This is a genomic window from Neorhizobium sp. LMR1-1-1.1 (genome assembly GCF_040675795.1).
Lineage (GTDB): Bacteria > Pseudomonadota > Alphaproteobacteria > Rhizobiales > Rhizobiaceae > Neorhizobium > Neorhizobium cellulosilyticum.
Genome location: NZ_JBEGHE010000080.1, coordinates 57,672 through 114,970 on the forward strand (window position 1 = coordinate 57,672; position 57,299 = coordinate 114,970).

Here is a 57,299-nt window from a genome sequence, read left to right on the forward strand (position 1 = left end):
CAACCGGTTCGCAAGTGCGCGCGGGCGCACATGGTCCGTGATGACCACCGTCTCTTCAGCCTCGGCGACTTCTACCACCTGATCTGAGCCGACCAGTCCCAAGGCGGCCTGTCGGCCACCATTCATTTCGATATAGACTTCGGCCAGTAGTTCGGAGTCCAGCAATGCGCCGTGTTTTGTACGGTGGGTGTTGTCGATCCCGTAACGACGGCAAAGGGCGTCAAGTGAGTTCGGACCCATTGGGTGTTTGCGACGCGCCATGGCCAGCGTATCGACAACCTGATCGGAAGGTACAGGCGGCAGACCTATCCGCTCGAATTCCGCGTTGATGAAACCCATATCGAAGTTGGCGTTATGGGCGATCCATCGTGCCCCTTCGAAAAAGTCCACGATCTGCTGTGCGACTTCAGCGAAGCTCGGCTTGTCTTTCAAGAACTCGTCCGTGATGCCATGGACAGCCAAAGCATCGGGATGAACCTTACGATCACCCGGATTGATGAAGATGTGGATCGTCTTTCCGCTCGGGAAATTGTTGATCAGCTCGACACCACCGATTTCGATGATGCGATCCTGCTTGGATTCAAGCCCGGTCGTTTCCGTATCGAAAATGATGTCACGCATGTTTTTCACTCCGTATGCCCGACCGTAGAAGATTGATGATCTGCTCTACTCGCTTTTTTGCCTGGTCGAGGCCGCAGCCCGTATCGACCAGAAAATCCGCACGATCGCGTTTCTGCGAATCAGGCATCTGACGGTTCAGGATGAGCTTGAACTTTTCTTCCGTCATGCCTGGTCTGGCAAGAACGCGCTGCCGCTGTATCTGTGGATCACAGGTCGCGACCACAACCACATCGACGCGTTTCTCAGCGCCGGTTTCGAAAAGCAGGGGAATGTCGAGGAGGACGAGATCAGCGCCTGCCAATCTCTGCCTTTCGAGAAACTGCTTTTCCCTGTCTCTCACCAGCGGGTGCACAACTGCTTCAAGCCGGCTAAAACCACCGGGATCGAGTAAAAGTTGCCGGGCCAGTTCCACCCTGTCGATGGCGCCTTCCCGAATTGAGCCGGGAAAAGCTTCGCCTACCGGTTTAACTGCGTCGGTTCTATAAAGGTCATGCACGACAGCATCGGAATCGTTGACCGGGATACCCGCATCCCTGAACATGCCGGCGGTGGTCGTCTTTCCCATGCCGATCGATCCGGTCAATCCGATGACAATCATGCCGCCGCCTGAATATCCTGAATGATGAGTTGTCGCAGAACCCTGTCGACCACCGGGCGATGACCAAACCATTGTTCGAAGCCGGGCACCGCCTGATGCAGCAGCATCCCCAATCCATCGGTCGTCGGATAACCCTGCTCGCGTGCCTGCCGAAGAATAGGCGTTTCAAGCGGTACGTAAACGATATCCGTCACCATTGCACCTGACTTTAGACCCGAAAAGTCGAAGGAAACGGATTCTGCTCCATCCATGCCGAGTGATGTCGTGTTCACAAACAAGCCGGCACCGGCCATGACCTCTTCCAGGGCGGGTAATCCATGCGCATGAATTTTCGGACCGAAGCGATCGGCAAGCTCCTTCGCACGTGACATGGTACGATTGACGATGTGGATTTCGTTGATGCCACGATCACGGACAGCCTGAACGACGGCACGGCTTGCGCCGCCCGCACCGAGAATAACGGCGCGATCGACCTTGTCCCAGCCCGGATGATGCCCGTCGAGATTGGCTGCAAAACCGTATCCATCTGTATTCGTCGCATGAAGCTGACCGTCCTGCAGCCAGAGCGTATTGGCTGCACCGAGTTCCTTCGCCAGCTCATCCGGCCGGTCGCTGAGAGCAAAAGCCGTTTCCTTGTGCGGGATCGTGACATTGCCGCCGGAGAAGCCCAGGCTACCGTTTTTCACCCCGTCTATAAAAGCCGCGAAATCCTTTTCGGAAACAGCGACCGCATCATAGCTGCCCGGCAAGCCGTATTGTTTGAGCCAGTGCCTATGAATGATCGGAGAGCGGGAGTGCTTGATCGGCCAGCCGGTCACAAATGCAGCAGGCGGTGAATTTTCGCGTCTATCAGCCATCAATCGCTCCCAGGCGACGGAGTTCTTCCAGAAGCGGAAGCATGGGGAGGCCGAGAATGGTGAAATAGTCACCCTGAATGGCGGAAAAGAGATGGATGCCCTCTCCTTCCAGCTGGTAGCCGCCGACACTCGAAAATGCCTTGTCGCCAATTCTATCGAGATACCGGTCGACATACCCCTCAGTCAGTTCGCGGACTGTCAGCTCGGCATAGGCAACATGCTCCCAGACCAGAATTCCGTTTTTTACAATGGCCACAGCACTGTTAAGCCTGTGGGTCCGATCTGAGAGAGAGATCAGGTTATCGCGGGCCTCGGCGCGGCTCTTTGCCTTGTGATAGACGCGATCTCCAAGCGACATCGTTTGGTCGGAGCCGATTACGAGCGCATCAGGAAAATAACGCGATACATCCTGCGCCTTCGCCCTGGCCAAGATCCCGGCAACAACTTCGGGGCCAGTGTGTTTTTCAGAGGCCTCTATCTGTCGTTCATCGATATCGGCGGTGCGCGATTCGAATGTCAGGCCGGCATTTTCGAGCAGCATTCGGCGAAAGGGACTTGAGGAGGCAAGGACAAGTGTCACTTCAGGTATCATCTCCGACAAACAGTTCGGGCGAAAAACAGTTCGGGATTACCTGAGCCTCGGTCGCAGGGCAAGAATCGCCGCGGCAGTCTCCTCGATCGAACGGCGGGAAACATCGATAATCGGCCAATTGTTTCGCCCGCAAAGGGCCCGGGCATATTTAAGCTCTTCATTGATGCTGGCGCGATCGGTGTAGGTGTTCCGATCAAGCCCCTGAGAATTGCCGAGTTCCCGGTTTTCCCGGATCTGGGAGATCCGGTCTGTGGTGGCGATCAGGCCAACGATCAATGGACGAGTGGCACTATAAAGAGCGTCCGGCAACTCGACTCCCGGCACAATCGGGATGTTTGCCGTCTTGATCCCGCGATTTGCCAGATAGATGCTGGTCGGCGTCTTGGAGGTTCGGCTGATGCCGATCAGGACAACGTCAGCTTCATCATAGGTCTCGGGCATCTGGCCGTCGTCGTGGTCCATGGTGAAGTTCAGCGCCTCGATCCTGGCAAAATATTCCTCGTTCAAAGCATGCTGCGCTCCAACACGACGACGCGACGGCGCACCCAGATAGGTCTGGAAAACAGCTAGAACCGGCTCCAGCACATTCACGGAAGGAACGCCCATTTCGCGGCAGCGAAGGTCGATCAGCGATGCCAGATCCTGGTCTACGATCGTATAGAGGACGATACCGGGTTCCGCATCGACAGCGTCAAGCACTGCCACCAGCTGTTTGCGGTTCCTAATCAGCGGATAGACGTGCTCAAGCGCATAGCTGTTCTGGAATTGGGCTGCGACAGCCCGTCCGGCAGAGATCAGAGTCTCGCCGGTGGAGTCAGAAACCAAATGCAAGTGGAAGAAGTTTTTCCGGTTCTCCACGTTATTCTCTACCGTATGTTGATAACTTGGGACAGGCGACCATGTTCAGAGGCGGGAGGGACAGGCCTCGGGAAAACCGCCACTTTTTCCACAATCTGCGATCAGTTGGATTGATGGAACGCGAGGATGTGATTTGCGTGGATAATTGTCATATCTGCCAAACTTATCCACATGTTGTCTACAGATAAAAACTACCCAATACGCCGGTCATATTATTGAATCTTTTATTGAATTTATGATTTTTCCCAGAATTCAAAAATTCCGAGAAATGCTTTTTATATCGCTCGGCGGATATTGGCAAAATTTCGGTTAATCTGGGGTTTGACTTTAATCCTTGATACACACCGACTCTAAGAAATAGAAACCAATAGAAATTGGATTCTTTTTATAAGGGATAGATGCTGGTGCCGGTGAAAAGGAAGATCGTCGACGTGTTGGAGGGGAAAACGGTGACGCCCCCTCCGCTCTGGCTTATGAGACAGGCTGGACGTTATCTTCCCGAGTATCGTGCAACGCGACATAAGGTCGGTGGGTTCCTCGATCTCTGTTACACGCCTGATCTGGCTGTCGAGGTCACGCTCCAGCCGATCAGGCGTTATTCGTTCGATGCGGCCATTCTCTTTTCCGACATCCTGGTCATCCCCGATGCTCTGGACAGGAACGTGCGGTTTACGCCCGGCGAAGGGCCACAGATGGATCCGATCGATGAGGCCAGCATCTATTCGCTTAAAGCGGATGGCACTCTTGCGCATCTGTCTCCCGTCCTGGAGACAGTAAAGCGGCTGAGGCAGGAATTGCCTTCGGAAACTGCCCTTCTCGGCTTCTGCGGTGCTCCCTGGACCGTCGCGACCTACATGATTGCCGGCCACGGCACGCCCGATCAGGCCCCTGCCCGTCTCTTCGGTTATCGCAACCGGCAGGCGCTTGAACATCTGCTGGCGTTTCTTGCGGAAATTTCCGCCGAATATCTGATTGCCCAGATCGATGCCGGTGCGGATGCGGTGCAGATCTTCGATTCATGGGCCGGTGTTCTCGGCGAAGCGGAATTCGAAGCCTTTGCGGTGAAGCCGGTTGCACGGATGATCGAGATCGTGCGCAGCAAGCGGCCGAATGCACGCATCATCGCCTTTGCCAAGGGCGCCGGAATGAACCTGCGCCAATACCGGCAAAAGACCGGGGCAGATGCGATCGGGCTGGACTGGAGCGTGCCGCTGTCGTTTGCGGCGGAACTGCAGAAAGATGGGCCTGTCCAGGGTAATCTCGATCCGATGCGGGTCGTGGCCGGAGGCCAATCGCTTGAGGACGGTATCGACGCGATCCTGCAGGTTCTGGGAAATGGGCCGCTGATCTTCAATCTCGGCCACGGCATCACGCCGGAAGCTGATCCGGACAATGTCGCGAAACTGGTCAATCGCGTCAGAGGGTTGGGTTGATGGCGCCGCACCGCGAGGAAGCCGGAAACGAAGGTGCGGGCGGCAAGGCCAAGACGCGTGCCTTCATCGCACTTGGGATATTTCTCCTCATCCTGGGTCTGACCTACGTTTTACGGCCGGATGATTTCATCCTGTATGTGAAAGCATTTCATGTCATCGCCGTGATGTCATGGATGGCAGGGCTTCTCTATCTGCCGCGGCTGTTCATCTATCACACGGATGCACCGATCGGTTCCGAGCGATCGGAAACTTTCAAGATGATGGAAAGGCGGTTGCTGAAGGTCATCATGAATCCGGCGATGATGGTAAGCTGGATGCTGGGGCTTTATCTTGCCTGGGACGTTTACGGATTTCAGGGTGGCTGGCTTCACGGGAAGATTGCCATGGTCGTGGCGCTTACCTGGGTTCATGTGCTGTTTGGTCGCGCGGTTCGCGATTTTGCCGCAGACAAGCCCAGACGTGCCGCAAGGCATTGGCGGATATGGAATGAAGTGCCGACCGTGCTGATGATTGCGATCGTAATCCTCGTTATCGTAAAGCCGTTCTGAGAAAGGGCTTGCCTTTTTCTGAATAAGCCTCTTGCGGCACGCGGAGGGAATCGCTATTTTCGCGACACCTCCATATCGTGGCATGCGTGTAACCGACGTTGTCCCCGGACTTCATCCGCGGAAGCGAATTCCACCGACACGCCCAATTCCCTTATATTTTCTCAAGTGGTCCCCTCTTCATGGCTGAAATGAAGCTTCAAGAACTTAAGAGCAAATCTCCGACTGATTTGCTGACCTTCGCAGAGTCGCTGGAGGTCGAAAATGCCAGCACGATGCGCAAGCAGGAGTTGATGTTTGCAATTCTCAAGGTTCTTGCCAGCCAGGATGTTGAAATCATCGGTGAAGGCGTGGTCGAGGTTCTTCAGGACGGTTTTGGCTTTCTGCGTTCCGCAAATGCGAACTATCTGCCTGGTCCGGACGATATCTACATTTCGCCATCGCAGATCCGCCGGTTTTCCCTGAAGACGGGCGATACCGTTGAAGGACCGATCCGCGGCCCGAAGGAAGGCGAACGCTATTTCGCGCTGCTGAAAGTCAACACGATCAATTTCGACGATCCTGAAAAGATCCGTCACAAGGTTCACTTCGACAACCTGACACCGCTTTATCCGAATGAGCGGTTCAAGATGGAACTCGATATCCCGACGTCGAAGGATAATTCAGCGCGCGTCATCGATCTCGTCGCACCGCTCGGCAAGGGCCAGCGTGGCCTGATCGTTGCGCCGCCGCGTACCGGTAAGACGGTTCTTCTGCAGAACATTGCCCATTCGATTACCGCCAATCATCCGGAATGCTATCTGATCGTTCTTCTCATCGACGAACGTCCGGAAGAAGTGACGGACATGCAGCGCTCGGTGAAGGGCGAAGTCGTTTCCTCGACCTTCGACGAACCGGCAGTTCGCCACGTGCAGGTCGCTGAAATGGTCATCGAAAAGGCCAAGCGCCTGGTCGAACATGGTCGTGACGTCGTCATTCTGCTCGATTCGATCACCCGTCTCGGCCGCGCCTACAACACGGTCGTGCCGTCTTCCGGCAAGGTTCTGACCGGTGGTGTGGATGCAAACGCGCTGCAGCGGCCGAAGCGCTTCTTTGGTGCAGCCCGTAATATCGAGGAAGGCGGTTCGCTGACGATCATCGCAACTGCGCTGATCGATACAGGTAGCCGCATGGATGAAGTCATCTTCGAAGAATTCAAGGGTACGGGTAACTCGGAAATCGTGCTTGACCGCAAGGTCGCCGACAAGCGTATCTTCCCGGCCATGGATATTCTCAAATCCGGTACGCGTAAGGAAGACCTTCTGGTTCCGCGCCAGGATCTGCAGAAGATCTTCGTTCTTCGCCGTATCCTCGCTCCGATGGGAACGACCGATGCGATCGAGTTCCTGATCGATAAGCTGAAGCAGACGAAGAACAATGCGGACTTCTTCGACTCGATGAACACGTAATCCTTAGCCGGATTCTTCGATGACTTTGCAGGCGCCCGATATCGGGCGCCTTTGTCTTTTGTGGATATGGAACGAAGACATGACACAGGCAACAATCTTCGCGCTTTCCAGCGGTCAGCCGCCGGCCGGCGTTGCGGTCATACGCATAAGTGGTCCGGCGACCAAAGCAGTAATCACCGAGATTGTCGGCTCGGTTCCTCTGCCACGACAGGCAAGCCTCCGAACGATTCGCAACCGAAACGGTGAGATACTCGACCAAGGCTTGGTCCTGTATTTTGAAGCGCCGCACTCCTTTACCGGCGAGGATTGTGCCGAATTGCAGGTTCATGGAAGCCGTGCGGTAGTAAATGCTATTGCGGCGATGCTGAAGGAACTGGGTTTGCGGTCTGCCGAAGCCGGTGAATTTGCCCGCCGCGCTTTTGAACACGGGCGGCTGGACCTGGTGGAAGTCGAAGGCCTGTCCGATCTGGTATCCGCTGAAACGGAGATGCAGCGCAAACTGGCGCTTCAGACTGGAATGGGCGCCCTATCAGCCCAATATGGTGGGTGGGCGGGACGTCTGACCCATGCGAGAGCGATGATCGAGGCGGAACTCGACTTCGCGGACGAGGACGATGTACCGGGCTCTGTTGCGGATATGATAGGCGGTGATCTCGCTGCGCTCGTGGCTGAGATGTCCGTTGCGTCGGTCTCGGCGAAATCCGCCGAGATTATTCGCAATGGGTTCAAGGTAGCGATTATCGGGGCTCCGAATGCCGGCAAGTCCAGCCTGCTGAACGCGATGGCAAAACGCGAAGTCGCAATCGTGACCGATATAGCGGGGACCACGCGCGATGTGCTGACGGTAGAGCTGGACATGGAAGGTTATCTGGTTCGACTTTACGACACGGCGGGTATTAGAGAAGCAGAAGACGTCGTCGAGCGCGAAGGTATCGAACGTGCCAAGTCGGCCGCTCGCTCGGCAGATATGATCCTGTATCTCAGGGAAGCGGGATCTACTACAGATATCGTGTACAAAGATTACGGTGTTCCGCATCTCGAAGTGGAAACGAAAGCGGATCTCTCTAAGAGGGATAAAGTCGAGGCAATACGTATTTCGTCTGTAACCGGTGAAGGCCTGGACGAGATCCATCGCGCTATCGTGGATAAGGCACGAGACAGCTGGAATGGCGGGCTGCCGGCGAGCAATGACAGGCATCGCGAACATATTGCCTTGGCTTCCAAATTCATCGAAAATGCATTAGATGAGCCTCGACTTGAGTTGAAGGCCGATGCGTTGCGGGCGGCCGGAGATGAGCTCGGCAGGATTACCGGTCGCGTCGATGTCGAAGATCTTCTCGATGTGATCTTCTCGAAATTCTGCATTGGCAAATGATTCACGTGAAACATAGAGGCTTCCATGGCTGAACTGACCTTTGATGTGGTCGTCGTTGGTGGCGGGCATGCCGGATGCGAAGCTGCAAGTGCAGCTGCCCGCGTTGGAGCCTCCGTTGCACTGGTAACACACAAGCGCGAAACGATCGGTGTCATGTCCTGCAACCCGGCGATTGGCGGATTGGGCAAAGGTCATCTCGTCCGTGAAATCGATGCGCTTGATGGATTGATGGGACTCGTTGCGGACGCTGCAGGCATCCAGTTTCGTCTTCTCAACCGCAAGAAGGGCCCGGCTGTACGAGGACCGCGCACACAGGCTGACCGCCGGCTTTATCGCGAGGCGATGCAGCGCGAAATCGAAAATCATGCCAATCTGACCGTCGTCGAAGGAGACGCATTCGATATCGAGATAGGACAGGATGGTGCTGTAAAAGCTCTCCTGCTTGCGGACGGGCGTCGTATTTCCTGCGCTTCAATTGTCCTTGCCACAGGTACCTTCCTGCGGGGGCTGATCCATATCGGTCAGAAGAAGATCCCGGCCGGTCGTACCGGAGAGGCGCCGTCGGTTGGTCTTTCGGAGACATTGAAGCGACAGGGATTTGCACTTGGTCGCTTGAAAACCGGAACCCCTGCCCGGCTTGATGGACGCACGATCGACTGGGCGTCGATTGATCGTCAGGAAGCTGACGATGTTCCGACGCCATTCTCTTTCATGACCGACCGGATCACCAATCCCCAGATCGCATGTGGCGTCACCAGAACGACACCTGAGACCCATAGGATCATTGCTGATAATATTCATTTGTCGGCTATGTATTCCGGGCAGATCGAAGGTGTCGGCCCGCGTTACTGCCCTTCGATTGAGGATAAGATCGTCCGATTTGGGGAACGCGATGGCCACCAGATCTTCCTCGAGCCGGAAGGTCTCGACGATTTTACGGTTTATCCAAACGGCATTTCGACCTCATTGCCTGAGGATATCCAGGAAGCTTTCGTACGCACCATTCCTGGGCTGGAACAGGTGACGATCCTGCACCCGGCCTATGCGATCGAATACGACCATATAGACCCGAGAGAGTTGCAGCCATGGCTTGAGACGAAGTCGGTGAAGGGCCTGTTTCTGGTCGGGCAGATCAATGGCACGACGGGTTATGAAGAAGCCGGTGCCCAGGGTCTTGTCGGTGGACTGAATGCGGCGAGACGTTCTCAAGGGAGTGAACCGCATATTTTCAGCCGGACTGATTCCTATATTGGTGTGATGATCGACGATCTCATCAATCGTGGCGTGACCGAACCATACCGCATGTTTACCTCAAGAGCCGAGTTCCGACTTTCGCTTCGCGCGGATAATGCCGATATGCGTCTGACAGGCCTCGGAATTAAACTTGGCCTAGTTGGCAGGCATCGGGCGGAGAGGTTCTCGGCTTATGTGGAGGCACTCAATTCCGGGCGGGATCAGCTTCGGTCGCTCAGCCTCACGCCGAATGAGGCCGCGCAACATGGATTGCATCTTAACAAGGATGGTCAGCGCCGAAGCGCTTATGAGATATTGTCCCATCCCGATATGGAAATTGCCCGCCTAGCGCGTATATGGGGAGAGCTGACGGGACTGTCGCCCAAGGTTGCCGAGGCTCTCGAGATTGAAGCGGGTTATGCCGTCTATATGGAACGACAGGCGAATGATATACGCTCTGCCCAACGAGACGAGGCACTGGCAATCCCTGATCATTTCGATTTTGACACTGTATCAGGTCTGTCCAACGAGCTGAAATTGAAGCTAAGCCGTGCTCAGCCTCGTACCATAGCGCAGGCGGCAAAGATCGAAGGAATGACGCCAGCGGCTGTTACGTTGCTTCTGGCATTGGTGAGGAAAGCAGAAAGAAATATGAGGCAGGCATCTTGATTTCCGATGTTTCACGTGAAACGCAAGATCGGCTTCAGCAATTTGCCGATTTGTTTCAAAAATGGGCCAAGACAATCAATCTGATCGCTCCTTCGACGCAAGAGGATATGTGGCAGCGTCATATAGCCGATAGTGCGCAAATATTCAGGCTGGCTGACAGAGTGGGAACATGGGTCGATCTCGGTTCAGGTGGCGGATTTCCAGGTATTATCACCGCGATTCTGTTGTCCGAGCATCAGGATGGCTGGGTACATCTTATTGAAAGCAACCAGAAAAAGGCGGCGTTCTTGCGCGTCGCTCTCGCTTCAACCGGGGCCAGGGGCACTATTCATTCGGTACGTATCGAAGACGCTCCCACGCTTATTCCTCAATGTGATTTCGTTTCCGCTCGTGCGCTGGCTGATCTCGACAAGCTTTTGGAATATGCTTCGCCGTGGCTTCTCGACGGGCCATCAACAGCTTTCTTCCATAAAGGTCGAGATTACGAATCCGAATTGAAGAAAGCACATGGTAGATGGCGCTTTGATTTGGTAAAACACCAAAGTTCAATCCAAGCGGATTCGGTTATCCTAGAGATCGGCAATCTGCAGCGGACATAACCGTAAAGCGGGTGCCAGATGTTTGATAAGCGTCGTATCATCACAATTGCAAATCAAAAAGGCGGCGTCGGTAAAACGACGACGGCCATAAATCTTGCGACTGCACTGGCCGCTATCGGCCAGAACGTTTTGATTGTTGATTTGGATCCCCAGGGGAATGCAAGTACTGGCCTCGGCATCGATCGCCGTGACCGCAAGGTGTCGTCCTACGATATTCTTGTTGGCGAAGCCTCGGTCGGTGAAGCTGCGGTTGAGACTGCCGTTCCTAACCTGTCGATTGTACCATCGACGATGGACTTGCTTGGCTTTGAGATGGAAATTTCCCAGGCGCAGGACCGGGCGTTCCGGCTGAAAAAAGCTCTGGTTTCAAGTGGTGCAGAGAAATTCAATTACATTCTGCTTGATTGCCCGCCTTCGTTCAATCTATTGACGATGAACGCGATGGCTGCGGCGGATTCAGTCCTTGTTCCTCTTCAGTGCGAATTTTTCGCGCTTGAGGGCTTGAGTCAGTTGCTTGAGACCGTTGATCAGGTTCGTCGTACCGTCAATCCGGTGCTCGACATTCAGGGTATAGTTTTGACCATGTTTGATGCGCGTAACAATCTCGCGCAGCAGGTTGTCAACGATGTTCGCACCTATCTCGGAGAGAAGGTTTATCAGACGCTGATCCCGCGCAATGTTCGCGTGTCGGAGGCACCGTCATATGGTAAGCCGGCTATTCTTTATGATCTGAAATGCGCAGGCAGTCAGGCATATCTGCAGCTCGCCTCGGAAGTTATCCAGCGCGAGAGAATGCGCAAAGTCGCAGCATAGACGTAGTAGATAGGGTAAAGCGTATGAACGACGATGTATCGAAGCGCCGCTTGGGGCGCGGTCTGGCAGCGCTGATCGGCGAGATGGATCAGCCGATGCCGACGGGCAATGCACCGGTCAATGTCAGTCCTGACCGGATGGTCCCGATCGAGAACATCACGCGCAACCCGCGCAACCCGCGCCGTCATTTCGACGAAAGCGAATTGCAGGATCTGGCAAGTTCCATCCGTCAGCACGGGATCGTTCAGCCAATCGTCACGCGGACCCTGCCAGACGGCCAGTTCGAAATCATCGCGGGTGAACGACGCTGGCGCGCTTCCCAGCTTGCCGGTCTGGTGGAAGTGCCGGTTATCGTGCGCAATGTCGATGACAGGACGGCGCTTGAAATCGCAATCGTTGAAAACGTTCAGCGGTCGGACCTCAATCCGCTGGAAGAAGCGCTGGGTTATGAGCAGCTTATCGCCGAGCACGGATATACGCAGAACGATCTTGGTGACATTATCGGGAAAAGTCGAAGCCATGTGGCGAACAGCCTGCGTCTTCTGAAACTGCCCTCCCCCGTTCGGGATATGCTGTCATCCGGCACGCTTTCCGCCGGTCATGCGCGTGCGCTGATCCCGACATCGGACCCGACAGCGCTTGCAAAGGCGGTTGTCGCAAAGGGCATGTCGGTTCGTGATGCAGAGCGTCTGGCGCAGAACGATATCCGTTCGCAGTCGGAACCGCAGGCTGCACCGAAGCCGGAAAAGGATTCGGATACAGTTGCCCTGGAGCGGACGTTGACGGATTCCCTTGGGCTGGAGGTGAAGATCAACCACAGGGGTGGCCCGGGTCAGATCAGGATCTCCTACAAGACTCTTGAGCAGCTTGAAGAAATCTGCCGCCTGCTGGAGCGTCGCTGAGGCACGCAGAGATAGTTTGGTCGTCTTCCGTATAAGCTGCGCAAAGCTTTGTTTTTGCGCAGCTTTTTACTGTTTTGATGCTTGAAGTGCGGCGCCTAGAAGAGCATGAAATACAATGCTCGGCTCAAGACTTTGTCTTTGACGGGACATCAGTACGGCGGACTGGATGCGTGAGGCTTCGCGGCTGGCGGCTTCGGGCCTCCATACCCTGAGAGCTTTCTCAAAGACGGGTTTGCGCTTGAAATGGATATGGCGGCCGAGGGTTGCCATAACCTGGCCGGCCGGCGTTCGCTTCTCCTCCATCTCGATCTTCATCGCATCAAGCAATTGAAACTGCTTCAGGCACGATTGCAGGATAAGGAATAGCGGTGTCTTGGAGGTGAGGATCTTCTGGAATGCGCGATGAAAGGCCGGAAGGTCGCCGGTCAATATCGCATCGACAGCGTCGTCTGCGGACACACTGCTGGCATCCCCGATGATCTCATCGACATGGTGTTCCTCGATCCTGCCCATTCCTCGGCAGTAAAGCGCAAGCTTGCGGATCTCGTTGCGCGAGGCCACGCGATCACCACCCAGCTGGTCAATCAGCTGTCGCCGAGCTTCGTTGGTGATCGTCAGTGAATCACTTGCCAGTTCGGTATCGATAAGCGCGTTGAGTGCGCGGACATCGTCGGCGTAACAGGGTATCACGGCAACAGCCCGGGACGGCTCAACGATCTTTCTGAGACCGCTTCCCTTTTTCAGGTCGCCTGCCTCGATGAGGAGCGTATTGGCAGGTGCACCCTGCCCAAGAATGGTCTGGACGGCATCCAGGACAGGCTTTTCATTGTTTACGCCACGCAGCCATATGAGCTTCTCGCCGCCGAAAAGTCCCAACGCATTGACTTCGTCCAGAAGTCGCCCAGGATCGCCTTGAAGATCGGAAACGTCGAGCTTCAGTAGTGCGAACGGATCATCGAGTGAAACTCCACTGCGCTTGGCAATGAGGTTTGCCCGTTCCGATACAAGTCCGCGATCTGGTCCGTAGATGACGTAGAAGCGATATAGCTCGGCGCCCTTTTCAACAAAGCGATCGAACTCGTGCGATTTTATTTCTGCCATGCGGGTTGCTGCAGCGGTGGCTCTTTGGCAAGCACGATCGCGACATCCGCGCGGATGAACTCTGCCAGTTCGCGCGCTGCGCGGTTTTCACCATCCCTGATGGCGCGCAGTTTGGCGAAGCTCTGGCGAGACACGTCGATCAGCGCAACACTGGAATGTTCACTGCGCTTGAGAACCTGGCCGTCGACGCTACGGGTCAGCGTGTAGGAGCCGGTTACCTGGACACGGCCGGCAACGGGAACGCTGGCCTCCGCCAGTCCGTCATCGTCGAGAACGTTCGATGCCGTGCTGGAAACATGCAGGGTGACATTATAAGCCGGATTCAGAGGCTCGCCGGCACCGCCGGCAGCCAGGAACACCAACTCGTTGCGAACGACCTGCTCAACGCGGTTCTTCGGCTCGGAAAAGCCCACGGATGCGAGCTTGGGGGCCGTGCCACCGGCCTGCGAATAAAGCGGCCGAACCTGGCAGCCTGCCAGGCCAGCGCAGAGCGCCAGCCCCAGAAGGAGGGCGCTACGACGTGGCAAAGATGAGCGGTCAGGCAACAATGTTCACGATCCTCTGTGGGACAACGATGATCTTCTTCGGCGCGCGGCCTTCGAGCGCAGCTTTCACCACGTCCAGCGCCAAAACTGCAGCTTCGACAGTACTTTGATCCGCGTCGCGCGCGATTGTCAATTCGCCACGCTTCTTGCCGTTGATCTGGACGGGTAGTGTTACATCGTTCTCGACGACCAGAGCCTGATCGAAGTTCGGCCAGGCGGTTTTCGACACCATTTCTCCATTGCCGAGTACCGTCCAGCATTCCTCGGCCAGATGCGGTGTCATCGGCGCCACGATCTGGACCAGGATTTCCGCAGCGTTGCGAACGGCTGCGCGGTAAGCCGCGTCACCCTTGCCGGTAGCGACATCTGTCAGCGGCGCCGCAAGGGCGTTTACGAGTTCATAGATGCGCGCCACAGCCTTGTTGAAGGAGAGCTTGTCCAGATCACCCTGAACCGCCTGCAGCGTCTTGTGGGCGAGCTGCGAGATCGCCAAGCCGTCACCTTCCTTGGCAGGAGCCGGGGAAACAGTCTTCAGGTTGTCGGCGGCTTCCGAGATCAGACGCCAAAGGCGCTGAGTGAAGCGGTGTGCGCCTTCGACACCGGCTTCCGACCAGATGACGTCGCGATCCGGCGGGCTGTCGGACAAAACGAAGAAGCGGGCCGTATCTGCGCCGTAGGAGGCGATGATATCGTCCGGATCAACGACGTTCTTCTTCGACTTCGACATCTTCTCGATCGAGCCGATGGTGACTTCCTCGCCGTTCTTCAGCAGCGTGGCGGTACGCTTGCCGTCGCTCTCTTCGATCTTGATATCGGCCGGGGAAACCCATTCGCCCTTCTGGCCCTCTGCGCCCAGGCGGTAGGTTTCATGCACGACCATGCCCTGGGTGAAGAGGCCCTTGAAGGGCTCCTTGACTGCCACATGGCCGGTTTCACGCATGGCTCGGGTGAAGAAGCGGGAATAGAGCAGGTGCAGGATCGCGTGTTCGATGCCGCCGATATACTGATCGACCGGCAGCCAGTGGTTGGCAACCTTCGGATCGGTCGGCTCGTTCAGCCACGGAGCGGTGAAGCGGGTGAAATACCAGCTGGAATCAACGAACGTGTCCATCGTGTCCGTCTCGCGGCGGGCATCATGGCCGCATTGCGGGCAGGAGACATGGCGCCAGGTGGCGTGACGGTCGAGCGGGTTGCCCGGCAGGTCGAAGGTGACGTCGTCGGGCAATTGCACCGGCAGGTCCTTCTTCGGCACCGGAACGACACCGCAGACCTCGCAATGGATGACCGGGATCGGGCAGCCCCAGTAACGCTGGCGGGAAATACCCCAGTCGCGCAGGCGGAAATTGACCTTGCGCTCGCCCTGAGGCGCGTCTGCCAGAACCTGCTGCGACAGCTTGTCGGCGACGATCTGGAAGGCTTCTTCCGTCGTCTTGCCGTCGAGGAAGCGCGAATTGATCATCACGCCGTCATCGACATAGGCGGTTTCGCCGACTTCGAACGTTGCGGCATCGCCATTGGCTGGCATGACGACCGGAACGACAGGCAGATCGTATTTGCGGGCGAAATCCAGGTCGCGCTGGTCACCCGACGGGCAGCCGAAGATGGCGCCCGTGCCGTATTCCATCAGCACGAAGTTCGCGACATAGACCGGCAGTTCCCAGGAAGGATCGAGCGGATGTTTCACGCGGATGCCGGTGTCGATACCCTTCTTCTCGGCCGTTTCGAGTGCTGCGAGTGAGGTGCCCTGGCGGCGGCATTCTTCGGCGAAGGATTCGATAGCCGGATTCTTGGCCGCTGCTGCTTTGGCCAGCGGATGATCTGCGGCGATTGCCAGGAAGGATGCGCCGAACAGCGTGTCCGGACGGGTCGTGTAGACGGTGACTTCTGTCTCGCCTGCAGGGGCGGTGGAAGACACGATTTCCCAGCGCACGGCCATGCCTTCGGAACGGCCGATCCAGTTCTTCTGCATCAGGCGGACCTTTTCGGGCCACTGATCGAGATGATCCAGCTCATCCAGCAGGTCCTGGCTGAAATCGGTGATCTTGAAGAACCACTGAACCAGCTCGCGCTGTTCGACCAGCGCACCGGAGCGCCAGCCGCGGCCGTCGATCACCTGTTCGTTGGCCAGAACTGTCTGATCAACCGGATCCCAGTTGACCTTGGACTGCTTGCGATAGACCAGGCCCTTTTCCATCATATCGAGGAAGAGGTGCTGCTGCTGCTGGTAATATTCCACATCGCAGGTGGCGAATTCACGGGACCAGTCCAGCGACAGGCCCATGGCCTTCAGCTGCTTTTTCATCGAACTGATGTTCTGGTAGGTCCAGGATTTCGGATGAGTTTTGTTGTCACGCGCGGCGTTTTCCGCCGGCATGCCGAAAGCGTCCCAGCCCATCGGGTGCAGGACGTTGAAGCCGCGCGCGCGCTTGTAGCGGGCAACGACGTCGCCCATCGCATAATTGCGCACATGGCCCATGTGGATACGGCCGGACGGATAGGGGAACATCTCTAGGACGTAATACTTTTCCCGCGGGTCGGCGTTGTCGGTTTCGAAAACCTTCGCCTCGTTCCATTTCTGCTGCCAACGGGGTTCAGCATCGCGCGGGTTGTAACGTTCAGTCGCCATCTGGATGATATTCCGGGAAATCAGGATAAAAGAGTTGGGCAGACCTTCACCATGAATGGCCGCAAGCGTCAAGTTTTTGAGGCTTGTGGGGTGTCAAACTTTGATGCGGAATGCCCTTGGCAGAGCCTCATATGGGCTTTAATCGCTGATCTCACAAGAAATACGGAAAAGGATGTGGGCGATGGATATCGAAGAACGGTTGCAGGACGTGAAGGGCAAGATCGCCAAGGCGGAGAAATATGCCAAACGTCCGGCGGGTTCTGTCACACTGGTTGCCGTGTCCAAAACCTTCGATGCGGAAGCGATCCGTCCCGTGATTGTCGCTGGCCAGCGCGTATTCGGTGAAAACCGGGTGCAGGAAAGTCAGGGTAAATGGCCGGAGTTGAAGGCAGAGACCGTCGGTATCGAGCTGCATCTGATCGGGCCGCTGCAATCCAACAAGGCTGCCGACGCGATTGCGCTGTTCGACGTGATCGAGACGGTCGATCGCGAGAAAATCGCCCGGGCGCTGGCGGAAGAGATGACGAAGCAGGGCAAAACGCCAAAACTCTATGTGCAGGTCAATACCGGGCTCGAACCGCAGAAGGCGGGTATTGCGCCGAAGGAAACGAAAGCCTTTGTCGAATTCTGCCGCAAGGATCTCGGGCTTTCCATCGAAGGCCTGATGTGCATTCCGCCGGCGGAAGAAAATCCAGGCCCTCATTTCGCGCTGCTTGAAAAACTCGCCAGGGAATGCGGCGTCGAAAAACTCTCGATGGGCATGTCCGGTGATTTCGAGACGGCCGTCGAGTTCGGCGCAACCAGCGTCCGTGTGGGGTCGGCCATTTTCGGTGCGCGATAGGCCTACCCCCTTCGTCGGGGTTTCCGGCACCTCCCGACCAGCCTAGATTGCTTCTATCAGGCTCGGCTCATGTAACGGGAGGTGCATATGCAAAGCCGCTATTTCGACGTTTATGGCGCGTGGCAAAAGAATCCGGAAGGATTCTGGGAGGAAGCCGCCAAAGCAATCGACTGGTTCAGTCCACCGGACAGGATTTTTGACCCAGACGAGGGTGTCTATGGCCGCTGGTTTGTCGGGGCCGAGACAAATACCTGCTTCAATTGCCTCGATCGGCATGTCGCAGCCGGACGTGGTGAGCAGGCCGCCTTCATCTACGACAGCGCCATGACCGGCGAGCGCAAAAGCTTTACCTATGCTGAAGTTCTTTCCGAGGTGAAGGCGATTGCTGCAGTGCTTGTCGATCTCGGCATCGGCAAGGGTGACCGGGTGGTCATCTATATGCCGATGGTGCCGGAAGCGGTGTTCTCCATGCTCGCCTGCGCCCGTCTCGGCGCGGTGCATTCCGTCGTTTTCGGCGGGTTTGCGGCACAGGAACTGGCGGCACGGCTGAACGATTCGCAAGCGAAACTGATCATTTCCGCCAGTTGCGGCCTGGAGCCTGGTCGGGTGGTTGCCTACAAGCCGCTGGTCGACAAGGCGATCGAACTGGCGGCGGTGAAGCCTGACCATTGCCTCATACTACAGCGTCCTCAACTCGTTGTTCCGCTCGACGCCGGACGGAGGGAATTCGATTTCGCCGAAATGGTCGAGGCTGCGCGGGGACGTGACGTTGATTGTGTGCCGGTAAAAGCTACGGATCCGCTTTACATCCTCTACACATCCGGCACGACGGGGCAGCCAAAGGGTGTGGTGCGCGACAATGGCGGGCATATGGTGGCGCTGTTATGGACGATGCCGAATATTTTCGGGGTCTCACCCGGTGAGGTGTTCTGTGCAGCATCGGATATCGGCTGGGTCGTCGGTCATTCCTACATCGTCTACGCACCGCTTCTGTACGGCAATACGAGTGTCATTTTCGAAGGAAAGCCGGTTGGCACACCGGATGCCGGAACATTCTGGCGCGTCGTTGCTGAGCATGATGTCAAAGTCTTCTTCACCGCACCGACGGCATTTCGAGCGATCCGTCGCGACGATCCCGAGGGCGAACTGGTCGAAAACCATGATCTGCTGGGATTGCGGGCTCTGTTTCTTGCCGGCGAGCGCCTGGACCCGGAAACGCTCAAATGGGCTGAGCAGAAGCTGAAGGTACCGGTGATCGATCACTGGTGGCAGACTGAGACCGGCTGGCCTGTTGTCGCAAACCCTATGGGGCTGGGCCTGATGCCGTTCAAGCCCGGCTCGCCGACGCGGGTGCTGCCCGGATATGCAATCGATGTGGTCGATGACGCCGGCATGCCCGTGCCGCACGGCACGCTCGGCAATATCGTCATGAAACTCCCCCTCCCTCCGGGCTGTCTACCGACTTTCTGGAATGCAGATGACCGTTTCAGGGAGAACTGCCTGCAGGAATTTCCGGGTTACTACAAGACGGCTGATGCGGGCATGGTGGATGATGATGGATATATCTTCGTGATGGCGCGGACGGACGATATCATCAATTGTGCCGGGCATAGGCTTTCGACCGGCTCGATGGAGGAGGTCTGCGCCAAACATCCAGATGTCGCCGAATGTGCCGTGATCGGCGTCAAAGACAAGGTCAAGGGACAGATCCCCTGCGGTTTCCTGGTGCTGAAGAACCATGTTTTACGGGAAGCTTCCGAAATCGCTGCGGAGGTGGCCGGCATGGTTCGCAACGAGATCGGGCCGGTGGCCGCCTTCAAGACGGTGATGGTGGTGCCGAAACTGCCCAAGACCCGATCAGGCAAAATACTTCGCGGCACGATGCAGAAGATTGCCGACGACATGCCATGGACGATGCCGGCGACGATCGAGGATCCGGGAACGCTCGATGTGGTGCGGGAAACGCTTTGGAAAAACGGCTTTGCTCATGAAGAGAAGAGCACGGCGGTCTCGGCTGGATAAGCCAAAAAGAAAAGCCCCGGAGACGATCCGGGGCTTTTGAATTCTTTGTGGTAAGGGCTACGCTTAGAAGCGGTCGTCCTCGTCTTCTTCCTCGGTACGGGTCGACTTGAGCGAGGAAAGCTTGGCGAAGACGGCGTCTGCGTCGATTTCCTTCTCTTCCTCGCGCTCGTTGCGGTAATCGCCGAAGCCCAGGTTTTCGGTCTCAGAAGCCGGCTGCAGGGAGGCGCCGAGTTCGGCAGCGGTCGGCAGCGGACGGTTCTTTGAAGCCTTCTCGACTTCCAAGTCCAGATCGATCTGCGAGCAGAGGCCAAGCGTTACCGGGTCCATCGGAGCGAGGTTTGCGGCGTTCCAGTGGGTGCGCTCGCGGATCTGTTCGATGGTCGACTTGGTGGTGCCGACGAGACGCGAGATCTGGGCGTCCTTGAGTTCCGGATGGTTGCGAACCAGCCAGAGAATGGCGTTTGGACGGTCCTGACGCTTGGAGACTGGCGTGTAGCGCGGACCGCGGCGCTTGGATTCCGGAACGCGAACTTTTGGCTCGGAAAGCTTCAGCTTGTGATTGATGTCCTTTTCGCCACGCTCGATTTCGTCGCGGGAAAGCTGGCCGGTGGCGATCGGGTCGAGGCCCTTGATACCCTGAGCGGCTTCACCATCGGCGATCGCCTTGACCTCGAGCGGATGCAGTTTACAGAACTGCGCGATCTGGTCGAAGGAGAGGGCCGTATTGTCGACAAGCCATACTGCGGTGGCCTTCGGCATAAGCAATTGTTGAGCCATGGGTATAGTTCCTCTGTCCGTCCGCGCCGGTGTCGCGGGCCGTGGGTATCAACCACAATTTCCGGGAATTCATCGCCGTATAATCGAATTAGGACAGAATTGCAATTCTCTGAAACAGGATCCTTGTCGATCGCATTTCAGACCCTCACAGCCATTTGTCTAATTGCCGCTTCCGCCCCAATTGCTATGAATGCCAAAATGTCGCACCGATGACGTATGTCAGGTCGACGGTGCAAGTGAGGGAGGAATCACATGTCCGAAAAAGTCTATCCGGTTCTCAAGTCCACCAAGGCTAAAGCGCTCATCGACAAGGACAAATATGAAAAATGGTACGAGGAGAGCATCGAGGATCCGGACAAGTTCTGGGGCAAGCATGGCCGCCGGATCGACTGGTTCAAGCCCTACACGAAAGTGAAGAACACGTCCTTCAAGGGACGGGTTTCGATCAAGTGGTTCGAGGACGGGCTGACCAACGTTTCCTATAATTGCATCGACCGCCACCTGAAAACCCATGGTGAGCGCACGGCGATCATCTGGGAAGGCGACAACCCCTATATCGACAAGAAGATCACCTATAACCAGCTCTATGATCAGGTCTGCCGAATGGCGAACGTGCTGAAGAAGCATGGAGTCAAGAAGGGCGATCGCGTTACCATCTATATGCCGATGATCCCGGAAGCGGCCTATGCGATGCTGGCCTGCGCGCGTATCGGCGCGGTGCATTCGGTCGTCTTCGGCGGGTTTTCACCGGAGGCACTGGCGGGTCGCATCGTCGACTGCCAGTCGACATTCGTGATCACTTGCGACGAGGGCGTGCGAGGCGGAAAGCCGGTGCCGCTGAAGGAGAATACCGACAAGGCGATCCATATCGCGGCGCGCCAGTATGTGACGGTGAACAAGGTTCTGGTCGTGCGCCGTACCGGCGGCAAGACCAACTGGGCGCCGGGCCGCGATATCTGGTACCATCAGGAAATCGCCACCGTGAAGGGGCATTGCGAGCCGGTGAAGATGAGGGCGGAAGATCCGCTGTTCATCCTCTACACGTCCGGTTCGACCGGCAAGCCGAAAGGCGTTCTGCACACGACAGGCGGTTATCTCGTCTATGCGGCGATGACCCATGAATATACGTTCGATTATCAGGATGGCGATATCTATTGGTGCACGGCCGACGTGGGCTGGGTCACTGGGCATTCCTATCTCGTCTATGGGCCGCTGGCGAATTGCGCCACGACGCTGATGTTCGAAGGCGTGCCGAATTTTCCCGATCAGGGCCGGTTCTGGGAAATCGTCGACAAGCATAAGGTCAACATCTTATACACGGCACCGACTGCGATCCGATCACTGATCGGGGCTGGTGACGATTTCGTCAAGCGCTCGTCGCGCGAAAGCCTTCGCCTGCTCGGCACGGTCGGCGAGCCGATCAACCCGGAAGCCTGGGAATGGTATTACAACGTGGTCGGCGAAAAGCGCTGCCCGGTGGTGGATACCTGGTGGCAGACCGAAACCGGCGGTCACATGATTACGCCGTTGCCCGGCGCCACGGACCTGAAACCCGGATCGGCCACCAAGCCGTTCTTCGGGGTGAAACCGCAGCTCGTCGATAACGAGGGCAATGTTCTCGAAGGGGCTGCCGATGGAAACCTCTGCATCACCGATAGCTGGCCGGGTCAGATGCGCACCGTCTACGGCGATCACGAACGTTTCATTCAGACCTATTTCTCCACCTACAAGGGGAAATATTTCACCGGCGACGGCTGCCGGCGCGACGAGGATGGCTATTACTGGATTACCGGCCGCGTCGATGACGTGCTTAACGTGTCGGGCCATCGTCTGGGTACGGCGGAAGTGGAATCGGCGCTGGTCTCGCACCATCTCGTATCGGAAGCGGCCGTGGTCGGTTATCCGCATGGCATCAAGGGTCAGGGCATCTATTGCTATGTGACTCTGATGGCCGGCAATGCCGGCACTGATGAATTGCGGCAGGAGCTTACTAAGCATGTTCGCAACGAGATCGGTCCGATTGCGGCGCCAGACAAGATCCAGTTTTCGCCGGGCCTGCCGAAAACCCGTTCCGGCAAGATCATGCGCCGTATCCTTCGCAAGATCGCCGAGGACGATTTCGGAGCACTTGGGGATACATCGACGCTTGCCGACCCCGCAGTGGTGGATGACCTGATCGCCAATCGTCAGAACAAGGTCGACGCTTGATTTGAGAACCCTCAGCTGCCGCAAGTCTCTCTTGGCTTGCGGCCGCCATCATAGCTGCGGACAAGGCCGGCGAGCAGCAGGCCGTCTGCCACGCTATGACCGTCCGACAGGATGACATCGGCAACGATGCGACCGAAATATTTATCACCGGCAATTCGCGTCAGCTGGATGGTGGGTGATTGCGCGGCCATGCTTTCGAGGGATTGTCGGGCATCCTGCCCCGCTGCTCGCACCGCTTCGCATTTCGATTTAAGTTCAGGTGCGTCTATGCCGCGAATGCGGACATAGACTTCCATTTTCTGCTGCGGCCATGGCTGGGCTTCGACCAGCAGAGTGTCTCCATCGATGACCCGGAGAATTTCCGCAGAGACCGGGCCGGAGATTTCGTCGCGTGCCTGCGCCCCGGCCACGAAGACCGACAGAATGACTGCGATGGAAAATAGCACCCTGATCATGAAAGGAATAAATTCCGATCATGATTCGAAGTCAATAGGAATTTTATCTTATGTCCCGGACCACGATCTAGAAGTCGATGGCGCGGCCGTTGATTTCCCAGTCGCCGAAGCGGGCTGGATCCGCGCCGCCGCGGCCGCCGAATTCTTCCGGCATATTGGCCTTAGCCTCTGCCTGGCGGCGTTCTTCCGCTTCCTTCAGCGCGCGCTGTGCCGCGGGTGAAAGCGGCTTTTTCGCTGCACCATCCTCAGAGATGTTTTCCATGTTGTCGTTGTCCGCGCTTTGCATGTCCCGCATCACCGCAAGGTTTATTGAAAAATCAGGTCGAATTGACCACATGATAGGGCGTTCATAACCGCTAGAAAACCCTTGGGCGATTATTCGTATCGCGTAAGGGACGAAATCGGCAACGGAGAGATGACGATGAATGTGATGCGCACCGCCATGCTTCTGGCCTTCATGACCGCCCTGTTCATGGGGATCGGGTTTCTGATCGGCGGCAAGGGCGGCATGATGATCGCATTGGTGATCGCAGCCGGCATGAACCTGTTTTCCTATTGGAATTCCGACAAGATGGTGCTGCGCGCCTATCACGCTCAAGAGGTGGACGAGCGCACGGCTCCGGAATTCTACCGGATGATCCGCGATCTTTCGGCCAATGCAGGCCTGCCAATGCCGAAGGTTTATATCTACGACAATCCGCAACCGAATGCCTTTGCGACGGGCCGTAATCCGGAAAACTCTGCCGTCGCGGCCTCGACCGGGCTTTTGCAGCGCCTGACGCATGAGGAAGTCGCTGGTGTCATGGCGCATGAGCTGGCGCATGTGCAGAACCGCGACACGCTGATCATGACGATTACCGCAACGCTGGCAGGTGCGATTTCCATGCTCGGCAATTTTGCGTTCCTGTTCAGTGGCAATCGCGAGAACAACAACAACCCGTTCGGGTTCATCGGCGTGCTCGTTGCGATGATCGTGGCACCCTTCGCTGCCATGCTGGTGCAGATGGCGATCAGCCGTACGCGCGAATATTCAGCCGACCGTCGTGGTGCAGAAATCTGCGGTAACCCGATGTGGCTTGCTTCCGCGCTTGCCAAGATTGCCGGTTCCGCGCATTCGATCCCGAATTACGAGGCTGAGCGCAATCCGGCGACGGCGCATATGTTCATTATCAATCCGCTTTCCGGCGAGCGCATGGACAATCTGTTCTCGACGCACCCGAATACCGAAAACCGCATCGCTGCGCTTCAGCAAATGGCGAACGAGTCTCGCGGTGGTGGGTCGACGGGATCGTTTTCGGCTGGTAGACCCCAGCGCACCGCGCGCTCCGTGCCGAATTCAGGTGCAAGCAATCCCTGGGGCCGCGGATCGAATGAACCGCGCAAAGGTCCCTGGTCTTGAACGAGCCAAAAAACAAGAAACCGCACAAAAACTCGCCCAGGAAGCCGGCACCTGATCGTACAGGTTCCGAGCCGAGAAAACCCGGGTTCGAAGTTCGGGCGACGGCCGCGAAGCTGCTTGCAGCCGCCGTCGATCGCAAGACGTCGCTCGATGGCATGCTGGACCTGACCCATGGCAATCCCGCCTACAAGGCACTGAACGATGCCGACCGGGCGCTGACACGCGCCATCCTGACCACTGCGCTTCGCCACCTGCCGCGGCTTGAAGCGGCCATTGCCTCGATGATCGAAACGCCGCTGCCGGAAGGCGCGCGTGCACTCCAGCATGTTCTGGTGGTTGCCGCCGCGCAGATCCTGCATCTGGATGTGCCGTCCCATGCCGCAGTCGATCTTGCTGTCGAACAGGCCAATCGCGATCCGCGCAATCGCCGTTTCGCCAAACTCGTCAATGCCGTTTTGCGTCGGCTGGCGCGCGAAAAGGACGAGGTTCTGGCGGCAACCGCTTCCATTTCGCCGGTGCCGGACTGGTTCCGTGCACGGCTCGTGAGCGCCTATGGCGAAGCGGAAGCAACCCGGATTGCCGAGGCGCAGCTTACGCCGCCGGCTATCGACCTGACGGTCAAGCGTGATCCGCAGGCATGGGCGGAAAAGCTCGGGGCAAGGGTCCTGCCGACCGGCAGTATCCGTCTTGGAGAATTCGAAGGATCGGTGACCGCGCTCGAAGGTTTCGACCAAGGCGATTGGTGGGTTCAGGACGCTGCAGCCAGCATTCCGGCAAAGCTGTTCGGGGATCTGAAGGGCAAGTGTGTGGCGGATCTCTGCGCGGCGCCAGGCGGCAAGACTGCCCAGCTGATTGCAGCCGGTGCAGTGGTAACGGCCGTCGAACAATCATCCAACCGTCTCGCGCGGTTGAAGGAAAACCTTGGCCGTCTCGGCATGAGTGCCGAGCTGGTGGGAGGGGACCTGTTCAAATATTCGCCTGAAGAAAAGCTCGACGGCATTCTTCTCGATGCGCCCTGCTCGTCCACTGGCACGACGCGCCGGCATCCGGACGTGCTCTGGACCAAGGGCATGCAGGATATCGAAAAGCTAGCGGCGCTTCAGGAAAAGATGCTGCGACATGCGGTGACTCTGGTGAAAAGCGGCGGCATGATTGTCTTTTCGAACTGCTCGCTGGATCCGCTGGAGGGCGAAGAGCTGATCGAACGGGTTCTGGCCGATACTCCGTCCGTGAAGCGGGTGCCGGTCGACCCAGTGAACTGGCCTGGGCTTGAAAACGCAATCACGGCTCAGGGCGATTTCAGGACGACGCCGGCGATGATCCCGCCTTCGGATGGTTTTGCCGGCGGCATGGATGGTTTCTTTGCCAGCGTGTTGCGTGTCGAGTAAGGTTTTATTCACCATACCGGCAGCATACTTGCCATCCATCTAAAATTGATTCAGCTGATCTAGCGACAACCATTCCGGCGGAGAAACCAGAGTGACCATGCGGCTCGCCGATCGCCGAAGGCTTCTGGCTTCCGGTATGAAGGAAATGCGGCGGCGTTTGCGCCTCCGCATAGCGCCTTATCGCGTCGCCTTGTCTGCTCCGCTGACATCGGTTCCCGAACGCCTGATCGTTGCCCCGACCGACCTGCGTCCGGTCGATCCCTTCATTGCGCATGAAATTCTCGAGGGGCGCTTTCCGCTGGCGGGGCGGGTGCTCGAGACGCTGGGGGATTCTCCTTTCGAGCTTGAACTGCCTTCACGCGCTTTTGCCGAGCGTCTGCACGGTTTCGGCTGGCTTCGACATATCAGGGCAGACCGGACGGAAGCGGGTTGCGCTCACGCGCGGCATATTGTGTCGGACTGGATCAACATCCATGGCCGTAGGCGCCGTGGCATCGCTTGGGAGCCGAATGTCGTGGCGACCCGGGTGATTGCCTGGCTGTCCCATTCGACGATCATTCTGCATGCGGCTGAAGCGGGTTTCTACCGGCGGTTCATGAAGAACCTCGCCTACCAGATCAGTTATCTGAGAAAGATCGCCGGCAGCTGCCCGGATGCCGAAAGCCGGCTCAGGGTCAGGACTGCGCTCGCGATGGCATCCCTATCCGTACCGAAGCGCGTCACGGGGATAAAACGGGAGGCAATGCTTCTCGACCGAGAACTCGACCGTCAGATCCTCGCCGATGGCGGGCATGTTTCGCGTAATCCGCGCGCGATCCTCGATATCCTGCTCGACCTTTTGCCGCTGAGGCAGACCTATATCAATCTCGGCCATGATGTGCCCCAGAAGCTCATTCCGGCGATCGACCGCATGTATCCGGCCTTGCGTTTCTTCCGCCACCAGGATGGCGATCTCGCATTGTTCAACGGTGCCGGTTCGACTTCGGCCAGCGAGCTGATGTCGGTATTGCGTTACGACGAATCCGCCGGGAAGCCATTCAAGGCTTTGCCGCAGATGAATTATCATCGGCTCAGCGCCGACAATACGATTATCATCGCAGACACCGGATGCCCGAGTTCGATCGCGGCATCGAGGGGCGCGCATGCGGGTTGCCTCTCGTTCGAAATGTCGTCTGGCCGCAATCGCTTCATCGTCAATTCCGGCTCGCCGAAATTCGCCAATCGCTTTTACAAGCATCTTGCCCGGTCAACTGCAGCCCACTCGACCGTCATCATCGAAGAAAGATCGTCCAGCCGGGTGATCAATTCGTCCTTTGCCGGCTCTATCCTGCTACCTGGCGTTTCGAAGATCGATGTCGAGCGCTGGGACGACAAGCACGGCAATGACTGGCTGCGCGCACGGCATGACGGCTATGTCGAAAGCTTCGGCTACACTCATGAGCGCGAGATCGCGCTCAGCGCTGCGGGCGACAAGATCAAGGGATGCGACCGGCTGATACCCGAAGAGGGACAAGGCAAGGATAGCCTGACGGCAATCGTGCGTTTTCATATCCATCCGGCGATCAATCTGTTCCGCAGGGATGGCGAAAGCATCGTTCTGGGCGCTCCCGACGGTGAGACCTGGATTTTTGCGGTACCGGGCCTGCATGTGCTGATCGATGAGGACGTCTTCTTCGCCGATGTTTCCGGCATAAGGCCAAGCCAGCAATTGGCGATCGAGGTGCCGGTTCAGGGGCTTCGGGAGATCCGCTGGATGCTCAGACGGAGCGAATAGGCGTTTCTTCTTTGCGCCAGCTGTGCTAACCGCGGCCCATCCCCTTCCCGCCCCTCTGTGGCAAGCTCTTTCAGGAGAGACCGATGGCCGTTGCTTCCAAAAAAATCCCCGCCCCTGACCGCGTGAAAATCCGCACCGCTCTGCTTTCCGTGTCTGACAAGGCCGGCATCATCGAGTTGGCGAAGGCGCTTACCGAACAGGGCGTCAGGTTGCTGTCGACCGGCGGTACGCACAAGGCAATCGCTGCAGCCGGGCTTGCCGTCACCGATGTTTCCGAAGTCACGGGCTTTCCGGAAATCATGGACGGCCGCGTGAAGACGCTGCATCCGAGTGTTCATGGCGGACTGCTGTCGATCCGTGACGATGAAGAACATGTCGCGGCGATGAAGCAGCATGGGATCGAGGGCATCGATCTTGCCGTCATCAATCTCTACCCGTTCGAGGAAGTGCGTGCCACCGGCGGCGACTATCCGACGACGGTCGAAAACATCGATATCGGTGGCCCGGCGATGATCCGTGCCTCGGCCAAGAACCATGCTTATGTTGCGATCGTTACCGATCCGGCCGACTATGCGCCATTGATCGAAGCGCTGAAGGCCAATGGCGGCGAGACGGAATATGCCTTCCGCCAGAAGCTGGCCGCCAAGGCCTATGCGCGTACCGCGGCCTATGACACTGCGATTTCCAACTGGTTTGCTGAAGAGCTCGAAATCGAGACGCCGGCTTACCGGACGATCGGCGGTGTGCTGAAGGAAGCCATGCGTTACGGCGAAAACCCGCATCAGAGCGCCGGTTTCTACGTGACCGGCGAGAACCGTCCCGGCGTTGCGACTGCCACGCTGCTGCAGGGCAAACAGCTTTCGTATAACAACATTAACGATACGGACGGCGCCTTCGAGCTGATCGGCGAGTTTTCGGCCGATCAGGGGCCGGCCTGCGCGATCATCAAGCATGCCAATCCGTGTGGTGTTGCCACTGGCTCGACGCTGAAGGACGCCTATCTGCGGGCACTGGCCTGCGACAGCACCTCTGCCTTCGGCGGCATCATCGCGCTCAACCAGCTTCTCGATGGCGAGACGGCGGAAGAGATCGTCAAGCTGTTCACCGAAGTCATCATCGCGCCGGAAGTTTCCGAAGAGGCAAAGGCGATCATTGCCAAAAAGCCGAACCTGCGCCTGCTCGTGACAGGCGGCCTGCCTGACCCGCGTTCGCGCGGCATTACCGCAAAGACGGTTGCCGGTGGCCTTCTGGTGCAGAGCCGCGACAGCGGCGTGATCGAGGATGTCGAGCTGAAGGTCGTGACCAAGCGTGCGCCGACAGCGACCGAGATGGAAGACCTGAAGTTCGCCTACAAGGTTGCCAAGCACGTCAAGTCGAACGCCATTGTCTATGCCAAGGAAGGCCAGACGGCGGGTATCGGCGCCGGCCAGATGAGCCGTATCGATTCCGCCCGTATCGCCGGCCTGAAGGCTGAGGATGCCGCCAAGGCCATGGGTTGGGCCGAGCCGATGACCAAGGGTTCGGCCGTTGCTTCGGAAGCCTTCTTCCCGTTTGCGGACGGCCTGCTTTCGGCGATTTCGGCTGGTGCAACCGCCGTCATCCAGCCGGGCGGCTCCATGCGCGATGCGGAAGTTATTGCAGCTGCCGACGAGCATAACGTCGCCATGGTCTTCACCGGCATGCGTCACTTCCGGCACTAAGTTTGCATTTACTTAGCCGGAGTCTCTCCGGCTTTGTCGGCTGGGTATGGCGTTGCAATCAGCTGCGCTAGGCCGGTCACGAGGAAGATCAGCAGCGTTGCCATGCCGAGATGGGCCGAGCCCGTGGCATAGGTGACGATGGAAAAGGACAGGGTGGCGAGAAAGCTCGTCGCCCGTCCAGACAGCGCATATATGCCGAAATAGCGCCCGGTTTCATCAAGTTCGATCGACCGCGCCAGATAGGAGCGCGACGAGGCCTGTACCGGGCCGAAGGCAATGCCGATCAACAGGCCGAACAGGACATAAGCCTTTTCCGCCGCGGTGCCGAACCAGCCCTGGCTGTCTTCCAGCGACAACGGGATCCTCCCGAACAGCACACTGCCCGGATTGGTGGAGATGATGCCAAGCGTTGCTATGAGCAACAGGACGAGGCTGATCAGCACGACGGTCTTGGAGCCGAGCACCCTGTCCAGCGCACCTGCAGCCATGCAGCCGAAGATGGCGACGACGTTAAGGATGATGCCGTAAAGGCCGATCTCGATCGTCGCCCAACCGAACATGCCGGCGGCGAAAACGCCGCCGAGGATGAGCAGGCCGTTGACGCCATCCTGATAGAGCATGCGGGCGATCAGGAAGCGGGTGATGCCCCGACGCCGACGCAACTCTCCAAGCGTGCCGCGCAGCTCTGCCAAGCCGGAGCGGACGGCGGCTGCCAGGGGTAGGCCCTTTTTCGCATCAGGTGTGAAGAGGAACATCGGCAGAATGAAAACAAGATACCAGATCGCTGCAATCGGGCCGGTGATGCGGGCATCCTCGCCGAGCGCCGGATCAAGGCCGAGAAGCGGGGGGATGCCGATCAGCGTCAGGCCGGTTTCGGGATTTGCGGCAAGCAGCGTCACGACGGCGATCAGCACGATCATGCCACCGAGATAGCCGAGACCCCAGGCGATGTTGGAAATCCTGCCGACCTCATCCCTGGAGACGAGGCGCGGCATCATGGAATCGTTGAAGACGATGGAGAATTCCGCCGCGATCGAGGCGAAGACCATCAGGGTGATCGGCAGGATCAGCGGGGAGCCGGGTGCGGCGAACCACAACATCAGCAGACACGCGATCTTCACGGCGGCAAAGCTTGCGATCCACGGCTTGCGCGCACCGGACTGATCGGCGATCGAACCGAGAACCGGCGACAGGATGGCGATGACGATCGAGGAGACCGTCGCCATGTTGCTCCATGCCGTCTGGGCCGAGATCGGGTCGTCGGTCAGACGCGCGACGAAATAGGGGCCGAAGATGAAGGTCGTGACAACGGTGAAGAAGGGTTGCGCCGCCCAGTCGAACAGCATCCAGCCCCATATACCGCGCCGGCTCGTTTTCGCCGGCGCTTTATCGATGTCGTGACCTCCCATCCAGTCCCTCGCGCTGGAGTACTTCCGCCTTTCTTTGAAAAGCGAAATTACTCTATCTCTTTATTTCACCGCAATTCCGGACGCAAAACCGGTTTCCACTTTTGCTGGAATTGCTCTATGCCAGACGACCGTGCGCGAGGTCTCCAAGCAGGCCGGCCGCGACGGAGATCTTGGGCAAGGTCAGGTCGCCGCTATCGCTGAGTGCCATCAGTTCAGCTCCTATACGGTTCACACGCACGCGGTCGGCGGCAATCCAGGCCTGAACCGGCTTCTTGTCCTTCCGGTGTTCCGTGAGCGCCGTGATGACGATGTCACACCGTGCGGAGGCAAGCTGTTGCAGACCGCGCGACAGCGCAAGGCTCTCGTAATGGTCCGACGTGCTGATCCTTTCACCGGCAACGATCAGACGGTTGACACGGAAGGTCTTGGTGACGCCGAAATAGCTTTCGGCGGCGCGCGCCATGCTCTCGCCGGTTCGGTCGGCAATCAGCATGATTTCCGGAGCGATGACGAGGGCCGACAGCGTGCGGATCTCGGCGATCAGGCTTGCAGGAGCGCCCTGAGCCTCGAGTTCGGCTGCAAGCGGCGCCGTTTCGGCAATCACTTCCTCGGTCATTGCGCCATGCAGGCCCTTGATCGCAGCCTTGAGCCTTGCAACGGCCTCGGTCAGCGGTGAAGCGCTGATCTGCGTTTGTAGGGCGAGATAGGTGCCGATGGTGATGATGCGGTTGATCTGCGCATGCAGATCGTTCTGAACCGATCCGGGGATGCGATTGTCCAGCGCATCGACCTCGGCCCAGAGGCGGGGCAGGTCGAAGCCGTCACGGATCAGGAAGATCGCCTTGACGACATTCGCTGCGGTTGCGCCGGTCATGTCGCTCATCATCTGGATGAAGCCGGGACCGCCGCGGTTGACCGCTTCGTTTGCAAGCGCGGTTGCGACGATTTCGCGATGCAGGCGATGGTTTGCGATATCGCCGGCATAGGGTTTCTGCATCTTGGCCGGGAAATAGGCCTTGAGGATCGCCGCAAAATACGGGTCGTCCGGAATGACGCTTTCGAGAAGCGCATCGAAGAGTACGATCTTCGAATAGGATAGCAGAACGCCGATTTCCGGGCGGGAGAGCGGCTTGCCTGCCGCATAACGCTCGGCCAGTTCCGCATCGTCCGGCAGGGTCTCGACCTTGCGGTTGAGCTTGCCCTGCCCTTCCAGCACGGACATCAGGCGGGAGAGCTGTTCGCGGTTGCCGATGCCCCTGCGTTCGATCAGCGAGATCGACAGTGGCTGGAGATAGTTGTTGCGGAGAACCAGTTCCGCCACTTCGTCCGTCATCGAGGCCAGAAGCTTGTTGCGCTTGTCACGCGGTAGGCGACCGTCCTGCATGGCCGCATTGAGTGCGATCTTGATATTGACCTCGACGTCGGAGGAGTTGACGCCGGCGGAATTGTCGATCGCATCGGAGTTGCATCGTCCGCCAGCGAGCGAATAGGCAATGCGGCCCTTCTGGGTGACACCGAGATTGGCGCCCTCGCCGATCACCTTAGCGCGCACTTCTCCAGCGGTGACGCGGATGGGGTCGTTGGCGCGATCGCCGACCTCCGTATCCGTCTCGGCGGCTGCGCGGATATAGGTGCCGATGCCGCCGAACCAGAGGAGATCGGCTTCGCTTTTAAGGATCGCCGTCATGATTTCGAACGGGGTGGCCGTGGTCTTGTCGAGCCCGATCGCCGCTGCCGCTTGCTTGGTCAGCTTTACCGACTTTTCTGAGCGGGAAATGATCATCGCGCCTTCGGACAGCGTGCTGCGATCATAATCCTGCCAGCTGGAGCGCGGCAGGGCGAACATTCGGCTGCGTTCCTTGAAGGATTTTTGGATATCCGGATCCGGGTCGATGAAGATATCGCGGTGATCGAAGGCTGCGATCAGGCGGATTTTTGGCGAGAGCAGCATGCCGTTGCCGAAGACGTCGCCGGACATGTCGCCGACGCCGATAACGTTGAACGGGGTCGTCTGGATATCGACATCCATTTCACGGAAGTGCCGCTTGACCGCTTCCCATGCGCCGCGGGCGGTAATGCCCATCTTCTTGTGATCGTAACCTGCCGATCCGCCGGAAGCGAATGCGTCATCGAGCCAGAAGCCGGCTTCCTGCGCCAGCCCGTTGGCAGTGTCGGAGAAGGTTGCAGTGCCCTTGTCGGCGGCGACAACGAAATAGGGGTCGTCGCCATCGATGCGGATCGTGTCCTTAGGTCCGACGATCTCGCCCTCGATGATGTTGTCGGTGATCGACAGAAGCGTGCGTATATAGGTCTTGTAGGCTTCCTTGCCGGCATTGAAGACGTCGTCACGCGAGCCACCGGCGGGCAGCATTTTCGGGAAGAAACCGCCCTTGGCGCCGACCGGCACGATAACGGCGTTCTTCACCTGCTGGGCCTTGACCAAGCCAAGCACTTCGGTCCGGTAATCCTCGCCACGATCCGACCAGCGCAGGCCGCCGCGAGCAACCTTGCCGAAGCGCAGGTGCACGCCTTCGACCTCGGTGCCGTAAGCGAACATTTCGCGGAAGGGGCGAGGCTGCGGCAGGCCGTCGAGAAGCTCGGGATCGAACTTGAAGGCCAGCATCCTTTTCGGCGCGCCGTTTTCATCACGCTGGAAATAGTTGGTGCGCAAAGTCGCATCGATGGCGTTGACGAAGCGCCGCAGCGTGCGGTCCTCGTCGAGGCTGGGCACGGCCGAAAGGCTGATCTCGATGGCGCCATGAAGCTGTATCAGCTTCTTCGTCCGCGCCTTTTCAGCAAGTTCCGGGTCGAAACTGGCCTGGAAAAGCTTGAAGATGGTCGCTGCCGCTTCGGGATATTTTACCAGCGTATCGGCGATATAGGTTTGGGAGTAGACGATGCCGGTTTGGCGCAGATAACGGGCATAGGCGCGCAGAACCGTGGTTTCGCGGGCCGAGAGGCCGGCAAGCAGAACAAGACGGTTGAAGCCGTCATTGTCGACCGATCCCTCGAATGCCAGAAGAAATGCCTCTTCCAGCAGTGGACCTTCCTGAGAAAGGTCGATCTCGCGTCCATCACGGAGCTGCAATTCCATGTCATGCAGGACTATCAGTTTAGCATCCGGACCGACGTGGATTTCGAAAGTCTGCTCGCTGACCACCCGGAAGCCGAGGTTTTCCAGAAGCGGCACCCGGCGCGACAGCGACAGGTGGTGGTCGCCGTGGAAGATCTTCAGCGAGACGCTGTTGGCTTCATCCGTCGGGCGCTTGTAGAACTCGATACGGATGGTTTCGCCGGAAGCGCAGGCGGCGATGTCCGGCAGGTCGGCAAAGGTTTCTTCCGGCGTGAAGGCTTCCTGGAACGCATTGGTCACGGAAAGCCGGGGACCGTGTTCGGCCAGGAGGGAGAACTGCTCTTCCCAAGGCGTGGAGATCAGGCGGATCGCCTCCTCAAGCTTTGCCTGGCTTATGCGGGGCGTCTTGCCGCCACGGCGTCCGATGATGAAGTGAACGCGCGCTACACCGCCTTCTGGGAAGGCGGGATAATAGGCCGATACGTGACCTTCAAAAACGCGCGCCAGATAGGCACCGACCTTTTCCCGGACCAGCGAATTATAGTCCTCACGCGGCACGTAAACGATCGTCGAGACGAAGCGGTCGAAATGGTCAATACGGGCGAGGGTGCGCACCCGCGGCCTTTCGCTCAATTCCATGATCTGTTCGCAGAATTTCGCCAGAAGATCGGTATCGATCTGGAAGAGATCGTCACGCGGATAGGATTCGAGCGTGTTTTCTAGCATACGGCCGGAATGGCTGTAGGGATCGAAACCGAAATGCCGGTCGATGTCATCGACCTTTTCGCGCAGCAACGGGATTTCACGGACAGAATGGGTATAGGCGGTCGCGGTGAACAGGCCGACAATCCGCAGCTCGCCGACGACATGACCGTTCTCGTCAAACCGCTTGACGCCGATATAGTCCATGTAGGCGCGTCGATGGACAACGGATTTTACATTCGCCTTGGTGACGATGAGGAATTGCGGTCCGTCGAGGAATTCGAGAATTTCCGGCGTGGTCGTGACCTGATCCTTGCCCTGGCGCAGGACCAGGACGTCCGGATCGGACAGAATGCCGAGACCCCTGCCCTTGCCGCGTTCCACGGTCGCCTTGGATCCCTTGCCGGAATAGACGTATTCGCGCATGCCGAGGAAGGTGAAATTGTCGTCCCGCAGCCAGTCGAGGAAGGCCAATGCCTCGTCGCGATTGGCACCCTTGCGTGGTTTGGCATTCAAGAGTTGCTTGGCCGCGCCATCCATGGTGTCGAGCATGGCGGACCAGTCGGTGATCGACAGATGCACCTGATCGAGGATGAAGCGGATGCGCTCGATCAGATGATTTGATTGCTCCTCGTTCAGTTGGGCGATATGCAGCTGGATGAGGCTGACCTGATGGGCCGGGTCGGTTGGCTCGTCATTGCTGCGCAGCACCGGCTCCTTGCCCGGCTCGATCGTGAGGATCGGATGCACTGCCATGGCAACGCCGCGATGGCTGGCCGTCACCTCGCCCATGACGGAATCGAACAGGAACGGCATGTTCCGGTCGATCACGGTCAAGACCCAGACGGCTATTCCGTCCGGTTCGACCCCCGGTATCTGAGTGACGGTGATATCGGCACGGACGCGGTTCCACGCCTTGACGCGAGCTGCGGCATGCGCTGCGGCGATCCCGAGCATTTCCGGGGTATAGCTTGCGAGATCGTCGTCGCTGGCGCGTCCGAACAGAATGGCTGGATCGAGAAAGTCCTTGCCGGCCTTGCTCGCGAATGACCGCGCCCCATCCATCTGCTTGCTGCGCTTGGGGCTATTCTTCCAGACCATGATCTCTCCCTTTTCTGGCTGAATGCTGCAGAGAACGGCGCGAATCCGTCCACATTGGAGCAGTTAGCACTGTTTTGCGCAGCAATCTTGACAGGATTTGGCAAAGAATTGTTGCCACGACAATAAAATCGATTTTTTCAGCATGTGATCATGAATATAGCCCTTCATCGCCGCACACCTCATAGGATATGCAAATAGGGCCAATCCAAAAGGCTATGAGGCCAAAGCGAAGGGGGAACCGGATTGCGCGTAACGGGCCGTTGATCTTGGTTCAAAGGCATAATATTCGTAGCCCTCATGACCTATTTTCCAGCCAAACTGCTTGCGGGCTACCGCAACTTCATGAGCGGACGCTACACCGACGAGCGCGAGCGTTACCGTGTTCTTGCCGAAAATGGGCAGAAGCCTCACACGCTGCTGATTGCCTGTTGTGACTCCCGTGCGGCACCGGAAACGATTTTCGACTGTGGTCCGGGTGAGCTTTTCGTGGTTCGCAACATTGCCAACATGGTGCCGCCGTATGAGCCGGACAGCCAGTTCCATGGCACTTCGGCCGCTCTTGAATATGCAATCCAGGTGTTGAAGATCCGCGATATCGTGGTCATGGGCCACGGCCGCTGCGGGGGCATTCAGGCCGCGTTGGATCCGACGCTCGAACCGCTTTCGCCGGGTGATTTCATCGGCAAGTGGATTGGCCTTGTCAGGCCCGCGGCCTCACAGATCCAAAGCAATGACCTGATGACGGCATCGGAGCGGCAGACGGCTCTTGAGCGGGTTTCGATCCGCAATTCGATCGCCAATCTTGCGAGTTTCCCGTTCATCAAGGCGCTGACGGAAAAGGGTGAACTGTCGGTTCACGGCGTCTGGTTCGATATATCGAGCGGAGAACTGTGGGTGATGAACCAGAAGGGCGATTTCATCCGCCCCGATCTGGAAATCGAGCAAGCGCCTGCCAAAGAGGATCAGGCGCCAGCTCCCTGACGCTTATTTGCCGTCGATCTCGGCGCCCATGTAAGCAATGGCGCGCTGATAAACGGTTGCGGCATTCCAGCCCTGGATGGCTACGAAGCTCGGCTGGCCGGGCTGGTAGCCAGCACCGGCGACCCAGCCGTGACCCTTGAGGAAGTTGGCGGTCGATGCAAGTGCGTCGGCACGCGAGCCGACCATGTCGATATGTCCGTCGCCATCGCCGTCTGCGCCGTAACGGATGACGTTGAGCGGAAGGAACTGGGTCTGGCCGATTTCGCCGTGTGCAGCGCCCTTGGCGCTGGTGCTCAGATCACCACGTGCGACAAGCTGCAGAGCGGCGTAGAGCTGTTCAGTGAAAAAGTCGGAACGACGGCAATCATAGGCCAGCGTCGCGACTGCAGACAACGTGTGCTGATTGCCCAGGAACCTGCCGAACCCCGTCTCCATGCCCCAGATTGCAATGATCGGGCCAGCCGGCACGCCGTAGCGGCGCTCAAGGCGATCGAAGAGCGAGGCATTGGCGGACTTCATCTTCTTGCCTTGCGAGATGATGGTCGTGGCACCGCGCTTCTTCAGAAACTCCTCGAAGGAAAGCTTAAAGCTTTTCTGGCCGCGATCGGCGCTGATTGTTGCGCGATTGTAGTTTACGTTCGCGAAGGCGCGCTCTACCACTGCCGGGCTTACGCCATTAGAGGGCGCAATGCGCTTGAAGTCCTGAACCCATCGATCGAAGCCGGATGAATCATTGCCGCATTGCTGCGCAGCGGCTGGGCCTGCGATCATGAGTGCGGTGAAGGCCAGTCCTGCGAGTAGAAGCTTGTTCATGCTTTAATCCGTGTTTGCCGTTCAGCGGCGGTGCATCCCTGCCCCACTATTCGTTGCAAATGTTCCGTGTTGCAAGCAAACACCAGCCGAATGCGCATGAATAGTTCGTGAGGACATTCTTACAAAAAGAAAACCCCGCCCAATGGCGGGATTTTCTATATCGATATGCTTAACAATTTCTGATTTTTCAGGCGGCAGCCTGGCGCGGCTTGATAAGGCCGCGATTGACCAGCAGCTCGGCGATCTGGATGGCGTTTAAGGCAGCGCCCTTGCGCAGGTTGTCCGAGACGACCCAGATGTTGAGGCCGTTCTCAACCGTTGCATCCTCGCGGATACGGGAGATATAGGTCGCGTCTTCACCGGCGGATTCGACCGGCGTGATGTAGCCGCCGTTCTCATGCTTGTCGATGACGAGGCAGCCCGGTGCTTCGCGCAGGATGTCACGCGCCTGATCGGCAGTGATCTCGTTTTCGAACTCGATGTTGACCGATTCGGAGTGGCCGATGAAGACCGGAACGCGGACCGCGGTGCAGGTCACCTTGATCTTCGGATCGAGCATCTTCTTGGTCTCGGCGAGAACCTTCCACTCTTCCTTCGTATATCCGTCTTCCATGAAGACATCGATATGCGGAATGACGTTGAAGGCGATGCGCTTGGTGAACTTCTTCGATTCGATCGGGTCTGCGACGAAGACGGCGCGCGTCTGGGTGAAGAGTTCGTCCATGCCTTCCTTGCCGGCACCGGAGACCGACTGGTAGGTGGAGACGACGACGCGCTTGATCTTGGCAAAATCATGCAGCGGCTTCAGTGCCACGACGAGCTGGGCAGTCGAGCAATTCGGGTTTGCGATGATGTTCTTCTTGGTGAAGCCAGAGACCGCATCCGGGTTTACTTCGGGAACGATGAGCGGCACTTCGGCATCATAACGCCATGCGGACGAGTTATCGATGACGACGCAGCCCTGCGCTCCGATCTTCGGCGACCACTTCTTGGAAACATCGCCGCCGGCGGACATCAGGCAGATGTCGGTCGTCGAAAAATCGTAGTTTTCCAGGTTGGAAACCTTGAGCGTCTTGTCGCCGAAGGAGACCTCGGTGCCCTGTGAACGGGCAGAAGCCAGCGCAACAACCTCAGAAGCCGGAAAGCCGCGTTCTGCCAGGATGTTCAGCATTTCCCGGCCGACATTGCCGGTAGCACCGGCGACTGCAATCTTGAAACCCATGTCTATGCTCTCTTTCTGTCTCTCCTCGGTCTTGTGAGGGGGAAGCCGAGCCATTTGGCACGGTATTCCTTGTCCCCGGCCTTACCGGGGAGAGAGCGGCGGCCAGAGACGTCAGACGGTTTTCGTCGTCGTTTTGGCCATGGTTTTGGAGAAAGCGAAAAAACGCTGTCCGGCTTGATCAGCCGGCAGGCAAGATGCAGCGATGTCAAAGTCGCAGGCGATCATTTGGGCGTTTTCCCGTTCGCGCATGTGTTTAGAACATTTTGGAATGGAGTCAAGCTGCGTGGAGCACCATGCGGCCTCGCGCGAAAGTCGTTTCTTTAGACGAAAGTCATAATCCCAAAGCATCACTCACCGGATGTCCTGATTTCTGTCAATCTGAGAACATCGCGTCACGGTTGTTTTGGCAAAGGAGGAAAGGCCAAAGCAGTTACCGTTGAGCGTGGTTTCACCTTGTTGGGAGGACGACAATGGCAAATGTCGCAACGGCGGCTGATAGCAGAACAAAGCCGATGACGCCCGAAGAGAGGAAGGTGATCATCGCCTCCTCGCTCGGTACCGTGTTCGAGTGGTACGATTTCTATCTTTACGGAACGCTGGCTGCGATTATCGGCAAGCAGTTCTTCTCGCAATTCCCACCGGCGACGCAGGCGATTTTCGCACTCCTGACATTTGCCGCAGGCTTCCTGGTCCGGCCGTTCGGCGCCCTGGTTTTCGGTCGTCTCGGTGACCTGGTTGGCCGAAAATACACATTTCTTCTCACCATCCTGATCATGGGCCTATCGACCTTCGCCGTCGGCCTTCTGCCGAGCTATGACCAGATCGGCGTCATTGCCCCCATCATTCTTGTCCTCCTGCGCATGGCTCAAGGCTTGGCACTCGGTGGTGAATATGGCGGCGCGGTCGTCTATGTTGCCGAGCATTCGCCGCGCAACAGGCGCGGTTTCTACACCGCCTGGATCCAGACCACGGCCACGTTGGGCCTGCTTCTGTCACTGTTCGTGATCGTGACCTTGCGCATGAATCTCGGTGAGGAGGCATTCCAGACGACGCAGCCGATCTTGTTCGGCCTTCAGGGCGGATGGCGCATTCCCTTCCTCCTGTCGATAATCCTGCTGATCATCTCGATCTACATTCGTCTGCAGATGCATGAATCACCGCTGTTCAAAAAGATGAAGGAAGAGGGTACCCAGTCGAAGGCGCCGCTGTCTGAAGCTTTCGGCACCTGGAGCAATGGTAAAATCGTGCTGATCGCGCTGTTCGGCCTGGTGATCGGTCAGGCGGTCGTCTGGTACACGGGCCAGTTCTACGCACTGTTCTTCCTGCAGACCGTATTGAAGGTCGACCTTCTCACCGCAAATGTGCTGATCGCCTGGGCGCTGATTATCGCTACCCCCTTCTTCCTGGTGTTCGGTTCGCTTTCTGATCGGATCGGACGCAAGCCGGTCATCCTGGCGGGCTGCATTCTTGCGGCAGCCACTTACTTCCCGCTGTTCGGCGCGCTGACAACGGCAGCCAATCCGACTTATTCCAACGCGATCGAGACGGTGAGGGCAGAGGTATCGGCTGATCCCGCTACTTGCGGCTCGCTGTTCGACCCGGTCGGGATTCGCACCTTCACGACGCCTTGCGACGTGATGCGCCGAACCATGTCGCAGCAGGCCTTTCGCTATACGCAGGTGAGCGCACCTGCCGGTTCGCCGGCTCAGCTCATCATCAACGGTGGTGCTCCGATCGTCTTTACAGATGCTCCGGCTTTCACTGCAGCACTCGGCCCGGCCATGGTGGCAGCCGGCTATCCGGCGGCCAATGACCCGGCCAAGGTCAAGGTCGATGGCTTCTTCTCTGCACTTGCCAACGGTCAATCGCTGAAAGTGATTGCCATCCTGACGGTCATGGTCATCTACGTGACCATCGTCTACGGCCCGATCGCTGCTGCACTTGTCGAGTTCTTCCCGACCCGCATCCGCTATACGGCCATGTCACTGCCTTACCACATTGGTAACGGCTGGTTCGGTGGCCTGCTGCCGGCCACCTCCTTTGCGATCGTCGCCTCTACCGGCGATATCTTCGCAGGTCTTTGGTATCCGGTTATCTTCGCGCTCTTGACGGTCGTTATCGGCGTCCTGTTCGTCCGCGAGAAACGGGACGTCGATCTCGCGAATTGAGGCCACCAGACAAAAAAAGGGCCCGGCACGATGTGCCGGGCCCTTTCCAGTTGTATTTCGCCCGTTCAGGCAGAAAGAGCCTGGAATTCCTTGAGAATGGCATCGCCCATTTCTGACGTACCGACCTGGCGGCAACCTTCCGCCATGATATCGCCGGTGCGGATACCCTTGTCGAGCACCGTGGCGATTGCCTTTTCGAGGTGATCGGCTTCCGCAATCATGTTGAACGAATAACGCAGGCACATGGCGAAGGAGGCGATCATCGCGATCGGGTTGGCGATTCCCTTTCCGGCGATGTCCGGTGCCGAACCGTGCACGGGTTCATACATGGCTTTGCGCTGGCCGGTCTTGGCATCCGCTGCACCAAGCGAGGCGGAAGGCAGCATGCCGAGCGAGCCGGTCAGCATGGCGGCCACATCCGACAGCATGTCGCCGAAGAGATTGTCAGTGACGATGACGTCAAACTGTTTTGGCGCGCGCACGAGCTGCATGCCGCCGGCATCGGCCAGCATATGCTCCAGCTTGACGTCCGAATAGGAGCGCTTGTGGGTTTCGGTCACGACCTGATTCCACAGAACGCCGGACTTCATGACATTGCGCTTTTCCATCGAGCAAACGGTATTCTTGCGCGTGCGGGCAAGCTCGAAGGCAACACCGGCGATACGTTCGATCTCGTAAGTGTCGTAAATCTGGGTGTCGATGCCGCGTTTCTGGCCGTTGCCGAGATCGATGATTTCTTTCGGCTCACCGAAATAAACGCCGCCGGTCAGCTCGCGAACGATGAGGATGTCGAGGCCTTCGACGAGTTCCGGCTTCAGCGATGAAGCGGAGGCCAGTGCCGGGTAGCAAATTGCCGGGCGCAGGTTGGCGAAAAGCTCCATATCCTTGCGCAGGCGCAGGAGGCCGGCTTCCGGACGAACTTCATAAGGAACCGCATCCCATTTCGGGCCACCGACGGCACCGAACAGAACGGCATCCGCCGCCATTGCCTTGGCCATGTCCTCTTCGGAAATAGCAACACCGTGTGCATCATAGGCGCTACCGCCGACAAGGCCTTCGTCGAGCGAGAAATCGGCCTTCATCGCATCATTCATATAGGCGATGATCTTGCGCACTTCGCCCATGGCTTCAGGGCCGATACCGTCACCGGGAAGAAGGAAGAGGTTCTTTGCCATTCGTCTGCTGTCCTTGCAGGTTCTGCAGGCTCACAATCCCTCACGCAGCATTGCTGCGCCTTGAAATCCCCTTATCCGAGCCTGCCGCAGGACAAGGGGCCTTATCCATTAGAGCCAAGGACGATCGCTGCGGTTCTTCGTCTCGAAGCTCGCGATTGCAGCATCGCTTTTCAGCGTCGAGGCAATGTCATCCAGTCCTTCAAGAAGGATCTGGCGACGACCGGCGTCGATATCGAAATGAAGACGGCCGCCATCCGGGCCGGTGATTTCCTGAGCTTCTAGATCGACTGTCAGGATGGCATTCGAGCCACGCTCTGCGTCATCCATCAGCTTTTCCAGATCTTCGGGGCTGACGACGATCGGCAGGATGCCGTTCTTGAAACAGTTATTGTAAAAAATGTCGGCGAAGCTGGTGGAGATCACGCAGCGGATGCCGAAATCCAGCAATGCCCAGGGAGCGTGTTCGCGTGAAGAGCCGCAGCCGAAATTATCGCCAGCAACGATGATCTTGGCATCTCGGTAGGCCGGCTTGTTCAAGACGAAATCGGGGTTCTCGGAACCGTCTTCGCGATAACGCGCTTCGGCGAACAGGCCCTTTCCGAGGCCGGTGCGCTTGATCGTCTTGAGATAGTCCTTCGGAATGATCATGTCGGTGTCGACATTGACAACCGGAAGGGGGGCGGCAACGCCCGTCAGCTTTTCGAATTTTTCCATGATCGGCCTCCACGAAGACTTTATAGCGCTGCCATAAAGTATTTTCGGGAGAATTTGAAGTCCGATTCAGTACCAATCGGTACGCCGCCTGATGGCGGTCGTGATCCGGCTGGTTTCAGGGCTTACATGTCGATGATGGTACCGCGACCGTCGTTCCAGACGCGCATGTCACTCTGCTTGTTCTTGGCGCGAACCGGCACGGGTTTCAGCTTGCTCGAAAGCATCTTTCCGATGGAAAGAATGGCAAGCGTTCCCATGAATGCAATCGTCAGCGATGCCGTCAAAAGAGCCGCTGCGGCGAGCAGGGCGATGGCCGTGATGATAATGAAAAAGGACCGAATGTTTTGCATGTCCAAACCTTTCTTCGTGTGAAAATGTGGGCCTTGTCATCCCGGCTTGCAAGAGGTTCGTCCGGGTTTGATTGCCGAGATCTCGAAATATTGGCAAAAGAAGGCGATGAAGTTCTTGAAAAATCATATTGCGCCGGTTCGCCGTTCGCTTCTCAGCGTTCCTGCCGACAACAAGCGTGCCTTGGAAAAAGCGCCGGGACTTGATTGCGACGGCGTGATTTACGACCTCGAAGATTCGGTTGCGTCCGAGAAAAAGGCGGAAGCGCGCGACAATCTTGCGAATGCCTTTTCGCAGCAGGCCTCGTCGCTTCAGGAGTGGATCATCCGCATCAATCCGCTCGAAAGCGGGTTCGGGGAGGACGATCTGAAACTGGTCGCACAGATCCTGCCGGACGCTGTTGCTCTTCCCAAGGTCGAACATATCGACGAAATCGCTGCGGTTGCCGATATGCTTGCCCGGTTTGCTCCGGAGAGAGCGATCGCCTTGTGGGCGATGATCGAGACGCCGAAAGGTGTTCTCAATGCAGCTTCGATTGCAGCGGCGGAAAACGGCCCTGAATGCCTTGTGGTCGGCTCGAATGACCTGCGCAAGGAGACCGGGGTTCCGGCGCAGCCGGGGCGGGCCTATCTGGTGCCATGGCTGATGCAGATCGTGCTTGCCGGCCGTGCTCATGGCGTCGATGTAATCGACAGCGTGTTCAACGATTTCAGGGACGATGCCGGATTTGCCGCCGAATGTGCGCAGGGCAGGGCAATGGGCTTTTCAGGAAAAATGCTCATTCATCCGGCGCAGGTCGATATTGCTAACCGTCATTTCGGACCGGACCCGCAATCCGTCGCTCAAGCAGAGGCGATCGTTTCGGCTTTCGAACGGCCGGAGGCACAAGGCCTCAACGTTATCAACCTTGATGGAAAAATGATCGAGCGCCTTCACTTCGAGGAGGCTAAGACACTTCTGGCGCAGGCCGCCATGATTTTTGCAAGAAAGAAGTCCCAATGAAACTTTATCGACTGCTGACTGCTCCGGACGATGCCTCATTCTGCCATAAGGTGACGGCCGCCCTGAACAAGGGATGGGAACTTTACGGTTCGCCGACCTATGCCTTCAACGCTGCAACCGGAATCATGCAGTGCGGTCAGGCGGTGACGAAGACCGTAGAGGGCAAGGATTATCATCCGGATATAAAGCTCGGCGAACAATAAGATGCCGCTGGTCAGCGCTGGGCCGCATTCTCGGCGCTGGCTTCGATCCGCTCCATGTCCTCGTCGCTCAGACCGAAATGGTGGCCGATTTCATGGATCAGGACATGGGTGATGATGTCGCCCAGGGTTTCCTCGTTTTCAGCCCAGTAGTCCAGGATCGGGCGGCGGTATAGCCGGATCCGGTTCGGAAGTTCTCCCGTTTCCACGGTAAACCGTTCGGAAATTCCACGCCCTTCGAAAAGGCCAAGCAGATCGAACGGCGTTTCAAGCGCCATGTCCTCGAAAACGTCATCATCCGGGAAATCTTCGATCTCAATGGTGAGATTGGTGGTGAGGGCCCTGAATTCTTCCGGAAGATGACCATAGGCATCGATCGCAAGCGACTCGAACGTGCTTATCGTTGGCGCATGGCGATCCTGCCAGTCGTCGGTTTGGTCAATGCGAGCCATTGGTTCTCCCTTTGTGAGAGACATATAAGGCCGATGATCCTTTTTTTCGAGATAAGAATCATCGCTATAGCAAATGAGGAAAAGATTCCTCTCCGGTGATGATTGACTCTCCTGCCGAGCTTTGGAATCTATAAGAACATAAAGTGAACATTTAGGACGGAGAGCTGACGCCATGGCCCATGCAGCCGCGGCGCAGGAGAAGCTATTTGCCCTGCGCGAACAGATCGCCAGATTGGAAGGCAGAAGCCTGCCGGCAATGGCGGCGGCGAAGATGGAGAATTTTGCCGCCCGATCGGGTGGTGAAGAGAAATTGTCCTTCGATATCGCGGCTCTCGATGATGCATTGAGCGGCGGTCTGCCGCTCGATTGCATTACCGAAATCCGTTCCGGATCATTTTCCGATGCTGGCGCGGCAACCGGCTTTTCCCTTTCGCTTGTCGGGCTGATGAAGGCGCGCAAGGCCGCTACAGGTCCGATGTTATGGATTGCTGACGGGTTTACCGCTGGCGAAATGGGTATTCCTTATGCTGGAGGCATCAGGCAGTTCGGCATCGATTCCCGGACGATATTTCATGCATCGCCTCGCAGGCTGGAGGATGCCCTGTGGCTTGCGGAAGGCGCGCTTGAAAGCAAGGCGTTTATAGCGACGATCCTTGAAGTTCATGCAAATCCCAAATCCTTTGGCTTGGCTGAAAGCCGAAGGCTCAGTCTCCGGGCAAAGGCGGCAGGGCGGCCGCTTTTCCTGCTGCGGCATGCAGGGAAGGAGGAGGCCAGCAGTGCTTCCGTGCGTCTCCTTGTCGAGCCGGCTCCGGCTCTGGAGCGACCCCTCCCGGATGGCAGCATGCTTGGCGGCAGCATCGGGCATCCAGTTTTCAACATCACCCTGGAGAAGAGCCGAAATCCGGCCCCTCTCAGCTTTCGTCTGGAGTGGAACCTTCATGACCGCCAATTTCATCTTGCCCGAGATCGAGGCAAATCTTCTTTCCACAAGTTGCCAGCGCATCTTGGCGCTTCACTTTCGGTATCTGCCGACCGACAGGATCGCGCGAAAGCTCTGGGGGATGTCGTGGCGTTCGAAAGGGCGTCCTGACCATCCTCCGATCATTTGTGCCGGCAGGCGCGATAACGCATTGCGGCTGGTTGCAATCGATGAAGTGGCGCGGACACGCAGCCTGAAACGAGGGCAGGGGCTTGCCGAAGCGCGGGCCATGTATCCAGACATCGATGTCTTCGACGAGGATGAAAGAGCCGATTTTGCCCTTCTGGAAGCGATTGCCGATTGGTGCGATCGTTACACACCGCTTGTTGCCCTGGACGGAAAGGACGGGCTGTTCCTCGATATTACCGGCTGCACCCATCTTTTCGGAGGAGAGGATGCGATGCTTCGAGATATTCTTGCCCGGCTTTTTCAGATGGGTTTCGACGTGCGTGGATCGATTTCGAGCACGCCGGGCCTGTCCAGCGCGATCAGCCGGTTTGGGCACGGCGGAGTGATCGCAAGGGAGGGTATGGCGTCCGCGCTGGGCGCCTTGCCCGTGCACGCGCTTCGTCTCGATGAAAAAACGGTTGCTTCACTTTTGAAGCTTGGTCTGAAACGCGTTGCAAATCTTATGTCCATGCCAAGGGCGCCGCTTGCCCGCCGGTTTGGTGCGCAGTTGCTGATGCGGCTCGATCAGGCACTGGGAACGAACGAGGAAGCTATATCGCCACGACGCCCGGTGGCGCCGCTTTCCGCCGAGCGCCGGTTGGGTGAGCCGATCCAGACGGAGGAGGATATTCTCGGGATGACAGCCGAGATTGCATCCTCTCTCAAACTGCGCCTGGAAAATCGCGGTGCCGGCGGCAAGGTGTTCGAACTTGTTCTCTTCCGCGTCGACGGGCGCGTGTTTCGGATTTCGGCAGGCGCTTCGCGCCCGTTGAGAGATCCGAAGCGGATTTCCGGCCTGTTTTCAGAGCGCCTCAATGCCATTCATGACGATCTGGATGCAGGTTTCGGCTTCGAACTGTTGCGCCTCAACGTGTTGCAACATGATGTTTTCGATGCGCTTCAAGCGGATTTTTCAGGAGAGGAGGGGCGGGAGACATCGCTTGCGGATTTCATCGACAGGGTTTCCGCCCGGTTCGGCGCAGGTTGTCTCCAAGTCTATCAGCATCAACAAAGCCACATTCCGGAACGTGCCGAAATCTTCCTTCCGGCGATTGCAGAACTGGAAAGGCAGCCTCAGTGCAGCGAAAACCTGCAATTCCTGCCGCGGGCCGATCGTCCCTTGCGGCTTTTGCGCAGTCCAGAGCCGGTCGAAGCTTTTGCCGCTCTTGTCCCGGATGGTCCGCCGCAGCAATTCCGCTGGCGGCATGTGATGCACATTGTCACCCGAGCCGAGGGGCCGGAGCGGATCTCACCGGAATGGTGGATCGACGACGAGAACGCAAAGGAGCGCGATTATTTTCGTCTCGAAAGCGAATTGGGACGGCTTTTCTGGGTTTTTCGGCTTGGTCGTTACGGGGATGATCCGCCTCCGACATGGCGTATCCATGGGGTCTTCGCATGATGGATGAACCCAGATTTTTCGAGATCGGCGCCAAGACGAATTTCTCCTTTCTTGAAGGGGCGGCTAGGCCTGAAGAGATGATCGTGTCCGCCAGCGTGCTTGGCCTTTCCGGATTGGGAATTGCCGATCGCAATTCCGTTGCCGGCGTGGTGCGAGCCTATAACCAGTTCAAGGAGCTGACCGCAGTTTTCGAGCGGCAGAAAGAAAAGGGCAGGGATGTTGCTGAGGACGAAGCCATCGAACCCTGCCGGTTTCAACCCGGCACCAGGCTAGGTTTTGCAGACGCTACGCCGGATATTCTTGCCTATCCGAAGAACCGGAAGGGCTGGGCCAATCTTTGCCGGCTCCTCAGTACCGGCAATCTGAGAGCGCAGAAGGGGGCCTGCATTCTGGAAGAATGGGATCTTCTGGAATGGTGTGACGAGATGATGCTGGCGGTCGTGCCGGATTTTTCCCGCGCCGAAGACAAGGTCTATCTGGCGGATCTCGATGAGCGGCTTGGTTCGTATCGGAAAAGATTCCGCAAGAATATCTACCTTGCTTTGTCGCCAACCTATGACGGGCGCGATCCCTTCGTTTTTGCTGCCTTTTCCCGGATCGCGCGGCAAAACCGCGTGCCGCTGATTGCGACAAACCTCCCGATCTTTAGCCTGCCCTATCGGCGCTCGTTGGCGGATGTGGTGACCGCAATTCGTCATCATGTGACGATACAGGAAGCGGGCTTTCGGCTTGCTCCGCATGGAGATCGGCATCTCAAGCCGGCATACGAGATGGCGCGGCTCTTCCATGCCTATCCGGATGCGGTGGAGAACACAGCTATATTTTTCGGCCAGCTTAGTTTCTCACTCAAGGCACTGGAGCATAATTATCCTGACGAAAGCGTGCCGGGAGAAACCGTTTCGGAAACGCTCGAGCGGCTGACATGGGAGGGCGCAACGCGCCGTTACGGGCAGAAGATACCGGAAAAGGTTTCCGGGCAGATTCGTTACGAGCTCGATCTCATCAAGGAGATGAAATACGAGCCCTATTTCCTGACTGTCCGCCATATCGTGTGGCATGCTCGATATGAGCTGAAAATCCTGTGTCAGGGGCGGGGGTCTGCCGCCAATTCCACGGTCTGTTACTGTCTGGAGATCACGGAAGTTGACCCGACTATCACTTCCCTGCTTTTTGAACGCTTCATTTCAACCGAGCGGAACGAGCCGCCGGATATCGATGTCGACTTCGAGCATGGTCGGCGCGAAGAGGTCATCCAGTATATCTACAGCCATTACGGTTATCGTCATGCCGGGCTGACTGCTGCGGTGACGAGTTACCGGACCAGAATGGCCGGCCGCGAGGTCGCCAAGGCCTTCGGATTGTCGGAAGATGTTCAGGCCTCACTTTCGAGTACGGTCTGGGGCTGGTCGGAGGACGGGCTATCGGAGCGGGACGCCAAGGTAGCCGGTCTCGATGTCAAAGATCCCCTGACGAAGAAGGTCATTGCCCATGCACGGGAACTGATGGGCTTCCCGCGACATCTGACCCAGCATGTCGGCGGTTTTCTCATTACCCGCGACAGGCTCGACGAGGTGGTGCCGATCATGAAAACGGCAATGCCGGGCCGCTACATGATCGAATGGGATAAGGACGATCTCGATACGCTGAAGCTTCTGAAGATCGATGTCTTGGCACTGGGCATGCTGACCTGTTTGAAAAAAGCTTTCGAGCTTTTGCAGTACCATTACGATCGTGAAGAAACGTTGGCGGGCCTTCTGCAAAAAGGCGAAGATCCAAATGTTTACCGAATGATCTGCAGGGCCGATACGATCGGTGTCTTTCAGATCGAAAGCCGGGCGCAGATGAGCATGCTGCCCAGGCTCAGGCCCGAAAAATTCTACGATCTTGTCGTCGAGGTTGCGATCGTTCGACCCGGTCCTATTCAGGGTAACATGGTTCATCCTTACCTGAAGCGCCGAGAGATGAGGAATGCCGGCAAAGAAATCCCCTATGAGCGACCTGAGTTGAAAGAGGTTCTAGAACGGACGCTGGGCGTGCCGCTCTTTCAGGAACAGGCTATGCAAATCGCCATCAAGGCAGCCGGTTTTCCGCCGGAGAAGGCTGACCAGCTACGTCGATCAATGGCGACCTTCAAACGTTCGGGACGTGTCAGTGAATTCGAACGCGATTTTATCGCGGGCATGCGAAAAAACGATTACAGGGAGGAGTTCGCGAAGCAGTGCTTTGAGCAAATCAAGGGGTTTGCCGAATACGGATTTCCGGAAAGTCATGCAGCATCCTTCGCTCTCCTCGTCTATGCATCTTCGTGGATCAAGACCTATTATCCGGATGTCTTCTGTGCAGCTTTGCTGAATTCACAGCCCATGGGCTTCTATGCCCCGGCGCAGCTGATCCGGGATGCGCGTGAACATGGCGTGAGCGTTTTTCCGGTCGATATCAATCACTCGGAATGGGACTGCACTCTGGAAGCGGTACCATTTGATCCGGCCAGGGTAAACCTGCGTCATGCAAGCATGCGGGATGTCATCAAGACCCGCTACGGAATAAGGCTTGGCTTTCGCCAGGTCAAAGGTTTGAGCGAAGATGACATGCGCGACAAGCTCACTACCAATCGCGATGAGGGTTACCGGAGCGTTCATGACCTCTGGCTCCGGTCCGGACTGGATAAGGCCAGCCTTGAGCGGCTTGCCGATGCCGATGGTTTCGGTTCGATCGGCTTGAGCCGCCGTCAGGCATTATGGGCGGTGAGGGGGCTGGATGTGAAAGCCGCTCTCAACAATTCTAACTTGTTTGAGATAGCCGGGCCTGCGGATCTTCGACCGGAGCCTCAGGCTCACTTGCCCTTGATGCTACCGGGAGAAGAGGTGATCGAAGATTATCGTCATCTGTCACTTTCCCTCAAAGCTCATCCGGTCTCCTTCCTGCGCGAGGAATTCCGCTCTATGGGCATTGTGCCAAGCGTTGATCTTCTCAACATCCGAAATGGCCAGCGGGTAACGATCGGCGGCATCGTGTTGGTGAGACAGCGCCCCGGATCGGCAAAAGGCGTAATCTTCATAACGCTCGAAGATGAAACGGGTGTTGCCAATGCGATTGTCTGGCCGAAGACTTTTGAAAAATATCGTTCCGTTGTCATGGGCGCACGATTGGTGAAGATCCGGGGGAGGCTGCAAAGCCAGAGCGGGGTCATTCATACGGTCGTCGAGCATATCGAGGATATGACGCCGATGCTGGGCCTGCTGCAGAAGGAAGCCAGACATTTTAGAGACCCAAGATCCGATGAGGCTATCAAGTCCGGCGGTGGATCGTGGAGACCCAAGGCGCATTCCATTGGCTTGCCCCTTAATCAGATTTCCGATCCCATAGATCCACAAGGGACCGATCCGGCGCAAGTCATGCCTAAAGGGCGAAATTTTCATTAAATTCTCTCATTGCCGCATTCCTCAACGTAACAGATCTTGGAAAATAAAGGGCCGATCCAGAATCCTTTTTCGAAGACGTGTCGAGCAGTCTGAATGGACTGCGTTTGATTGGATTTATATGTGTTGATGTGCTAATTTAAGTGGGCGCTTTGCAACTGGGAGGCTTCGATGCGTGAACCGGATATGCAGAAACTCGACACATTGGTCAGCCGCCTTGTTGGTGATGTCGGTGCAGCCGTGACGGGAGCGCTGGTCGTGCTGGGTGACCACGTGGGTATTTTCAGGGCAATGGCGGATGGTGAGCCTGTCCAGGCGGCTGAACTGGCGGCTAAAACAGGTGTGAAGGAGCGATATCTGAGGGAGTGGCTAAGTGCCCAGGCTGCTGCCGACTATATCTGCTACGACGAGCGAACGGATCGCTTCAGCCTATCGCCTGAACAGGCCATGGTTTTCGCCGAAGAAAATAGCCCTGCCTTTTTCGTCGGAGCGTTCGAAGTCGTTCAATCCATGTGGATGGATGAACCGAAGATTGCCGACGCGTTTCGAACGGGTAAGGGGGTCGGTTGGCATGAGCACAGCAATTGCCTCTTCCGAGGGACTGAACGGTTTTTCCGTCCCGGTTACAACAGCTACCTCGTTGCCGACTGGATCCCAGCTCTCGATGGCGTAGAGGCAAAACTCAAGGCTGGGGCCAGTGTTGCGGACATCGGATGCGGCCACGGCGCATCGACCATTCTGATGGCGCAGGCATATCCGGCCTCGCGGTTCATCGGGTTCGACTACCATGGACCATCGATCGAGAGGGCAAGAGCGACCGCCGAGAGTGCAGGAGTGGCGGAACGGGTAACTTTCGAGGAGTCATCCGCTGCTGCTTTCCCGGGTCGTGACTATGACCTCATTGCGATGTTCGACTGCCTTCACGACATGGGAGATCCGGTCGGTGCAGGGCGGCATGTCAGGGAAACACTTGCGACGGGCGGAACATGGATGATCGTTGAACCCTTCGCGCATGATCATCTCAAGGACAATCTCAATCCGGTGGGTCGTGTGTATTATGGAGCGTCAGCGATGATCTGCACGCCGGCCTCGCTTTCACAGGAGGTCGGACTCGGGCTTGGCGCCCAGGCCGGCGAGTTACGGCTTCGCAGGGTTGTGCTCGATGCCGGATTTACGCATTTCCAGCGAGCAACGGAAACGCCCTTCAACATGGTATTTGAGGTAAGAGCGTGAGCTCTGTTCGCTGTTGCAAACTCATGTAATATCGGGCGCAGCCTTTGAAGGTGTGTCCTCCGTGCTTCGCTTGATCACACGCCGGTTTTCGCCATCCGTCCAGCAAAACAGTGCGGGAAACCGTTCATTGTCTGCCAAGCCACATTCTCGAATGTTCGAGTGTGTTTATCCTCTGCGAGCAGTTGGGCCGATAAAAACAAAACTCACAGGGCTGGCAAATATCGCGATCCAATGGCGGAGAGGGTGGGATTCGAACCCACGATACGGTTGCCCGTATGCCGCATTTCGAGTGCGGTGCTTTCGACCACTCAGCCACCTCTCCGCTTTGCTGGTCGGCGCAATGTGCGCGGGCTGTCTCATAGCGGCGAAAAATCAGGCTGGCAAGGGGCGAAATGCAAGTCTTCATATCCTTTTACCTTGACAGTTTTTTGTCGCTCGCGTAAGCCCGCCTGCGTTCAGGTGTGGAAATGCGTCCGCGCCTGACGATCGCGAGAGATCCTGGTGGTTTTCGCGCGATTTCACCGGCAGATCAGTTTTGAAAAGATATCTCTTTCCTGACCTCCTGCTAAAGACCGACTGATAAAAAGACGGCCCTTCTCATCGAGAAGAGAGCCGGAACGAACATGAAAGGATATAAAATGTTCGCAGTCATCAAGACCGGCGGTAAGCAGTACCGCGTGGCCGCCAACGACGTGCTGACCATCGAAAAGCTGGAAGCCGAAGCTGGTGCAGTAGTCGAATTCAACGAAGTCCTGGTCGTCGGCGTTGGCGCCGATGCCAAGATCGGCGCACCCTTTGTTTCGGGCGCGACGGTCAAGGCCGAAGTTGTCGAGCATAACCGTGGCAAGAAGGTCATTTCCTTCAAGAAGCGTCGCCGTCAGAATTCCAAGCGTATTCGCGGTCATCGCCAGCATCACACGGTCGTCCGTATCACCGACATTCTCGGCTAATCAGGTTTCGAAGGTAAAGGAGAACTCCCATGGCACATAAAAAAGCTGGCGGTTCGTCGCGTAACGGTCGCGATTCTCAGTCCAAGCGCCTTGGCGTGAAGAAGTTCGGTGGCGAAGTCGTCATTCCGGGCAACATTATCGTGCGTCAGCGCGGTACGCAGTGGCATCCGGGCGCCAATGTTGGCCTCGGCAAGGACCATACGATTTTTGCACTCACCGCAGGCAACGTGAATTTCCGTACGAAGGCGAACGGCCGCGTATACGTGTCCGTAATGCCGAAAGCGGAAGCCGCAGAATAAAGCCGGCAAGCGTTATGCAACCGGCGTCTCATCGACCCGGTTGAACGTTCAAGGTTCAGTCAAAGAAAAGGGAAGATGGGGCGCTACCCCAGCTTCCCTTTTTCTTTTTACCCCAGAGGAGACTGAACCATGCAAATCGAATTGTTGAGGGCGAGCCAATCCCGGCCGCCGGAAGAACGGCTGAGGCCGGACCGGTCCGAGGATCGGTCGAGAAGCGAGTGCCCCGTCTTACTGTCGCCGAGACTGGTTCTCCGCGCACCCCACAAAGAAGACATCGACGCACTTGCCCATCTCGCCAACAATGCCGCCATCGCAACGATGGTGTCGCGCATGCCGCATCCCTATACGGCGACAGACGCAGCCGATTTCGTGCGACGCACGAACGCCGGCGAGATTGGCAAATGCGTCTATGCCATTACCCGAGGAAATGACGGCGCCTTCCTGGGATGCTGCGCACTGGAGCCGCAAGCAGACGAACGCACGCTCGAAATCGGCTATTGGCTCGGCGAGCCCTATTGGAACGAAGGTTATGGCACGGAAGCTGCCCATGCGCTGATCGATATGGCTTTTCGTACCAGAAGCGAAATCGACCAGATCGATGCGCGGTGCCGGGTTACCAACATTCCATCCAAGCGGGTGATCCAGAAGTGCGGCTTCCAGTTTCAGGGATCCGGCATGATCGATTGCCTTGCGGAAGGCGCCATGGTGCCGGTTGAGTGGTTCCGTCTGGATCGCAAGACCTGGATATCGTTGAGAAGCTGGGGAGAGCTGAGATGAACGCCGCAATCGTCGAAAGATCTGTCGAAGTTCGGCTGGTACCGGGTCCATGCCCGATCATCCAGTCCCGCCGGTTGACCCTGCGTCCTCACCGGATCGGCGATGCGGATGCGATCGCGGCATCGCTTGCCGATTTCAAGGTTGCCCGCATGCTTTCTCGCGTGCCACAGCCTTATCATCGAGATGACGCGATCGATTGGCTGGTGCGCCAGACCTCCGGGCTGATGCCGGATTGGAGCCTTGCAGTCACCACGGGCGATGACGTCCATATCGGCGTCGTCGGCATGGAATTGCGCGGAGACGGCTGGCACCTGGGATATTGGTTGAACCGGTATTACTGGGATCAGGGCTACATGACAGAAGCTACCGGCGCCGTGCTGGAACGTTTCTTCCGGCGCATGCCGGACGCCGTGGTGCATTCCGGTGCCTTTGCCGACAACCTCGCTTCGCTCAATGTGCAGCGAAAGCTCGGTTTCAGGATTGTCGATGCGGGAGAGGTTTTCTCGACTGCGCGCAACCGCATGGCGCCGCATATCGAGACGATGCTGGAGGCCGGCGATCTGGTGCGGCCTCAGGCCTGCTAAAAATGCTGATGGCCATTGGTGTCTGCCGGTGGCCATCAACATGTCTCAAGCGATACGGGATTGATCCGGCCAGGGAGATCCGCTGGCGGTATCGAAAACCCTGATCGGGGCGTGCGGTATCCGTTCCATGCCGCAGACCCGCTCGTGCTGGAGCCGCATTACAGCTTATGGCTGACGAACTTCATGATAATCTTTGACCTTAAAGGCAACGAACGGTATCGAAACGCTAAAGAAGGCGTCCAGAAATCCCTGATGACGTTGCGTAACACAAGACTGACGGCAGCAAGATGAAATTTCTCGACGAAGCAAAAGTCTATATTCGCTCCGGTGACGGTGGCGCGGGTGCAGTCTCGTTCCGGCGGGAAAAGTTTGTCGAGTTCGGCGGGCCGGATGGTGGCGATGGTGGACGCGGCGGCGACGTCTGGGTGGAGGCGGTGAACGGTCTCAACACGCTGATCGATTTCCGCTTCCAGCAGCATTTCAAGGGCAAGATCGGTACCCATGGCATGGGCCGTAACCGCACCGGCGCCAATGGCGAAAGCGTCACGTTGAAGGTGCCTGTCGGCACGCAGATCTTCGAGGAAGACAATGAAACCTTGATCATGGACATGATCAAGGAAGGCCAGAAGTTCCGCCTGGCCAAGGGCGGCAATGGTGGTTTCGGCAACACCCACTTCAAGAGCCCCACCAACCAGGCGCCGAACTGGGCCAATCCAGGTCTTGAAGGCGAGGAAAAGACCGTATGGCTGCGGCTGAAGCTGATTGCCGATGCCGGTCTCGTCGGGCTTCCCAATGCCGGAAAGTCGACCTTCCTTGCCTCGGTCACTCGTGCCCGACCTAAGATCGCCAATTATCCGTTTACGACCCTTCATCCCAATCTCGGCGTTGCGGCAATCGACGGGCGCGAATTCGTGCTCGCCGACATTCCCGGCCTGATCGAAGGTGCGCATGAGGGGATCGGCCTCGGTGACCGCTTCCTCGGCCATGTTGAGCGCACCCGCGTGCTGCTTCATCTCGTCTCTTCGATGGAAGAAAAGGTCGGCCAGTCCTACAAGACGGTCAAGGCGGAACTTGAGGCCTATGGTGGCGGCTTGACCGACAAGCAGGAAATCGTCGCACTGTCGCAGATCGATATCCTGGATGAAAAGGAACTGAAGAAGAAGGCGAAGGAACTGGAGAAGGCCTGCGGCCAGACGCCGTTCCTTATTTCCGCCGCGACGGGCAAGGGCATGACGGAAGTCTTGCGTGCCCTTCGTGACGTCATTCTCGAAGCCAGCGAAGGTGACGAGACGACCCTGCCGGACAAATCCGCATCGGTGCAGGACTCTGACGAGGATGGGGAGCTATGACCGGCGGCAGTACCAATAGCCGCAAGGCGCTTTCCAGCTATCGCCGGGTCGTCATCAAGATCGGCTCGGCGCTGCTCGTCGATCGCAAGACCGGGCTGAAATCCGCGTGGCTCAATTCCATCTGCAGCGATATCGCGGCGTTGAAGGCGGCGGGTGTCGATGTGCTCGTCGTGTCTTCGGGCGCAATCGCCCTGGGTCGCACCGTTCTCGACTTTTCCGCTGGTGCTCTGAAACTCGAAGAAAGCCAGGCGGCCGCTGCGGTCGGTCAGATCGCGCTTGCCCGTGCCTGGTCGGAAAGTCTGTCGCGTGATGCAATCGTCGCCGGCCAGATCCTGCTGACCTTGGGCGATACGGAAGAGCGCCGCCGTTATCTCAACGCCCGCGCGACCATCAAGCAGTTGCTGAAAATCGGCGCGGTGCCGATCATCAACGAAAACGATACCGTCGCGACATCGGAAATCCGCTATGGCGACAATGACAGGCTGGCTGCGCGTGTCGCGACGATGACGGGGGCCGACCTGCTCGTGCTTCTGTCGGATATCGACGGGCTTTACACCGCTCCTCCGCATCTCGATCCCGAGGCTAAGTTCCTCGACACGATTGCGGCGATCACGCCAGAAATCGAGGCGATGGCCGGCGGCGCTGCATCCGAACTGTCGCGCGGCGGCATGCGCACCAAGATCGATGCCGGCAAGATTGCGACCGGCGCCGGTTGCGCGATGATCATTGCATCCGGCAAGACGGACCACCCCCTGCAGGCAATCGAGCAGGGAACGCGCTCCTCGTGGTTTGCACCGTCCGAGGCGCCGGTGACCGCGCGCAAGACCTGGATTGCCGGTCAATTGCAGCCGGCCGGTGAACTGCATGTCGATAATGGTGCGGAAAAGGCGCTCGGTCTGGGTAAAAGCCTGCTGCCTGCAGGTGTTCGCCGGATCGAAGGTCATTTCCACCGCGGCGATACGGTTGCCATCATCGGTACCGATGGGCTTGAGATTGCCCGCGGTCTGGTCAGTTACGATGCCGATGAGGCGCGTCAGATCACAGGGCGGAAATCTGCCGAGATCGAAGCGATATTGGGTTATGCCGGCCGCGCCGCCATGGTTCATCGCGGCGACCTAGTGATGACGGGTGGGCTTCGGTCGAAGACAGGCCGCAAGGAGGAGGTTATCCATGCTGGATAAGGTTTCGACGGTCGATATCGACAAGGTCATGGCCGAAATCGGCCGCAACGCCAAGGCGGCTGCGCGTCAGCTCGCGATTGCGTCAACGCAGGCGAAGAACACGGCGCTGCATGGCATGGCGGATGCGATCGTCGCGGCCATGCCCAGGATTCTTGCGGCAAATGCCGAAGACCTGAAGCAGGTGGAAGGCAAGGGCCTGCTGCCATCCTTCATCGATCG

Annotated in this window: 50 protein-coding genes and 1 tRNA gene (2 of these 51 cut by a window edge); 30 read left to right on the forward strand and 21 right to left on the reverse strand. The window is 57.6% G+C overall.

The features are described from left to right. The 5 genes in view from dnaQ to MRBLMR1_RS28555 are tightly spaced (at most 48 nt apart) and all read right to left on the reverse strand, a layout consistent with a single transcriptional unit that may run on beyond the window. A protein-coding gene (gene dnaQ / locus MRBLMR1_RS28535) for a DNA polymerase III subunit epsilon (protein ID WP_148143819.1) crosses the window boundary here: on the reverse strand, window positions 1-621 show its 5' portion. 84 nt of this gene lie to the left of the window's left edge; the window shows 621 of its 705 coding nt (coding positions 1-621); the start codon lies at window positions 619-621; its stop codon lies beyond the left edge, outside the window. Further along, window positions 614-1,219, reverse strand: coding sequence for a dephospho-CoA kinase (gene coaE / locus MRBLMR1_RS28540; protein WP_148143818.1), 606 nt, complete (start codon window positions 1,217-1,219; stop codon window positions 614-616). The genes dnaQ and coaE overlap by 8 nt, the downstream gene beginning before the upstream one ends. Further along, a complete protein-coding gene (locus MRBLMR1_RS28545) occupies window positions 1,216-2,076 on the reverse strand; it encodes a shikimate dehydrogenase (protein ID WP_148143817.1) in 861 nt (286 codons plus the stop codon). The genes coaE and MRBLMR1_RS28545 overlap by 4 nt, the downstream gene beginning before the upstream one ends. After that, window positions 2,069-2,656: a Maf-like protein gene (locus MRBLMR1_RS28550; RefSeq protein ID WP_500067061.1), complete on the reverse strand. Its 588-nt coding sequence runs from the start codon at window positions 2,654-2,656 to the stop codon at window positions 2,069-2,071. The genes MRBLMR1_RS28545 and MRBLMR1_RS28550 overlap by 8 nt, the downstream gene beginning before the upstream one ends. Before the next feature lie 48 nt (window positions 2,657-2,704). Then, window positions 2,705-3,526, reverse strand: coding sequence for a pyruvate, water dikinase regulatory protein (locus tag MRBLMR1_RS28555; protein WP_148143815.1), 822 nt, complete (start codon window positions 3,524-3,526; stop codon window positions 2,705-2,707). A 404-nt stretch (window positions 3,527-3,930) separates the two neighbouring features. Between MRBLMR1_RS28555 and hemE the strand changes: the two genes are divergently transcribed. The 8 genes from hemE (at window position 3,931) to MRBLMR1_RS28595 (ending at window position 12,543) form a co-directional block, all read left to right on the forward strand. Beyond that, on the forward strand, window positions 3,931-4,959 hold the full coding sequence (hemE, locus tag MRBLMR1_RS28560) for a uroporphyrinogen decarboxylase (RefSeq protein WP_500067062.1): 1,029 nt from the start codon (window positions 3,931-3,933) through the stop codon (window positions 4,957-4,959). Beyond that, window positions 4,959-5,507, forward strand: a complete 549-nt coding sequence (hemJ, locus tag MRBLMR1_RS28565; protein ID WP_500067063.1) for a protoporphyrinogen oxidase HemJ — start codon at window positions 4,959-4,961, stop codon at window positions 5,505-5,507. The genes hemE and hemJ overlap by 1 nt, the downstream gene beginning before the upstream one ends. Before the next feature lie 179 nt (window positions 5,508-5,686). Continuing rightward, complete coding sequence (gene rho, locus MRBLMR1_RS28570; protein WP_112506460.1) at window positions 5,687-6,952, forward strand: transcription termination factor Rho; 1,266 nt, start codon at window positions 5,687-5,689, stop codon at window positions 6,950-6,952. Window positions 6,953-7,031: 79 nt separating this feature from the next. Further along, on the forward strand, window positions 7,032-8,327 hold the full coding sequence (gene mnmE, locus MRBLMR1_RS28575) for a tRNA uridine-5-carboxymethylaminomethyl(34) synthesis GTPase MnmE (RefSeq protein WP_148143870.1): 1,296 nt from the start codon (window positions 7,032-7,034) through the stop codon (window positions 8,325-8,327). 24 nt (window positions 8,328-8,351) lie between these two features. After that, a complete protein-coding gene (gene mnmG, locus MRBLMR1_RS28580) occupies window positions 8,352-10,229 on the forward strand; it encodes a tRNA uridine-5-carboxymethylaminomethyl(34) synthesis enzyme MnmG (protein WP_148143813.1) in 1,878 nt (625 codons plus the stop codon). Next, window positions 10,226-10,828 (forward strand): 16S rRNA (guanine(527)-N(7))-methyltransferase RsmG, encoded by a 603-nt coding sequence (rsmG, locus tag MRBLMR1_RS28585; protein WP_210298038.1) that lies wholly within the window; start codon window positions 10,226-10,228, stop codon window positions 10,826-10,828. The genes mnmG and rsmG overlap by 4 nt, the downstream gene beginning before the upstream one ends. Window positions 10,829-10,846: 18 nt before the next feature. Next, window positions 10,847-11,641, forward strand: coding sequence for a ParA family protein (locus MRBLMR1_RS28590; RefSeq protein ID WP_148143811.1), 795 nt, complete (start codon window positions 10,847-10,849; stop codon window positions 11,639-11,641). 23 nt (window positions 11,642-11,664) lie between these two features. Continuing rightward, complete coding sequence (locus MRBLMR1_RS28595) at window positions 11,665-12,543, forward strand: ParB/RepB/Spo0J family partition protein (protein ID WP_148143810.1); 879 nt, start codon at window positions 11,665-11,667, stop codon at window positions 12,541-12,543. A gap of 66 nt (window positions 12,544-12,609) precedes the next feature. Here MRBLMR1_RS28595 and holA read toward each other — a convergent pair whose 3' ends face one another. Genes holA through leuS form a run of 3 tightly spaced genes read right to left on the reverse strand, consistent with a single transcriptional unit; the run spans window position 12,610 to window position 16,815 of the window. Beyond that, window positions 12,610-13,644 carry a DNA polymerase III subunit delta gene (holA, locus tag MRBLMR1_RS28600; protein WP_148143809.1) on the reverse strand — a complete coding sequence of 345 codons (1,035 nt, stop codon included), beginning with the start codon at window positions 13,642-13,644 and terminating at the stop codon, window positions 12,610-12,612. Further along, window positions 13,632-14,189 carry a hypothetical protein gene (locus tag MRBLMR1_RS28605; protein WP_500067075.1) on the reverse strand — a complete coding sequence of 186 codons (558 nt, stop codon included), beginning with the start codon at window positions 14,187-14,189 and terminating at the stop codon, window positions 13,632-13,634. Before MRBLMR1_RS28605 ends, holA begins: the two co-directional genes overlap by 13 nt. Further along, window positions 14,182-16,815: a leucine--tRNA ligase gene (gene leuS / locus MRBLMR1_RS28610; protein ID WP_148143807.1), complete on the reverse strand. Its 2,634-nt coding sequence runs from the start codon at window positions 16,813-16,815 to the stop codon at window positions 14,182-14,184. The genes MRBLMR1_RS28605 and leuS overlap by 8 nt, the downstream gene beginning before the upstream one ends. A gap of 181 nt (window positions 16,816-16,996) precedes the next feature. Here leuS and MRBLMR1_RS28615 point away from each other — a divergent pair, with 181 nt between their 5' ends. Together MRBLMR1_RS28615 and MRBLMR1_RS28620 are read left to right on the forward strand one after the other, a co-directional pair. After that, entirely contained in the window at window positions 16,997-17,656 is a 660-nt protein-coding gene (locus MRBLMR1_RS28615; protein ID WP_148143806.1) for a YggS family pyridoxal phosphate-dependent enzyme, read from the forward strand. Window positions 17,657-17,743: 87 nt separating this feature from the next. Further along, on the forward strand, window positions 17,744-19,678 hold the full coding sequence (locus MRBLMR1_RS28620; RefSeq protein ID WP_500067064.1) for an AMP-binding protein: 1,935 nt from the start codon (window positions 17,744-17,746) through the stop codon (window positions 19,676-19,678). A 63-nt stretch (window positions 19,679-19,741) separates the two neighbouring features. Here the strand turns inward: MRBLMR1_RS28620 and MRBLMR1_RS28625 are convergent, their stop codons facing one another. Further along, entirely contained in the window at window positions 19,742-20,455 is a 714-nt protein-coding gene (locus MRBLMR1_RS28625) for a DUF1013 domain-containing protein (protein WP_148143804.1), read from the reverse strand. 252 nt (window positions 20,456-20,707) lie between these two features. Here MRBLMR1_RS28625 and acs point away from each other — a divergent pair, with 252 nt between their 5' ends. Then, on the forward strand, window positions 20,708-22,663 hold the full coding sequence (gene acs, locus MRBLMR1_RS28630) for an acetate--CoA ligase (RefSeq protein WP_148143803.1): 1,956 nt from the start codon (window positions 20,708-20,710) through the stop codon (window positions 22,661-22,663). Window positions 22,664-22,674: 11 nt separating this feature from the next. Here acs and MRBLMR1_RS28635 read toward each other — a convergent pair whose 3' ends face one another. Beyond that, the gene (locus MRBLMR1_RS28635) at window positions 22,675-23,118 is read right to left on the reverse strand and encodes a thermonuclease family protein (protein ID WP_148143802.1); all 444 of its coding nucleotides are present in this window, start codon (window positions 23,116-23,118) and stop codon (window positions 22,675-22,677) included. A gap of 67 nt (window positions 23,119-23,185) precedes the next feature. Beyond that, a complete protein-coding gene (locus MRBLMR1_RS28640; RefSeq protein ID WP_148143801.1) occupies window positions 23,186-23,404 on the reverse strand; it encodes a DUF1674 domain-containing protein in 219 nt (72 codons plus the stop codon). A gap of 135 nt (window positions 23,405-23,539) precedes the next feature. Between MRBLMR1_RS28640 and htpX the strand changes: the two genes are divergently transcribed. The 4 genes from htpX (at window position 23,540) to purH (ending at window position 29,379) form a co-directional block, all read left to right on the forward strand. After that, a complete protein-coding gene (gene htpX / locus MRBLMR1_RS28645; RefSeq protein ID WP_148143800.1) occupies window positions 23,540-24,517 on the forward strand; it encodes a zinc metalloprotease HtpX in 978 nt (325 codons plus the stop codon). Further along, window positions 24,508-25,905 carry an RsmB/NOP family class I SAM-dependent RNA methyltransferase gene (locus MRBLMR1_RS28650; protein ID WP_500067076.1) on the forward strand — a complete coding sequence of 466 codons (1,398 nt, stop codon included), beginning with the start codon at window positions 24,508-24,510 and terminating at the stop codon, window positions 25,903-25,905. Before htpX ends, MRBLMR1_RS28650 begins: the two co-directional genes overlap by 10 nt. Before the next feature lie 97 nt (window positions 25,906-26,002). Beyond that, entirely contained in the window at window positions 26,003-27,679 is a 1,677-nt protein-coding gene (locus MRBLMR1_RS28655; protein WP_148143869.1) for a heparinase II/III domain-containing protein, read from the forward strand. Window positions 27,680-27,762: 83 nt separating this feature from the next. Continuing rightward, the gene (gene purH / locus MRBLMR1_RS28660) at window positions 27,763-29,379 is read left to right on the forward strand and encodes a bifunctional phosphoribosylaminoimidazolecarboxamide formyltransferase/IMP cyclohydrolase (protein ID WP_500067065.1); all 1,617 of its coding nucleotides are present in this window, start codon (window positions 27,763-27,765) and stop codon (window positions 29,377-29,379) included. An 8-nt stretch (window positions 29,380-29,387) separates the two neighbouring features. Here the strand turns inward: purH and MRBLMR1_RS28665 are convergent, their stop codons facing one another. Together MRBLMR1_RS28665 and MRBLMR1_RS28670 are read right to left on the reverse strand one after the other, a co-directional pair. After that, window positions 29,388-30,788 (reverse strand): MFS transporter, encoded by a 1,401-nt coding sequence (locus tag MRBLMR1_RS28665; RefSeq protein ID WP_148143797.1) that lies wholly within the window; start codon window positions 30,786-30,788, stop codon window positions 29,388-29,390. A gap of 115 nt (window positions 30,789-30,903) precedes the next feature. Then, window positions 30,904-35,664 carry an NAD-glutamate dehydrogenase gene (locus tag MRBLMR1_RS28670; RefSeq protein WP_183686860.1) on the reverse strand — a complete coding sequence of 1,587 codons (4,761 nt, stop codon included), beginning with the start codon at window positions 35,662-35,664 and terminating at the stop codon, window positions 30,904-30,906. A 297-nt stretch (window positions 35,665-35,961) separates the two neighbouring features. Here MRBLMR1_RS28670 and MRBLMR1_RS28675 point away from each other — a divergent pair, with 297 nt between their 5' ends. After that, window positions 35,962-36,645, forward strand: a complete 684-nt coding sequence (locus MRBLMR1_RS28675; RefSeq protein WP_148143795.1) for a carbonic anhydrase — start codon at window positions 35,962-35,964, stop codon at window positions 36,643-36,645. 3 nt (window positions 36,646-36,648) lie between these two features. On the opposite strand, the gene MRBLMR1_RS28680 is transcribed toward MRBLMR1_RS28675, so the two are convergent. The 3 genes from MRBLMR1_RS28680 to MRBLMR1_RS28690 all read right to left on the reverse strand — a co-directional run bounded on the left by MRBLMR1_RS28680 (window position 36,649) and on the right by MRBLMR1_RS28690 (window position 39,031). Then, window positions 36,649-37,458 carry a lytic murein transglycosylase gene (locus tag MRBLMR1_RS28680; RefSeq protein ID WP_148143794.1) on the reverse strand — a complete coding sequence of 270 codons (810 nt, stop codon included), beginning with the start codon at window positions 37,456-37,458 and terminating at the stop codon, window positions 36,649-36,651. 187 nt (window positions 37,459-37,645) lie between these two features. Then, window positions 37,646-38,680 (reverse strand): aspartate-semialdehyde dehydrogenase, encoded by a 1,035-nt coding sequence (locus tag MRBLMR1_RS28685; RefSeq protein ID WP_148143793.1) that lies wholly within the window; start codon window positions 38,678-38,680, stop codon window positions 37,646-37,648. Between the two features lie 111 nt (window positions 38,681-38,791). Then, window positions 38,792-39,031 (reverse strand): hypothetical protein, encoded by a 240-nt coding sequence (locus MRBLMR1_RS28690; RefSeq protein WP_148143792.1) that lies wholly within the window; start codon window positions 39,029-39,031, stop codon window positions 38,792-38,794. A 119-nt stretch (window positions 39,032-39,150) separates the two neighbouring features. On the opposite strand from MRBLMR1_RS28690, the gene MRBLMR1_RS28695 reads away from it, so the two are divergent. Beyond that, entirely contained in the window at window positions 39,151-40,848 is a 1,698-nt protein-coding gene (locus MRBLMR1_RS28695; protein ID WP_183686862.1) for an MFS transporter, read from the forward strand. A gap of 65 nt (window positions 40,849-40,913) precedes the next feature. On the opposite strand, the gene leuB is transcribed toward MRBLMR1_RS28695, so the two are convergent. The 3 genes from leuB to MRBLMR1_RS28710 form a co-directional block, all read right to left on the reverse strand. Next, on the reverse strand, window positions 40,914-42,023 hold the full coding sequence (gene leuB, locus MRBLMR1_RS28700) for a 3-isopropylmalate dehydrogenase (RefSeq protein WP_183686864.1): 1,110 nt from the start codon (window positions 42,021-42,023) through the stop codon (window positions 40,914-40,916). Between the two features lie 108 nt (window positions 42,024-42,131). Next, on the reverse strand, window positions 42,132-42,737 hold the full coding sequence (gene leuD, locus MRBLMR1_RS28705; protein ID WP_148143790.1) for a 3-isopropylmalate dehydratase small subunit: 606 nt from the start codon (window positions 42,735-42,737) through the stop codon (window positions 42,132-42,134). A 122-nt stretch (window positions 42,738-42,859) separates the two neighbouring features. After that, window positions 42,860-43,087, reverse strand: a complete 228-nt coding sequence (locus MRBLMR1_RS28710; protein ID WP_148143789.1) for a hypothetical protein — start codon at window positions 43,085-43,087, stop codon at window positions 42,860-42,862. A gap of 106 nt (window positions 43,088-43,193) precedes the next feature. Between MRBLMR1_RS28710 and MRBLMR1_RS28715 the strand changes: the two genes are divergently transcribed. Together MRBLMR1_RS28715 and MRBLMR1_RS28720 are read left to right on the forward strand one after the other, a co-directional pair. Continuing rightward, the gene (locus MRBLMR1_RS28715; RefSeq protein ID WP_183686867.1) at window positions 43,194-44,087 is read left to right on the forward strand and encodes an HpcH/HpaI aldolase/citrate lyase family protein; all 894 of its coding nucleotides are present in this window, start codon (window positions 43,194-43,196) and stop codon (window positions 44,085-44,087) included. Further along, a complete protein-coding gene (locus MRBLMR1_RS28720) occupies window positions 44,084-44,290 on the forward strand; it encodes a DUF1737 domain-containing protein (protein WP_148143787.1) in 207 nt (68 codons plus the stop codon). Before MRBLMR1_RS28715 ends, MRBLMR1_RS28720 begins: the two co-directional genes overlap by 4 nt. A gap of 11 nt (window positions 44,291-44,301) precedes the next feature. Here MRBLMR1_RS28720 and MRBLMR1_RS28725 read toward each other — a convergent pair whose 3' ends face one another. Then, window positions 44,302-44,739, reverse strand: a complete 438-nt coding sequence (locus MRBLMR1_RS28725; protein WP_148143786.1) for a metallopeptidase family protein — start codon at window positions 44,737-44,739, stop codon at window positions 44,302-44,304. A 172-nt stretch (window positions 44,740-44,911) separates the two neighbouring features. Between MRBLMR1_RS28725 and MRBLMR1_RS28730 the strand changes: the two genes are divergently transcribed. The 4 genes from MRBLMR1_RS28730 to MRBLMR1_RS28745 all read left to right on the forward strand — a co-directional run bounded on the left by MRBLMR1_RS28730 (window position 44,912) and on the right by MRBLMR1_RS28745 (window position 51,940). Then, window positions 44,912-45,829, forward strand: coding sequence for an ImuA family protein (locus MRBLMR1_RS28730; protein WP_500067066.1), 918 nt, complete (start codon window positions 44,912-44,914; stop codon window positions 45,827-45,829). Next, window positions 45,801-47,288, forward strand: a complete 1,488-nt coding sequence (locus tag MRBLMR1_RS28735) for a Y-family DNA polymerase (protein WP_500067077.1) — start codon at window positions 45,801-45,803, stop codon at window positions 47,286-47,288. Before MRBLMR1_RS28730 ends, MRBLMR1_RS28735 begins: the two co-directional genes overlap by 29 nt. After that, window positions 47,285-50,710, forward strand: a complete 3,426-nt coding sequence (locus MRBLMR1_RS28740) for an error-prone DNA polymerase (RefSeq protein WP_148143784.1) — start codon at window positions 47,285-47,287, stop codon at window positions 50,708-50,710. The genes MRBLMR1_RS28735 and MRBLMR1_RS28740 overlap by 4 nt, the downstream gene beginning before the upstream one ends. A gap of 168 nt (window positions 50,711-50,878) precedes the next feature. Then, complete coding sequence (locus tag MRBLMR1_RS28745; protein ID WP_148143783.1) at window positions 50,879-51,940, forward strand: class I SAM-dependent methyltransferase; 1,062 nt, start codon at window positions 50,879-50,881, stop codon at window positions 51,938-51,940. Between the two features lie 232 nt (window positions 51,941-52,172). Here the strand turns inward: MRBLMR1_RS28745 and MRBLMR1_RS28750 are convergent. Next, a tRNA-Ser gene (locus MRBLMR1_RS28750) sits at window positions 52,173-52,262 on the reverse strand. 316 nt (window positions 52,263-52,578) lie between these two features. Here MRBLMR1_RS28750 and rplU point away from each other — a divergent pair. The 7 genes from rplU to MRBLMR1_RS28785 form a co-directional block, all read left to right on the forward strand. Then, complete coding sequence (gene rplU, locus MRBLMR1_RS28755; RefSeq protein WP_148143782.1) at window positions 52,579-52,890, forward strand: 50S ribosomal protein L21; 312 nt, start codon at window positions 52,579-52,581, stop codon at window positions 52,888-52,890. A 29-nt stretch (window positions 52,891-52,919) separates the two neighbouring features. Then, window positions 52,920-53,189 carry a 50S ribosomal protein L27 gene (gene rpmA / locus MRBLMR1_RS28760; protein WP_148143781.1) on the forward strand — a complete coding sequence of 90 codons (270 nt, stop codon included), beginning with the start codon at window positions 52,920-52,922 and terminating at the stop codon, window positions 53,187-53,189. Between the two features lie 129 nt (window positions 53,190-53,318). After that, window positions 53,319-53,966, forward strand: a complete 648-nt coding sequence (locus MRBLMR1_RS28765) for a GNAT family N-acetyltransferase (protein WP_148143780.1) — start codon at window positions 53,319-53,321, stop codon at window positions 53,964-53,966. Further along, window positions 53,963-54,550 carry a GNAT family N-acetyltransferase gene (locus MRBLMR1_RS28770; protein ID WP_148143779.1) on the forward strand — a complete coding sequence of 196 codons (588 nt, stop codon included), beginning with the start codon at window positions 53,963-53,965 and terminating at the stop codon, window positions 54,548-54,550. The genes MRBLMR1_RS28765 and MRBLMR1_RS28770 overlap by 4 nt, the downstream gene beginning before the upstream one ends. Window positions 54,551-54,837: 287 nt before the next feature. Then, on the forward strand, window positions 54,838-55,899 hold the full coding sequence (obgE, locus tag MRBLMR1_RS28775) for a GTPase ObgE (RefSeq protein WP_148143778.1): 1,062 nt from the start codon (window positions 54,838-54,840) through the stop codon (window positions 55,897-55,899). Beyond that, window positions 55,896-57,080, forward strand: a complete 1,185-nt coding sequence (gene proB / locus MRBLMR1_RS28780) for a glutamate 5-kinase (RefSeq protein ID WP_148143777.1) — start codon at window positions 55,896-55,898, stop codon at window positions 57,078-57,080. Before obgE ends, proB begins: the two co-directional genes overlap by 4 nt. Next, window positions 57,070-57,299, forward strand: the start of a protein-coding gene (locus MRBLMR1_RS28785) for a glutamate-5-semialdehyde dehydrogenase (protein ID WP_500067067.1). 1,051 nt of this gene lie beyond the right edge of the window; only the first 230 of its 1,281 coding nucleotides appear in the window; it begins with the start codon at window positions 57,070-57,072; its stop codon lies off the right edge, out of view. The genes proB and MRBLMR1_RS28785 overlap by 11 nt, the downstream gene beginning before the upstream one ends.

Coding starts and splice junctions, on each gene's coding strand:
- coaE (WP_148143818.1), bottom strand. CDS start 1,219: ATGATTGTCATCGGATTGACCGGATCGATCGGCATGGGAAAGACGACC.
- MRBLMR1_RS28545 (WP_148143817.1), bottom strand. CDS start 2,076: ATGGCTGATAGACGCGAAAATTCACCGCCTGCTGCATTTGTGACCGGC.
- hemJ (WP_500067063.1), top strand. CDS start 4,959: ATGGCGCCGCACCGCGAGGAAGCCGGAAACGAAGGTGCGGGCGGCAAG.
- rho (WP_112506460.1), top strand. CDS start 5,687: ATGGCTGAAATGAAGCTTCAAGAACTTAAGAGCAAATCTCCGACTGAT.
- mnmE (WP_148143870.1), top strand. CDS start 7,032: ATGACACAGGCAACAATCTTCGCGCTTTCCAGCGGTCAGCCGCCGGCC.
- mnmG (WP_148143813.1), top strand. CDS start 8,352: ATGGCTGAACTGACCTTTGATGTGGTCGTCGTTGGTGGCGGGCATGCC.
- MRBLMR1_RS28590 (WP_148143811.1), top strand. CDS start 10,847: ATGTTTGATAAGCGTCGTATCATCACAATTGCAAATCAAAAAGGCGGC.
- MRBLMR1_RS28595 (WP_148143810.1), top strand. CDS start 11,665: ATGAACGACGATGTATCGAAGCGCCGCTTGGGGCGCGGTCTGGCAGCG.
- holA (WP_148143809.1), bottom strand. CDS start 13,644: ATGGCAGAAATAAAATCGCACGAGTTCGATCGCTTTGTTGAAAAGGGC.
- leuS (WP_148143807.1), bottom strand. CDS start 16,815: ATGGCGACTGAACGTTACAACCCGCGCGATGCTGAACCCCGTTGGCAG.
- MRBLMR1_RS28615 (WP_148143806.1), top strand. CDS start 16,997: ATGGATATCGAAGAACGGTTGCAGGACGTGAAGGGCAAGATCGCCAAG.
- MRBLMR1_RS28620 (WP_500067064.1), top strand. CDS start 17,744: ATGCAAAGCCGCTATTTCGACGTTTATGGCGCGTGGCAAAAGAATCCG.
- MRBLMR1_RS28625 (WP_148143804.1), bottom strand. CDS start 20,455: ATGGCTCAACAATTGCTTATGCCGAAGGCCACCGCAGTATGGCTTGTC.
- acs (WP_148143803.1), top strand. CDS start 20,708: ATGTCCGAAAAAGTCTATCCGGTTCTCAAGTCCACCAAGGCTAAAGCG.
- MRBLMR1_RS28635 (WP_148143802.1), bottom strand. CDS start 23,118: ATGATCAGGGTGCTATTTTCCATCGCAGTCATTCTGTCGGTCTTCGTG.
- MRBLMR1_RS28640 (WP_148143801.1), bottom strand. CDS start 23,404: ATGCAAAGCGCGGACAACGACAACATGGAAAACATCTCTGAGGATGGT.
- htpX (WP_148143800.1), top strand. CDS start 23,540: ATGAATGTGATGCGCACCGCCATGCTTCTGGCCTTCATGACCGCCCTG.
- MRBLMR1_RS28655 (WP_148143869.1), top strand. CDS start 26,003: ATGCGGCTCGCCGATCGCCGAAGGCTTCTGGCTTCCGGTATGAAGGAA.
- purH (WP_500067065.1), top strand. CDS start 27,763: ATGGCCGTTGCTTCCAAAAAAATCCCCGCCCCTGACCGCGTGAAAATC.
- MRBLMR1_RS28665 (WP_148143797.1), bottom strand. CDS start 30,788: ATGGGAGGTCACGACATCGATAAAGCGCCGGCGAAAACGAGCCGGCGC.
- MRBLMR1_RS28670 (WP_183686860.1), bottom strand. CDS start 35,664: ATGGTCTGGAAGAATAGCCCCAAGCGCAGCAAGCAGATGGATGGGGCG.
- MRBLMR1_RS28675 (WP_148143795.1), top strand. CDS start 35,962: ATGACCTATTTTCCAGCCAAACTGCTTGCGGGCTACCGCAACTTCATG.
- MRBLMR1_RS28680 (WP_148143794.1), bottom strand. CDS start 37,458: ATGAACAAGCTTCTACTCGCAGGACTGGCCTTCACCGCACTCATGATC.
- MRBLMR1_RS28685 (WP_148143793.1), bottom strand. CDS start 38,680: ATGGGTTTCAAGATTGCAGTCGCCGGTGCTACCGGCAATGTCGGCCGG.
- MRBLMR1_RS28695 (WP_183686862.1), top strand. CDS start 39,151: ATGGCAAATGTCGCAACGGCGGCTGATAGCAGAACAAAGCCGATGACG.
- leuB (WP_183686864.1), bottom strand. CDS start 42,023: ATGGCAAAGAACCTCTTCCTTCTTCCCGGTGACGGTATCGGCCCTGAA.
- leuD (WP_148143790.1), bottom strand. CDS start 42,737: ATGGAAAAATTCGAAAAGCTGACGGGCGTTGCCGCCCCCCTTCCGGTT.
- MRBLMR1_RS28710 (WP_148143789.1), bottom strand. CDS start 43,087: ATGCAAAACATTCGGTCCTTTTTCATTATCATCACGGCCATCGCCCTG.
- MRBLMR1_RS28715 (WP_183686867.1), top strand. CDS start 43,194: ATGAAGTTCTTGAAAAATCATATTGCGCCGGTTCGCCGTTCGCTTCTC.
- MRBLMR1_RS28720 (WP_148143787.1), top strand. CDS start 44,084: ATGAAACTTTATCGACTGCTGACTGCTCCGGACGATGCCTCATTCTGC.
- MRBLMR1_RS28725 (WP_148143786.1), bottom strand. CDS start 44,739: ATGGCTCGCATTGACCAAACCGACGACTGGCAGGATCGCCATGCGCCA.
- MRBLMR1_RS28730 (WP_500067066.1), top strand. CDS start 44,912: ATGGCCCATGCAGCCGCGGCGCAGGAGAAGCTATTTGCCCTGCGCGAA.
- MRBLMR1_RS28735 (WP_500067077.1), top strand. CDS start 45,801: ATGTCGTGGCGTTCGAAAGGGCGTCCTGACCATCCTCCGATCATTTGT.
- MRBLMR1_RS28740 (WP_148143784.1), top strand. CDS start 47,285: ATGATGGATGAACCCAGATTTTTCGAGATCGGCGCCAAGACGAATTTC.
- MRBLMR1_RS28745 (WP_148143783.1), top strand. CDS start 50,879: ATGCGTGAACCGGATATGCAGAAACTCGACACATTGGTCAGCCGCCTT.
- rplU (WP_148143782.1), top strand. CDS start 52,579: ATGTTCGCAGTCATCAAGACCGGCGGTAAGCAGTACCGCGTGGCCGCC.
- rpmA (WP_148143781.1), top strand. CDS start 52,920: ATGGCACATAAAAAAGCTGGCGGTTCGTCGCGTAACGGTCGCGATTCT.
- MRBLMR1_RS28765 (WP_148143780.1), top strand. CDS start 53,319: ATGCAAATCGAATTGTTGAGGGCGAGCCAATCCCGGCCGCCGGAAGAA.
- MRBLMR1_RS28770 (WP_148143779.1), top strand. CDS start 53,963: ATGAACGCCGCAATCGTCGAAAGATCTGTCGAAGTTCGGCTGGTACCG.
- obgE (WP_148143778.1), top strand. CDS start 54,838: ATGAAATTTCTCGACGAAGCAAAAGTCTATATTCGCTCCGGTGACGGT.
- proB (WP_148143777.1), top strand. CDS start 55,896: ATGACCGGCGGCAGTACCAATAGCCGCAAGGCGCTTTCCAGCTATCGC.